Origin of the sequence: Acuticoccus sp. I52.16.1 (assembly GCF_022865125.1) — a bacterium.
Taxonomy (GTDB): Bacteria; Pseudomonadota; Alphaproteobacteria; order Rhizobiales; family Amorphaceae; genus Acuticoccus.
The window spans coordinates 1,086,892-1,142,522 of sequence record NZ_CP094828.1 but is presented as its reverse complement, the minus strand read 5'-3'; the positions used below and the strand labels follow the sequence as shown (position 1 = coordinate 1,142,522).

Annotated in this window: 55 protein-coding genes (2 of these 55 only partly in view); 29 read left to right on the top strand and 26 right to left on the bottom strand. The window is 69.9% G+C overall.

The genetic code is table 11. The features are described 5' to 3' along the window. The 6 genes from secY to rplQ form a co-directional block, all read left to right on the top strand. Positions 1-947 carry the 3' portion of a preprotein translocase subunit SecY gene (gene secY / locus MRB58_RS05120; protein ID WP_244780656.1) on the top strand. Its footprint begins 385 nt before the window's first position, so only the last 947 of its 1,332 coding nucleotides appear in the window; its start codon lies beyond the left edge, outside the window; it ends in the stop codon at positions 945-947. Beyond that, on the top strand, positions 944-1,546 hold the full coding sequence (locus MRB58_RS05115; RefSeq protein ID WP_244780655.1) for an adenylate kinase: 603 nt from the start codon (positions 944-946) through the stop codon (positions 1,544-1,546). The genes secY and MRB58_RS05115 overlap by 4 nt, the downstream gene beginning before the upstream one ends. Positions 1,547-2,180: 634 nt before the next feature. After that, a complete protein-coding gene (rpsM, locus tag MRB58_RS05110) occupies positions 2,181-2,549 on the top strand; it encodes a 30S ribosomal protein S13 (protein WP_244780654.1) in 369 nt (122 codons plus the stop codon). A 50-nt stretch (positions 2,550-2,599) separates the two neighbouring features. After that, entirely contained in the window at positions 2,600-2,989 is a 390-nt protein-coding gene (rpsK, locus tag MRB58_RS05105; protein WP_075219881.1) for a 30S ribosomal protein S11, read from the top strand. A 132-nt stretch (positions 2,990-3,121) separates the two neighbouring features. Further along, positions 3,122-4,147: a DNA-directed RNA polymerase subunit alpha gene (locus MRB58_RS05100; RefSeq protein ID WP_244780653.1), complete on the top strand. Its 1,026-nt coding sequence runs from the start codon at positions 3,122-3,124 to the stop codon at positions 4,145-4,147. Between the two features lie 121 nt (positions 4,148-4,268). After that, complete coding sequence (gene rplQ / locus MRB58_RS05095; protein WP_244780652.1) at positions 4,269-4,679, top strand: 50S ribosomal protein L17; 411 nt, start codon at positions 4,269-4,271, stop codon at positions 4,677-4,679. Between the two features lie 80 nt (positions 4,680-4,759). Here the strand turns inward: rplQ and MRB58_RS05090 are convergent, their stop codons facing one another. The 6 genes from MRB58_RS05090 to MRB58_RS05065 form a co-directional block, all read right to left on the bottom strand. Next, positions 4,760-5,512 (bottom strand): hypothetical protein, encoded by a 753-nt coding sequence (locus MRB58_RS05090; protein WP_244780651.1) that lies wholly within the window; start codon positions 5,510-5,512, stop codon positions 4,760-4,762. Positions 5,513-5,599: 87 nt separating this feature from the next. Further along, positions 5,600-6,388, bottom strand: coding sequence for a class I SAM-dependent methyltransferase (locus MRB58_RS05085; RefSeq protein ID WP_244780650.1), 789 nt, complete (start codon positions 6,386-6,388; stop codon positions 5,600-5,602). A 396-nt stretch (positions 6,389-6,784) separates the two neighbouring features. Continuing rightward, positions 6,785-8,431: a chaperonin GroEL gene (gene groL, locus MRB58_RS05080; protein ID WP_244780649.1), complete on the bottom strand. Its 1,647-nt coding sequence runs from the start codon at positions 8,429-8,431 to the stop codon at positions 6,785-6,787. A 36-nt stretch (positions 8,432-8,467) separates the two neighbouring features. Continuing rightward, on the bottom strand, positions 8,468-8,773 hold the full coding sequence (gene groES / locus MRB58_RS05075; RefSeq protein WP_244780648.1) for a co-chaperone GroES: 306 nt from the start codon (positions 8,771-8,773) through the stop codon (positions 8,468-8,470). Between the two features lie 318 nt (positions 8,774-9,091). After that, positions 9,092-9,517 (bottom strand): response regulator, encoded by a 426-nt coding sequence (locus tag MRB58_RS05070; protein WP_244780647.1) that lies wholly within the window; start codon positions 9,515-9,517, stop codon positions 9,092-9,094. Further along, positions 9,514-11,031, bottom strand: a complete 1,518-nt coding sequence (locus MRB58_RS05065; protein WP_244780646.1) for a sensor histidine kinase — start codon at positions 11,029-11,031, stop codon at positions 9,514-9,516. The genes MRB58_RS05070 and MRB58_RS05065 overlap by 4 nt, the downstream gene beginning before the upstream one ends. 205 nt (positions 11,032-11,236) lie before the next feature. Here MRB58_RS05065 and MRB58_RS05060 point away from each other — a divergent pair, with 205 nt between their 5' ends. Then, complete coding sequence (locus MRB58_RS05060; RefSeq protein WP_244780645.1) at positions 11,237-12,178, top strand: DMT family transporter; 942 nt, start codon at positions 11,237-11,239, stop codon at positions 12,176-12,178. A gap of 134 nt (positions 12,179-12,312) precedes the next feature. Continuing rightward, on the top strand, positions 12,313-13,395 hold the full coding sequence (locus MRB58_RS05055) for an IS630 family transposase (protein WP_244780644.1): 1,083 nt from the start codon (positions 12,313-12,315) through the stop codon (positions 13,393-13,395). Between the two features lie 9 nt (positions 13,396-13,404). On the opposite strand, the gene MRB58_RS05050 is transcribed toward MRB58_RS05055, so the two are convergent. From MRB58_RS05050 to MRB58_RS05040, 3 genes are all read right to left on the bottom strand, one after another. After that, positions 13,405-14,241 (bottom strand): MBL fold metallo-hydrolase, encoded by an 837-nt coding sequence (locus tag MRB58_RS05050; protein WP_244780643.1) that lies wholly within the window; start codon positions 14,239-14,241, stop codon positions 13,405-13,407. Positions 14,242-14,506: 265 nt separating this feature from the next. Continuing rightward, positions 14,507-15,304 (bottom strand): response regulator transcription factor, encoded by a 798-nt coding sequence (locus MRB58_RS05045; RefSeq protein ID WP_371747235.1) that lies wholly within the window; start codon positions 15,302-15,304, stop codon positions 14,507-14,509. Positions 15,305-15,528: 224 nt separating this feature from the next. Further along, the gene (locus tag MRB58_RS05040) at positions 15,529-15,915 is read right to left on the bottom strand and encodes a response regulator (protein ID WP_244780642.1); all 387 of its coding nucleotides are present in this window, start codon (positions 15,913-15,915) and stop codon (positions 15,529-15,531) included. A gap of 184 nt (positions 15,916-16,099) precedes the next feature. On the opposite strand from MRB58_RS05040, the gene MRB58_RS05035 reads away from it, so the two are divergent. Then, a complete protein-coding gene (locus MRB58_RS05035; RefSeq protein ID WP_244780641.1) occupies positions 16,100-16,759 on the top strand; it encodes a protein phosphatase CheZ in 660 nt (219 codons plus the stop codon). A gap of 107 nt (positions 16,760-16,866) precedes the next feature. Here MRB58_RS05035 and MRB58_RS05030 read toward each other — a convergent pair whose 3' ends face one another. The 4 genes from MRB58_RS05030 to MRB58_RS05015 all read right to left on the bottom strand — a co-directional run bounded on the left by MRB58_RS05030 (position 16,867) and on the right by MRB58_RS05015 (position 21,076). Beyond that, complete coding sequence (locus tag MRB58_RS05030) at positions 16,867-17,484, bottom strand: glutathione S-transferase family protein (RefSeq protein WP_244780640.1); 618 nt, start codon at positions 17,482-17,484, stop codon at positions 16,867-16,869. Between the two features lie 142 nt (positions 17,485-17,626). Continuing rightward, entirely contained in the window at positions 17,627-18,004 is a 378-nt protein-coding gene (locus tag MRB58_RS05025; RefSeq protein ID WP_371747234.1) for a septal ring lytic transglycosylase RlpA family protein, read from the bottom strand. A gap of 391 nt (positions 18,005-18,395) precedes the next feature. Then, positions 18,396-19,619: a 5-aminolevulinate synthase gene (gene hemA / locus MRB58_RS05020; protein ID WP_244781897.1), complete on the bottom strand. Its 1,224-nt coding sequence runs from the start codon at positions 19,617-19,619 to the stop codon at positions 18,396-18,398. A gap of 107 nt (positions 19,620-19,726) precedes the next feature. Then, positions 19,727-21,076 (bottom strand): BCD family MFS transporter, encoded by a 1,350-nt coding sequence (locus MRB58_RS05015; RefSeq protein WP_244780639.1) that lies wholly within the window; start codon positions 21,074-21,076, stop codon positions 19,727-19,729. Between the two features lie 160 nt (positions 21,077-21,236). Between MRB58_RS05015 and MRB58_RS05010 the strand changes: the two genes are divergently transcribed. Together MRB58_RS05010 and MRB58_RS05005 are read left to right on the top strand one after the other, a co-directional pair. Further along, the gene (locus MRB58_RS05010; protein WP_244780638.1) at positions 21,237-21,506 is read left to right on the top strand and encodes a hypothetical protein; all 270 of its coding nucleotides are present in this window, start codon (positions 21,237-21,239) and stop codon (positions 21,504-21,506) included. 166 nt (positions 21,507-21,672) lie between these two features. Further along, positions 21,673-23,214, top strand: coding sequence for a hypothetical protein (locus tag MRB58_RS05005; protein ID WP_244780637.1), 1,542 nt, complete (start codon positions 21,673-21,675; stop codon positions 23,212-23,214). 3 nt (positions 23,215-23,217) lie between these two features. Here MRB58_RS05005 and MRB58_RS05000 read toward each other — a convergent pair whose 3' ends face one another. Beyond that, on the bottom strand, positions 23,218-24,234 hold the full coding sequence (locus MRB58_RS05000) for a 1-aminocyclopropane-1-carboxylate deaminase (RefSeq protein WP_244780636.1): 1,017 nt from the start codon (positions 24,232-24,234) through the stop codon (positions 23,218-23,220). Between the two features lie 156 nt (positions 24,235-24,390). Between MRB58_RS05000 and MRB58_RS04995 the strand changes: the two genes are divergently transcribed. The 13 genes from MRB58_RS04995 (at position 24,391) to MRB58_RS04935 (ending at position 36,974) form a co-directional block, all read left to right on the top strand. Beyond that, entirely contained in the window at positions 24,391-24,855 is a 465-nt protein-coding gene (locus MRB58_RS04995; protein WP_244780635.1) for an Lrp/AsnC ligand binding domain-containing protein, read from the top strand. Positions 24,856-24,968: 113 nt separating this feature from the next. Next, positions 24,969-25,958 (top strand): AAA family ATPase, encoded by a 990-nt coding sequence (locus MRB58_RS04990; RefSeq protein ID WP_371747233.1) that lies wholly within the window; start codon positions 24,969-24,971, stop codon positions 25,956-25,958. 58 nt (positions 25,959-26,016) lie between these two features. Then, complete coding sequence (locus MRB58_RS04985; RefSeq protein WP_244780634.1) at positions 26,017-27,054, top strand: DUF58 domain-containing protein; 1,038 nt, start codon at positions 26,017-26,019, stop codon at positions 27,052-27,054. After that, a complete protein-coding gene (locus MRB58_RS04980) occupies positions 27,054-27,452 on the top strand; it encodes a hypothetical protein (protein WP_244780633.1) in 399 nt (132 codons plus the stop codon). The genes MRB58_RS04985 and MRB58_RS04980 overlap by 1 nt, the downstream gene beginning before the upstream one ends. Then, positions 27,449-28,396: a VWA domain-containing protein gene (locus MRB58_RS04975; protein WP_244780632.1), complete on the top strand. Its 948-nt coding sequence runs from the start codon at positions 27,449-27,451 to the stop codon at positions 28,394-28,396. Before MRB58_RS04980 ends, MRB58_RS04975 begins: the two co-directional genes overlap by 4 nt. Before the next feature lie 49 nt (positions 28,397-28,445). Continuing rightward, the gene (locus MRB58_RS04970; RefSeq protein ID WP_244780631.1) at positions 28,446-29,366 is read left to right on the top strand and encodes a VWA domain-containing protein; all 921 of its coding nucleotides are present in this window, start codon (positions 28,446-28,448) and stop codon (positions 29,364-29,366) included. Next, complete coding sequence (locus MRB58_RS04965) at positions 29,363-30,010, top strand: hypothetical protein (protein ID WP_244780630.1); 648 nt, start codon at positions 29,363-29,365, stop codon at positions 30,008-30,010. The genes MRB58_RS04970 and MRB58_RS04965 overlap by 4 nt, the downstream gene beginning before the upstream one ends. Continuing rightward, positions 30,004-31,224, top strand: a complete 1,221-nt coding sequence (locus MRB58_RS04960) for a hypothetical protein (RefSeq protein WP_244780629.1) — start codon at positions 30,004-30,006, stop codon at positions 31,222-31,224. The genes MRB58_RS04965 and MRB58_RS04960 overlap by 7 nt, the downstream gene beginning before the upstream one ends. 260 nt (positions 31,225-31,484) lie before the next feature. Beyond that, on the top strand, positions 31,485-32,675 hold the full coding sequence (locus MRB58_RS04955) for a PotD/PotF family extracellular solute-binding protein (RefSeq protein ID WP_244780628.1): 1,191 nt from the start codon (positions 31,485-31,487) through the stop codon (positions 32,673-32,675). 13 nt (positions 32,676-32,688) lie between these two features. Next, positions 32,689-33,633: an ABC transporter permease gene (locus tag MRB58_RS04950; protein ID WP_244780627.1), complete on the top strand. Its 945-nt coding sequence runs from the start codon at positions 32,689-32,691 to the stop codon at positions 33,631-33,633. A gap of 4 nt (positions 33,634-33,637) precedes the next feature. Next, a complete protein-coding gene (locus tag MRB58_RS04945) occupies positions 33,638-34,528 on the top strand; it encodes an ABC transporter permease (RefSeq protein WP_244780626.1) in 891 nt (296 codons plus the stop codon). A gap of 31 nt (positions 34,529-34,559) precedes the next feature. Further along, positions 34,560-35,633: an ABC transporter ATP-binding protein gene (locus MRB58_RS04940; RefSeq protein ID WP_244780625.1), complete on the top strand. Its 1,074-nt coding sequence runs from the start codon at positions 34,560-34,562 to the stop codon at positions 35,631-35,633. Positions 35,634-35,639: 6 nt separating this feature from the next. After that, positions 35,640-36,974: an amidase gene (locus MRB58_RS04935; protein ID WP_244780624.1), complete on the top strand. Its 1,335-nt coding sequence runs from the start codon at positions 35,640-35,642 to the stop codon at positions 36,972-36,974. A gap of 78 nt (positions 36,975-37,052) precedes the next feature. Here MRB58_RS04935 and MRB58_RS04930 read toward each other — a convergent pair whose 3' ends face one another. Then, on the bottom strand, positions 37,053-38,249 hold the full coding sequence (locus tag MRB58_RS04930; protein WP_244780623.1) for a CaiB/BaiF CoA-transferase family protein: 1,197 nt from the start codon (positions 38,247-38,249) through the stop codon (positions 37,053-37,055). A gap of 124 nt (positions 38,250-38,373) precedes the next feature. Here MRB58_RS04930 and MRB58_RS04925 point away from each other — a divergent pair, with 124 nt between their 5' ends. Beyond that, positions 38,374-39,246 carry an enoyl-CoA hydratase/isomerase family protein gene (locus MRB58_RS04925; RefSeq protein WP_244780622.1) on the top strand — a complete coding sequence of 291 codons (873 nt, stop codon included), beginning with the start codon at positions 38,374-38,376 and terminating at the stop codon, positions 39,244-39,246. 75 nt (positions 39,247-39,321) lie between these two features. Here MRB58_RS04925 and MRB58_RS04920 read toward each other — a convergent pair whose 3' ends face one another. The 6 genes from MRB58_RS04920 to MRB58_RS04895 form a co-directional block, all read right to left on the bottom strand. Further along, the gene (locus MRB58_RS04920) at positions 39,322-40,206 is read right to left on the bottom strand and encodes an alpha/beta fold hydrolase (protein ID WP_244780621.1); all 885 of its coding nucleotides are present in this window, start codon (positions 40,204-40,206) and stop codon (positions 39,322-39,324) included. Positions 40,207-40,258: 52 nt separating this feature from the next. Beyond that, entirely contained in the window at positions 40,259-41,035 is a 777-nt protein-coding gene (locus MRB58_RS04915; protein ID WP_244780620.1) for a short-chain dehydrogenase/reductase, read from the bottom strand. Positions 41,036-41,447: 412 nt separating this feature from the next. Then, entirely contained in the window at positions 41,448-43,016 is a 1,569-nt protein-coding gene (locus MRB58_RS04910) for a GMC family oxidoreductase (RefSeq protein WP_244780619.1), read from the bottom strand. A 14-nt stretch (positions 43,017-43,030) separates the two neighbouring features. Then, positions 43,031-43,663 (bottom strand): gluconate 2-dehydrogenase subunit 3 family protein, encoded by a 633-nt coding sequence (locus MRB58_RS04905; RefSeq protein WP_244780618.1) that lies wholly within the window; start codon positions 43,661-43,663, stop codon positions 43,031-43,033. 61 nt (positions 43,664-43,724) lie between these two features. Continuing rightward, entirely contained in the window at positions 43,725-44,120 is a 396-nt protein-coding gene (locus MRB58_RS04900; RefSeq protein ID WP_244780617.1) for a VOC family protein, read from the bottom strand. A gap of 191 nt (positions 44,121-44,311) precedes the next feature. Next, positions 44,312-44,611 (bottom strand): ribbon-helix-helix domain-containing protein, encoded by a 300-nt coding sequence (locus MRB58_RS04895; protein ID WP_244780616.1) that lies wholly within the window; start codon positions 44,609-44,611, stop codon positions 44,312-44,314. A 189-nt stretch (positions 44,612-44,800) separates the two neighbouring features. On the opposite strand from MRB58_RS04895, the gene MRB58_RS04890 reads away from it, so the two are divergent. Together MRB58_RS04890 and MRB58_RS04885 are read left to right on the top strand one after the other, a co-directional pair. Continuing rightward, positions 44,801-46,594: an SLC13 family permease gene (locus tag MRB58_RS04890; protein ID WP_244780615.1), complete on the top strand. Its 1,794-nt coding sequence runs from the start codon at positions 44,801-44,803 to the stop codon at positions 46,592-46,594. A gap of 352 nt (positions 46,595-46,946) precedes the next feature. After that, complete coding sequence (locus MRB58_RS04885) at positions 46,947-48,377, top strand: O-antigen ligase (RefSeq protein ID WP_244780614.1); 1,431 nt, start codon at positions 46,947-46,949, stop codon at positions 48,375-48,377. Between the two features lie 21 nt (positions 48,378-48,398). Here MRB58_RS04885 and MRB58_RS04880 read toward each other — a convergent pair whose 3' ends face one another. Continuing rightward, positions 48,399-49,262 (bottom strand): sulfotransferase, encoded by an 864-nt coding sequence (locus MRB58_RS04880; protein WP_244780613.1) that lies wholly within the window; start codon positions 49,260-49,262, stop codon positions 48,399-48,401. A gap of 14 nt (positions 49,263-49,276) precedes the next feature. Continuing rightward, positions 49,277-50,221: a PHB depolymerase family esterase gene (locus tag MRB58_RS04875; protein ID WP_244780612.1), complete on the bottom strand. Its 945-nt coding sequence runs from the start codon at positions 50,219-50,221 to the stop codon at positions 49,277-49,279. Positions 50,222-50,447: 226 nt separating this feature from the next. Between MRB58_RS04875 and MRB58_RS04870 the strand changes: the two genes are divergently transcribed. Beyond that, positions 50,448-51,335, top strand: a complete 888-nt coding sequence (locus MRB58_RS04870) for a sulfotransferase (RefSeq protein ID WP_244780611.1) — start codon at positions 50,448-50,450, stop codon at positions 51,333-51,335. Beyond that, positions 51,335-52,705: a hypothetical protein gene (locus tag MRB58_RS04865; RefSeq protein WP_244780610.1), complete on the top strand. Its 1,371-nt coding sequence runs from the start codon at positions 51,335-51,337 to the stop codon at positions 52,703-52,705. Before MRB58_RS04870 ends, MRB58_RS04865 begins: the two co-directional genes overlap by 1 nt. A gap of 164 nt (positions 52,706-52,869) precedes the next feature. On the opposite strand, the gene MRB58_RS04860 is transcribed toward MRB58_RS04865, so the two are convergent. The 3 genes from MRB58_RS04860 to MRB58_RS04850 form a co-directional block, all read right to left on the bottom strand. Next, the gene (locus tag MRB58_RS04860; protein WP_244780609.1) at positions 52,870-53,352 is read right to left on the bottom strand and encodes a glyoxalase/bleomycin resistance/extradiol dioxygenase family protein; all 483 of its coding nucleotides are present in this window, start codon (positions 53,350-53,352) and stop codon (positions 52,870-52,872) included. A 154-nt stretch (positions 53,353-53,506) separates the two neighbouring features. Then, positions 53,507-55,561 carry a hypothetical protein gene (locus tag MRB58_RS04855; protein ID WP_244780608.1) on the bottom strand — a complete coding sequence of 685 codons (2,055 nt, stop codon included), beginning with the start codon at positions 55,559-55,561 and terminating at the stop codon, positions 53,507-53,509. A gap of 12 nt (positions 55,562-55,573) precedes the next feature. After that, a protein-coding gene (locus MRB58_RS04850) for a DUF4159 domain-containing protein (protein ID WP_244780607.1) crosses the window boundary here: on the bottom strand, positions 55,574-55,631 show its end. It continues 2,726 nt past the right edge of the window; the window shows 58 of its 2,784 coding nt (coding positions 2,727-2,784); its start codon lies beyond the right edge, outside the window; its stop codon occupies positions 55,574-55,576.

The window sequence follows — 55,631 nt, the reverse complement described above, 5'->3', positions numbered from 1 at the left end:
TGATCCTGGCGACGGTGCAGGCCTACGGCATCGCCATGGGCCTCGAGAGTGCGGGGACGATCGTCACTGATCCGGGCTGGTTCTTCCGCTTCACCACCGTCGTGACGCTGGTCGGCGGCACGATGTTCCTGATGTGGCTGGGTGAGCAGATCACCTCGCGCGGCGTCGGCAACGGCATCTCGCTGATCATCTTCGCGGGCATCATCGCCGAGCTTCCGTCGGCGCTGGCGGGGATGCTGGAGCTCGGCCGCCAAGGGGCGTTGTCGACACCGATCATCCTCCTCGTCCTCGTGATGGCGGTGGTGGTGATCGCGTTCATCGTCTTCGTGGAGCGGGCGCAACGGCGGCTCTTGATCCAGTATCCGCGCCGTCAGGTCGGCAACCGGATGTTCCAGGGCGACAGCTCGCACCTGCCGCTGAAGCTCAACACGTCGGGCGTCATCCCGCCGATCTTCGCCTCGTCGCTCCTCGTCATCCCGGCGACATTGACCGGCTTCGGTGCGGTCGAAGGCACCGGCATCATGGGCACGATCCAGACGCTGTTCGGCCACGGTCGCCCGCTGTACATGATCACGTACGCGTCGCTGATCGTGTTCTTCGCCTTCTTCTACACCGCGATCGTGTTCAATCCGGCCGACACTGCGGACAACCTGAAGAAGCACGGCGGCTATATCCCGGGCATCCGTCCCGGCGAGCGCACCGCCCAGTACATCGATTATGTGCTCACCCGCATCACGGTGCTGGGCGCGCTCTATCTGATCATCATCTGTCTGTTGCCTGAGTTCCTCATTTCGGCCACGGCTGTCCCGTTCTACTTCGGGGGGACCTCGCTGCTGATCGTCGTCTCGGTGACCATGGACACGGTAGCGCAGGTGCAGGGACACCTGCTGGCCCACCAGTACGAGGGCCTCGTGAAGAAGGCCAAGCTCAAGGGGAATCGCCGATGAGGCTTATCTTGCTCGGACCGCCAGGCGCGGGGAAGGGGACCCAGGCGAAGCGGCTGATGGCCGCCCATGGCATCCCCCAACTGTCGACGGGCGACATGCTGCGTGCGGCCGTGAAGGCGGAGACCGAGATCGGGCTCAAGGCCAAGGACATCATGGCGCGCGGCGACCTGGTGCCGGATGCGGTCGTGGTCGGCATCATCGAAGAGCGGATCGAAGAGCCCGACTGCGCCAACGGCTTCATTCTGGACGGCTTCCCGCGCACGGTTGCGCAGGCGGAGGCGCTGGAGAAGGTGCTGCATCACCACAAGATGGACCTCGACGCGGTGCTCCAACTCGAGGTGGACGAGAACGCGCTCGCCGCCCGCGTGGAGCAGCGCGTCGCCGAGAGCGGCGACGCGGTCCGCGAGGACGATACGGTCGAGGCGCTGAAGAAGCGCCTGACCGTCTATCGCGAACAGACCGCCCCGCTGGTCGACCACTACCGCGAGGTCGGCAATCTGGTGACGATCGACGGGATGCAGTCGATCGACGAGGTGACCCAGTCGATCCAGGACGCGCTGTCCTCCGGGCAGGGCAGCCGAATCAGGGCCGCGGGATAAACAAAAAAAGGTTGACGCGGGGCTTGCACCGCGCTACCCACCGCGCCTAACTGGAGGAGTCGCGGTGCATAGCGCCCGCGCGATCTGGTATGGGCCAAAACCCGACAGCGTCAGGGCTGGGCACGCCGTTGTCTGCGGCGGCGTCAGCCCGTTCGTCGTTAGCGCATCGGCGCATGGTCGGCGACGTCGCGACGCGGGTGTGGGGCCGGGATCCGCGGTGGTGCGCCGGCGCCGGGCTGTGGCCTTGGAGGCGACGGGCGCCACACCGCCGCGCGCGGGGTGCGTATCTTACGTATCGTGCGTCGGAGTTGTCCGAGGGTTAACCGCCGTGTGCGGCGCCTGACGCTCCACAGCCGGCTTCGGGCGGCGCTTTAGACCATCCGGCTTCGGCCGGCACGTGATGATTTCCGGCTTCGGCCGGCACGAACGACCAGCCGGGAGACCGGCGTTGCGAGGCAGGCCGGTTCGCCGGTCGGGAAGGGCCGGAGCCACCGGTCATCGCAATCGCCCGGTTCGTGGCTGAAGACTGGGGGTTCGGCTCGCCGTCCCCGCCCATCCGCCGGGCAACCGGCACGACAATTCGACCGGCTCGGCCGGTTCTACTCGATGGCCGGTCGCACCGGCAGGAGGCAAAGTGGCTCGTATCGCTGGCGTCAACATTCCGACGAACAAGCGCGTCGTCATCGCGCTGCAGTACATTCACGGCATTGGCCCCTCGATGGCCAAGGAGATCACCGAGAAGGTCTCCATCGCGCCCGAGCGCCGCGTGAATGAGCTGTCGGACGCCGAAGTCCTGATGGTTCGCGAGGTCATCGACCGCGACTACATCGTCGAAGGTGACCTGCGTCGCGAGACCGCGATGAACATCAAGCGGCTGATGGACCTCGGCTGCTATCGCGGCCTGCGTCATCGCCGCGGTCTGCCGGTTCGCGGCCAGCGCACGCACACCAACGCGCGCACCCGCAAGGGCCCCGCGAAGCCCATCGCCGGCAAGAAGAAGTAATCTCGGCCGCTAGCATTTCGGCCCAAGGGCCACACACTCAGAGGGACTGAATGGCGAAGGAAGCCACGCGCGTTCGGCGCAGGGAGCGTAAGAATATCACGTCGGGCATCGCCCATGTGAACGCCTCCTTCAACAACACGAAGATCACCATCACCGACGCGCAGGGCAACGCCATTTCGTGGTCCTCGTCGGGCGCGATGGGGTTCAAGGGCTCGCGCAAGTCGACCCCGTACGCCGCCCAGGTCGCGGCCGAGGATGCCGCCAAGAAGGCGTCCGAGCACGGCATGCGCACGCTCGAGGTCGAGGTGACGGGGCCGGGTTCGGGCCGCGAGTCGGCGCTGCGTGCGCTGCAGGCCGCCGGGTTCACCATCACATCCATCCGCGACGTGACGCCGATCCCGCACAACGGCTGCCGTCCGCCGAAGCGTCGTCGCGTCTAACGAACATTTCCAGCGCGCCCGTACGGGGCGCGCTCTCGGCTGCGCGGCCATCCGGGCTCGCGCGCCCTGGCCCGCGGGCCAGCCCCCGCGGGCGCTCCGGGCGACGCCCCACGAGATCGAAAGGCATTTGACGTGACGACCAACCAGAAGAACTGGCAGGAGCTGATCCGCCCGAACAAGCTCGAGGTCACGCCCGGCTACGATCCGAAGCGCATCGGCACGGTCGTTGCCGAGCCTCTGGAGCGCGGCTTCGGCCTGACGCTCGGGAACGCCTTGCGCCGGGTGCTTCTGTCCTCGCTGCAGGGTGCGGCTGTGACCTCGGTCCAGATCGACGGTGTCCTGCACGAGTTCTCGAGCATGAACGGCGTGCGTGAGGATGTGACCGACATCATCCTCAACATCAAGGAAATCGCGGTGCGCATGTCGGGCGAAGGCCCGAAGCGCATGGTGCTGCGCAAGCAGGGCCCCGGCGCGGTGACCGCCGGCGACATCCAGACCGTGGGCGACGTGTCGATCCTCAACCCCGACCACGTGCTGTGCACGCTGGACGAGGGCGCGGACATCCGCATGGAGTTCTCGGTCAACACCGGCAAGGGCTACGTGCCTGCCGACCGCAACCGGCCCGAGGACGCCGCCATCGGCCTGATCCCGGTCGATTCGCTGTACTCGCCGGTCAAGCGCGTTTCGTACCGCGTCGAGAACACCCGCGAGGGTCAGGTGCTCGACTACGACAAGCTGTCGATGCAGGTCGAGACCGACGGTTCGCTGAGCCCCGAGGACGCCGTGGCCTACGCTGCGCGCATCCTGCAGGACCAGCTGTCGATCTTCGTGAACTTCGAAGAGCCGACCAAGCCGGAAGTCGCCGACGAGGTGCCCGAGCTCGCCTTCAACCCGGCGCTGCTCAAGAAGGTCGACGAACTGGAGCTTTCGGTCCGTTCGGCCAACTGCCTCAAGAACGACAACATCGTCTACATCGGCGACCTCATCCAGAAGTCCGAGGCGGAGATGCTCCGCACGCCGAACTTCGGCCGCAAGTCGCTGAACGAGATCAAGGAAGTGCTCGCCCAGATGGGTCTGCACCTCGGAATGGAAGTGCCCAACTGGCCGCCCGACAACATCGAGGAGCTGGCCAAGCGGTACGAGGACCATCACTATTGATGCTTCCAGCGGCCGGGGCTCATCCTCCGGCCGTATCTCCCGACCCTTTCCGCTGAGCGGGTCGGCACACTAGCGCGAACGCCGGAAGCGCCCGGCACCCACACAGGATCGGAGAATCGCCATGCGCCACAAGAAGCAGGGCCGTCGTCTCAATCGCACCTCGAGCCACCGTATGGCGATGATGGCCAACCAGGCCGCCTCGCTCATCGAGCACGAGCAGATCGTCACCACGCTGCCGAAGGCGAAGGAGCTTCGCCCCTACATCGAGAAGCTGGTGACGCTGGGCAAGCGCGGCGACCTCCACGCCCGGCGCCAGGCGATCTCCAAGTGCCGCAGCGAAGAGGCCGTGAAGAAGCTCTTCGCGACCATCGGCCCGCGCTACAAGGACCGCAACGGCGGTTATACGCGCATCCTCAAGGCCGGCTTCCGCTATGGCGACAACGCGCCGATCGCCGTCATCGAGTTCGTCGATCGCGACCTGGATGCCAAGGGTGCCGCGGACGCCGCGCGCCTGGAGGCCGAGGAGGCGTAAGCCGCCCTCCCGCCACATACGGCAATGCACTGACACCGGTCGCGGGCTCCGCGGCCGGTGTTTTCGTTTGCGCGGCGCGCTCAACCGGCCTGGAAGAGGCGGCCGAGCCGGGTGTGCGGTGTCGACGGGCGGAGGCGGCTCCGGGGCAGCACGTCCTGGATGCGCCGGTCCTCGTGGGCGAGGCGGTGGTCGGTGGTCTCGGCCAGCATGCGCATCTCGAGGTAACGCTTGAGGCGCAGCCGGGCGCCGCGCGAGCGGATCTGCGTGGTGTCGATCCGGCGCGGGACGACGAGCCAGGTGTCGCCGTCGTTGTAGAGGCCGAAGGTCCGCACCGAGGCCGAGATCAGCGCGTTCCCGGCGGTCGAGGCGACGGCGACGATGTCGAACGCGCCGAAGTTCGCCGGGTCGACGGGAGCGTCCAGCCGTCCGGAGGCGCAGGCTGCACGGTCGAGCATAGAGCGGAAGCTGCCGATGTCCATGTACTCGCCCGCCCGCAGCGGTCCCTGGTAGGTCCCGGATTTGGGCGGGGCGTCGGACGCGTCGTCGCTGTCGCTGGAGGTGCGGTCGGTGATCGTGGCGACGTACTGGTCGTGGTCGTGCATCACCAGCGAGATGTCCGACACGTAGACCGGCTCCATGCCGAGGTTGGCGATGAAGCAGCGCCCGTCGAGCGTGTTGCTGGCGCCGAGGTTGATGAGCACCTGCGAGCGCCGCTGATGGACGACCTGCCGTAGGAAGATCTGCAGGTAGGCGATCCACACGACGGCCGACAGCAGTGAGACGAAGACCTGGACGATCGGCGCGACGGTGGTGAGGGTGGCGAGGTCGAACATGGCGGGCGGGCCTCGGTTCTTGCGGGGGGCGCTCGTGGTGGAAACGCCGTCCCGCCGGGTCGGTTCGGGCCCGCCCGGGCGCAGCCGCTATCCCGGCGCGCGCGCCTCGAGGACGTTCAGCGTCGCCGGCACGGCGACCGCACCGTCCGCGGCGTAGGGCACGAACGCCTCTGCGACGGTGGCTTCGATGGCGGCGAGGTCGTCCGGGCCGCCGTCGTACTGGCGCATGATCGCGGAGGCCGGGCCGAGCGCACAGGCCGCCGCCGCGGCGTCGCGCGGCGTACCGGGCGTGACGAGGGGGATCGTTTCGGCGCGCCCCCGCACCGCGGTCAGGCCGGCGGCTGTGAGAATGGCGACCGGGTCGTCCAGCGTCTCGAAGGCGAACGGGCCGGGCTCGCGGGGGGCGGCGCGCTCGGACGGGCCGAGGCGTGCGATCGCCGCGTCGCGCGGCACGTGGAACCACGGGTTGCCGGCGAAGTCGCCCCAGGCGGCGAAGGCGAGGCGTCCACCCGGGCGCATCGCGCGGGCGATGTTGGCGAAGGCCGCCACCGGGTCGGCGAAGAACATGACACCGAAGCGGGACGAGACCACGTCGAATTGCGCCGGCGGGAAGGGGTAGGTCTGCGCGTCGGCGACGACGATCTCGGCGTTGGTGAGGCCCGCCGCGGCCAGCGCGTCGCGGCCGGCCCGGGCGAGCCCGTCGGAAATGTCGACGCCGAGGACGCGGCCGCCGGGGGCGACGCGCGCGGCGAGCTGGCGAGTCGTCTCACTGGCCGCACCGCCGATGTCGAGCGCGTCCTCGCCGGGGGCGGGGGCGAGGATCTCCAGGAGGCGCAGGGTGATCCCGTGATAGAGGCGGTCGAGTGTCGGCTGCATGTCACGCCATCGCAGCAGGGCCGGGCCTCCATTCCAAAACGCGCGCTGGCCGGCGTTCGGATCGTCCGTGGCGGGGCCGGTCATCGTCTCACCTTTTCCCGTGGGGCCGCGGCGGTGCTGCGCCGGGGGCACCGCCAGCCGGGGCGGCCCGGCATCATATCGCAGCCGCGCTCGCGGGTCAGGTGCGCGCCGATACAGGGTCGCGGCGACGCCGACCAGCTGGCCGAGCGGGGTGCTCCAGCCGTCGGAGAAGCCCATTTCCTCGTGCTTGTCGCGGGGCGCGCGGTCGGCATGCCTGGCGATGGTCGAGCCCGCGTCGCGCCGCCGCCGAGTGCGCATAAAAAAAGGGCCGCGCGAGGCGCGGCCCTTTCTGTCCGTGAGGACGGTGGCGCGGGCTTAGAAGCCCATGCCGCCCATGCCGCCCATGTCGCCACCGGCCGGCATCGCCGGGCCGGAGTCCTTCTTGGGGGCCTCGGCGACCATCGCCTCGGTCGTGACGAGCAGCGACGCGATCGACGCGGCGTCCTGGAGAGCGTGACGCACGACCTTCTTCGGGTCGATGATCCCGCGCTCGATCATGTTGCCGTACTCTTCGTTCTGCGCGTCGAAGCCGAAGTCGATGTTGTCGTTCTCGAGGATCTTGCCGACCACGACGGAGCCTTCGACACCGGCGTTCTCGGAGATCTGACGCACCGGAGCCTCGAGGGCGCGCAGCACGATCTTGATGCCGGCCGCGACGTCCGGGTTGTCGGAGGAGAGCTTGGCGACGGCGGTCTTGGCGCGCAGCAGGGCGACACCACCACCCGGAACGATGCCTTCCTCGACGGCCGCACGGGTCGCGTTGAGGGCGTCGTCGACGCGGTCCTTCTTCTCCTTCACCTCGACCTCGGTGGCACCACCGACGCGGATGACGGCCACACCACCGGCGAGCTTCGCGAGGCGCTCCTGGAGCTTCTCACGGTCGTAGTCGGAGGTGGTCTCTTCGATCTGCTGCTTGATCTGCGCGACGCGGCCCTTGATGTCCTCGGCGTCACCGGCGCCGTCGACGATCGTGGTCTCGTCCTTGTTGATCGACACCTTCTTGGCGCGGCCCAGCATCTCGATCGAGACGGACTCGAGCTTGATGCCGAGGTCCTCGGAGACGACCTGGCCGTTCGTCAGGATGGCGATATCCTGCAGCATGGCCTTGCGACGGTCACCGAAGCCCGGCGCCTTCACGGCCGCGACCTTCAGGCCACCGCGGAGCTTGTTGACGACGAGCGTGGCCAGAGCCTCACCCTCGACGTCCTCGGCGATGATGAGGAGCGGGCGGCCGGACTGCACGACGGCCTCGAGGATCGGAAGCATCGCCTGGAGGTTGGAGAGCTTCTTCTCGAAGATGAGGATGTAGGGATCCTCGAGCTCGGTCGTCATCTTCTCGGCGTTCGTCACGAAGTACGGCGAGATGTAGCCGCGATCGAACTGCATGCCCTCGACGACTTCGAGCTCGGTCTCGAGCGACTTGGCCTCTTCGACGGTGATGACACCCTCGTTGCCGACCTTCTGCATCGCCTCGGCGATCATCGCGCCGACTTCCTTGTCGCCGTTGGCGGAGATGGTGCCGACCTGGGCGACTTCGTCGGAGGTGTTGATGGTGCGGGCGCGGGCGTCGAGGTCCTTGATGGCCGCGACGACGGCCATGTCGATGCCGCGCTTCAGATCCATCGGGTTCATGCCGGCGGCCACGGACTTGGCGCCTTCACGGACGATCGACTGGGCCAGAACGGTCGCGGTGGTGGTGCCGTCGCCGGCGAGGTCGTTGGTCTTGGAGGCGACCTCACGCACCATCTGCGCGCCCATGTTCTCGAACCGGTCTTCCAGCTCGATCTCTTTGGCGACGGTCACGCCGTCCTTCGTGATGCGCGGGGCACCGAAGGACTTCTCGATGACGACGTTGCGACCCTTCGGGCCGAGCGTCACCTTGACGGCATTGGCGAGGATGTCGACGCCGCGGAGCATCTTGTCGCGCGCGTCGGTCGAAAACTTAACTTCCTTAGCAGCCATGTGGGGCTCCCTTAAATCTGTTCGAGGCGCGGTGAGTTAGGCGGAGACGGCGACGCCTTCGACGACGCCCATGATGTCGCTCTCCTTCATGATGAGGAGGTCCTCACCGTCGAGCTTCACCTCGGTGCCGGACCACTTGCCGAACAGGACGCGGTCGCCAGCCTTCACGTCGAGCGGCTGGACGGAGCCGTTCTCGTCGCGGGCGCCGGGGCCGACGGCGATGACTTCGCCTTCCTGCGGCTTCTCTTTGGCGGTATCGGGGATGATGATCCCGCCCTTGGTCTTGGTGTCGGACTCGATGCGGCGCACGACGACGCGGTCGTGCAGCGGACGGAAGTTCATATCTGTCCTCATGACAAAAAGGGGCGTTGGTGCCCGGTCTCTGAGTGTCTTGCCGCTGTTGGCACTCCCCTGAGGTGAGTGCCAAGCGCTGGCCGGGAGATATGATGGGTGCGTCCGAGTGTCAACGCGCGAATGTGACGAGCGTCACACTTTTTGCGTCCTTCAGATGGGGGCGGGGGTGGGGCGGATCAATCGCGCGGCGGCATTCCATCCATTGCGCCGGGCCGGTCCGATCGCTCGTGACCGGGTGATGATGTGAAAGCCCGGCGAATAGTGTGCGATGGCACGGGCCGGTGCGGCCGATCGCGCGGAGCGGGGTCAGCCGGTGCCGGCGGCGGGGCCGGAGATCATGCGGGTCATCGCGTGACGCAACGCCGCATCGTCGGACGGTTTGGAGAAGACCTCGGCGCAGCCGTAGTAGTCCATCAAATCTTCCTTCAGCCCGTGCCCGGTGTGGAAGATGATCGGGACGTCGCGCGCCTGCAGAATATCGGCGACCGGGAAGACGTCGCCGCCGATGATCGCGACGTCGAGCAGGGCGAGGTCCAGGAGTTCGGTCCTCGCGGCCTCGATCGCCTCGTCCAGCCGGGCGATCGGGCCGACGACGTCGAGGCCCATGTCGATCTCGAGCATCATTTTCAGCGTCAGTGCGATGAGAGCCTCGTCCTCCACCAATAGGACGCGCTGGCGTCGGGTCGCCATCGGCCGCAGCAGGCGGGTGGATTCGCAGGGTTCTGCAATCATGGGACGTGGCTCCTGGCAGACGTCGGTTGGAGGGTGGGGGCACGCGCTGCGGCGCCGACCTGCACGCCGGCCTCGAAGGTGAGGGTGAGCCGGACGCCGGCCCGCCCCTCGCTGCGTGACAGGACCGCCCCCATCTGGGCGGTCGACATCTCGATCAGCTCGGAGCCGAAGCCCCGGCGCGTCGCTTCGGTGCCGCTGGGGCGGAACGAGGGCGAGATTTCCTCCCACGTCAGCCGAATCAGCTCGGCGCCGTCACCGTGGACGCGCTCCCAGCGCACGCTCACCCGCCCCTCCAGCGAGGACCAGGCACCGTGCTTCAGCGCGTTGGTGGCCAATTCGTTGAGGATGAGGCCCATGGGTGTGATCCGGCTCTGCGGCAGCCATTGGCTCGGCCCGTCGAGTTCCAGTGCGGCGCGGCTGGCGGGGTAGGGGGCCAGCACCGCCTCGAGCACCTCGCCCAACGGCGCGCCGTCCTCCATCTCGTAGCCGAGGCTGACGACGTGCGCGGCGGCGAGCGCGGCGATGCGCTGGTCCAGCTCGCGCACCAGCGCCGGCACGTGATCCTGGCCGAGGGACGAGAGCTTCACCAGCGCGCGGATCACGGCGAAGAGGTTCTTCACCCGGTGGTTCAATTCGCGGGTCATGACGCGCTGCCGCTCGCGCAGCTCCACCTTGGCCGTCACGTCCCGGTCCACCTGCAGGACGAGCGTGTCGCCTCCGCTGATCGCCATGCGTTGCAGGGTGGTCGAGGTGTAGACGGTGCGGCCCGATCTGGCGTGCCACTCGGCCTCGCCGGTCCACGATCGCCCGCGTTCGATCGTCGCCAGGATCTCCGGCCATTCACTGGAGAATCGAGCCCACATGCGCTCATGGGCGATCTCGCCCTGCATCTCCTCGGCGGTGAAGCCGAACATCGCTTCCGCGCCGCGGTTCCAGCGTCGCACCCCGCGGCGCATGCACCACACGGAGATCGCGTCCTGCGACAGCTCCAGAACCTCGGACATCTTGTCGGACAGGACGTCCTCGCGCATGTCGCCCAGCACGTCGAAGGTGCCGGACATGCGGCGTGGCGCACCGTCTTCGAACAGCGCGACGCCGCGTGAGCGCACCCGCAGCGTCGCTCCGTCGGCGGTTCGGCAACGCAGGACCTGGTCGTAGGGGGTGGCGGGGTTGGCGAGGTGGGCGGCGATCTTCTCCTCGAACGCGGCGAGGTCCTCCTCGAAGACCAGCGCGCGCCAGTGCGCCATCAGCGGCGGCCGGGTGGACGGGGCGAATCCCAGCGCACGCCAGAAGCCCGGGCTGATGTAGCAGTTGTCCGGCTCGAGCAGGTCCCAGAACCACAGGCCGTCGGTCAGCACCCCCTCGCGCAGCATACGCCCGTAGAGGCCGCTGCGCCGTGCCACCTCGAACTCGTGCTCCAGGTAGGTTTCGCCCAGATCGGCCGGGAGCGCGGGGCAGTTGACGCCGCACCGGCTGGTGGGGAAGCAGTAGTTGAATGTACTGACATCGACCATGGACACACTCGCTCTGGCATCGACTGTCATAGGCGTGCCGTCTTGCATCCAGCTGCGTTGGATTTTCCGCACATTTCTCGCGAAAATTGTAAAATCGGCCGGGTGCCGCGCCTGTGACGGTGCATCGCCCCACGCGGGTCCGCCGCGGGGCCGGTAGGTGCGATGCGGTGGAGACCGCGCCGGCCGCGTACTCTAGAGGAGAAGGATGAGTTCCTCGTCCGCCTCCCTCGCCTCCGCCCGACACCACCCCGCCGGCATCTTCGCCATCATCGCGGGGGCGGGGTTGTTCGGCACCACGGCCTACTTCGGCCGGGTGCTGCCGGAATTCGGCATGGCCGCACCCGCCGTCACCTTCTTCCGCTTCGCGCTCACCGCGCTGGTGCTGGCGCCGTTCCTGGTCGTGCGCGGGCCGCGGCGGACGGCGACGCTGTGGGGGATCGCCGGCGGAGCCACCATCGCGCTCGGGTGGATCGGCTACGTCGTGGCGCTGCGGAGCCTGCCGGTCGCCGAGGTGGCGGTCCTCTTCATGACCTACCCGTTGTTCGCCATCGCCTTCGCCGCGCTCCTGTTCGGCGAGCGGCCGGGGACGCGCGGGGCGCTCGCGGCGGTCCTCATCGTCGCCGCGGCGCTGGTGGGCACGCCCATCGTTTCGTTCGGGGGGGCGGCGACGGCGATTCTCTTCGGCCTCACGACGCCGGCGGCTTACGGCTTCCTGCTCAACGTGATCGCCCATCGGCTCGGCGCGCTACCGCCCCTGGCGGCCACCGGTTCGGTCTCGCTGGGGGCGGTGCTGGGAGTGGCGCCGCTGCTCGTCCAGCTGCCGCCGGCCGAGATCCTGCCGCTCGAGCCGGCCGCGCTCGTCACCATCGCCGTCATGGCGATCGCCAGCGCGCTGCTGCCGCAACTCCTCTACGTGACGTTCGCGCCGCGGCTCGGCGCGGTGTCGACCGCGATCGCCGGCAGTGCGGAATTGCCCACCATGTTCCTGATCGGCTGGCTGGCGTTCGGCGAGCCGTTGACGCTGGCCCACGGGGCTGCCGCCTGCCTGATCATGACCGCGATCGCGATCACCCCGCAGCGCCCGCCCGCGACCCGCATGCACGCCCCCCTCGGCGAAGCGCCGGAGGACGCGGGCCCCGACCGCTGACGCACAGACGGTCTGCGGCCCGGACCCTCACTTGCCCAGATCATCACTCGCGCCCGGACACGCTAGTGGATTGACCCATTCAAAAGGGTCCGTTTTGGGATTCCGTTGAGGGTAAGCCCGTGCGAATGAGAGAGATGCGAACAGGCATCTCCTTCACGGTCTCGGGGACCGAGCGAACGCGGCTCGAAGCCATCGTTTCGGGCCGGAACACCCCGCAAAAGCATATGTGGCGGGCGCGCATCGTGCTGCTGACGGCCGACGGGCACGGCACCCACGCGATCATGGCGGCGACCTGCAAGAGCAAGACCAGCGTCTGGCGATGGCAGGAGCGGTTCGCCGCGGACGGCGTCGAGGGGCTGCTCTGGGACAAGTCCCGGCCGCCGGGCAAGGCGCCGGTCGCGCCCGACAAAGTGGCCGAGGTGGTGCGGTTGACCCATGAGCCGCCGCCCCACGAGGCGACCCACTGGACGGCACGGGCCATGGCGAAGGCTGTCGGGCTTGGCGTCGTCACGGTGCAGCGGATCTGGGCCGCGCATGGCCTCGCCCCGCACCGCTGGCGCACCTTCAAGCTCTCCCGCGACCCCGCCTTCGTGGAGAAGCTGCGTGATGTCGTGGGGCTTTACGTGGCGCCGCCGGCCCACGCCGTGGTGCTGTCGATCGACGAGAAGAGCCCGATCCAGGCGCTCGACCGCACCCAGCCCGGCCTTCCGCTGAAGAGGGGCCGCGGCGCCACCATGACCCACGACTACAAACGCAACGGCACCACGACGCTGTTCGCCGCGCTCAATGTCCTGACCGGCGAGGTCTTCGGGAAAAACATGTCGCGCCACCGCCATCAGGAGTTCATCAGGTTCCTGAACGCGCTGGAACGCGACATCCCGCCGGGCCGGATCGTCCATGTCGTCCTCGACAACGTGTCCTCGCACAAGACGCCCGAGGTCAGGCGATGGCTCGCCCGCCATCCCCGCTGGACCTTCCACTTCACCCCGACATCGAGTTCCTGGCTCAATGCCGTCGAGGGCTTCTTCGCCAAACTCACCCGCCGACGACTGAAGTACGGCGTCTTCACCGGCGTCGTCGACCTGCAGGCCGCCATCAACCGCTTCATCGCCCAACACAACGACACCGAGGCTAAGCCCTTCGTCTGGCGCGCCGATCCCGATGCCATTATCGCCGCACGCAAACGCGGGTTCCAAGCGTTTGAGTCAATCCACTAGGGCCGGGCGTCACTCGCCGAAGGTGCGCGGCAAGACGACGAACGTCGGCCGCTCCGGCAGCGAGTTGAGCGAGACGCGCAGCACCGGGTCCGACGGCATGGCGATGGTCAGCCCGTCGGCACGGGTGCGGTTGATGAAGTCGGCCAGCGTATAGGCGCCGAACCAATGCATCGGGATGGCGATCGACGCGCGCAGCCGCGACACGACCTCCATCATCGCCCGCTGGTCCATCGTGTAGGAGCCGTCGACCGGCACGAACACCACGTCGAGCCGGCCGATCTCGGCGACCTGCGCATCCGAGAGCGGTTGGTGCAGGTGGCCGAGGTGGCCGATGCAAAGGCCCTGGATCTCGTAGATGAAGATGGAGTTGCCGTCGGCCTCGACGCCCAGATAGTTGCGGATGTCGGAGGTGACGTTGCGCACCAGCACCTCGCCGACCTGGAGCATATGTTGCGCCGGTTGCCCGTCTTCGCCCCATCCCTTCAAAACGTGCGGGATCGCGGGATCGGGGAAGTTCGTAAAATGGCTGGTGTGGGCGTGGTTCATCGTGACGACGTCCGGCGTCGGACCGGCGCCGGCGCTTCCGGCATAGTCGGTGGCGATGGTGGTCCCGTCGGGCGCGGTGATGCGAAAGGTCGAGTGGCCGATGTAGCGGATCTCGACGGTGTAATCGCGCTGCGGCGTCTCGTTGGCGACGCGGATGATGCGCGCGTTCGGGAAGGCGTCGGCGATGGCGTGGCAGTTGGAGAACTGCGCGGACGCGGGTGCCGCGGCGAGGACGGTGCCGGCGAGAGCGGCGAGCCCGGTACAGGCGGCGACGATCGAACGAAGAGTGACAGGTGCCATGCGCGCCTCCCTCGGTGTCCGCGGTACGGTCGCGCAGTCGCACGACATGCAAGTATAGTACCGGGTGAGGCGGCGATGTCGCGCGCAATAGCACGTGATGATTGGGGCCGAATGTCTCAGCCCGCACGCGAGCGCCACCCGCGCGCTTCGCGGGGAGGGGCGCCCGCCCCGGGCCCGGAGGTCATCCCAGGCGGGGCGTCGTCGAGGCGTCGGCCGGCGCGGCCTGGCGGCAGGGGGTGCCGGGGCCGAGGCGTGGCCGCCGGCGTCAGACCGGGCGCGGGCCGTTGCGGTTGACGCCCCGGTCGAGGCTCGGGTTCGAGGCGACGAGGGACAGCACCGGGCTCCCTTCGACCGTCTCGCGCGGCACCGGCCGCTCGATCTCGCAAGCCGCCCGGTCGCCGATGAAGGCGTAGCCGGCGAAGCGCTTGGCGTCGATCACGTCGTAGCCCAGGCGCAGACGCAGCTTCTTGCGCAGCTTGGAGATGTGCCCCTCGATCACGGTCTCGTCGACGTTCTCGTTGAAGAGGCCGTAGATGGCATTGAAGAGCTGGGTCTTGGTGATGCGCCGGCGCCGGTTCTTGACCAGATATTCCAGGATCTGGCGCTCGCGCCGCGGCAACTCGACGGGGGTCTCGTCGATGGTCGGATCGCGACTGTCGAAGAAGACGGTGAGGCGGCCGAACTGGGCCTCCTCGCGCGCGTCGCTGGAGCGGCGCCAGATGGCGTTGGCGCGGGCCACCAGCTCGCGCACCGGCGCGGGCTTCTTGACCACATCGTCGACACCGACGTTGAAGAGTTCGAGGGTCTCTTCCAGACCGCTCTCCTCCTTCAGGGCGATGATGGGCGTCTTGGCCCGGTTCCGCACCAGCGAGGGGATGTTGTAGCGATCCTCGATGGCGCCGAGGATCACGGCCTGGATGGCGGCAGCGTCCGAGTCGGAGATGGAGTGTAGCCAATCGGCGAACTCGGCCCCGGCGAAGGTCGTGCAGGCGAGGCCTTCGCGCTCGAAGCCGGATTTGTAACCGTTGGCAACAACCTCACGCGAGTCGATTACGATGTACATTCCTGCCTTCCTTTACGGCGTGAGTGTCTGGTCGCCGGGCCGACGCGGGGGCCGCTGGGCTCGGCGTCATGGGTACAACCAATACGCGAAGGTTGCGGTCCCGCAACCCAGAAGACAACTTTATCGGGAGACTTCAGGTTGTGTCGGGTTGTGAAGGAATGTTCTTCACTTTCCCGAATTTCCACCCGCCACAACCCGCACGCGCCCTCCGTCGGTGACGGGGATCAGGCCGGCTGGAAGACCGATTCGATCTTGCCCTTCAGCGTTTGTGCATTGAACGGCTTCACGATGTAGTTGTTGACACCGGCCTTCTTGGCGGCGACGACGTTTTCGGACTTCGCCTCGGCGGTCACCATGATGAACGGCATCTCCGAGTTCTCCGGGTCGGCACGAACTTGCTTGAGGAGTTCGTAGCCGGTCATCGGCTCCATGTTCCAGTCGGAGATCACGAGGCCATATTTCTTGGCTTTGATCTTCTCGAGCGCCTCGCTGCCGTCGGACGCGTCATCGACGTCAGTGAAGCCGATCTGACGAAGAAGGTTCTTGATGATACGAACCATGGTTTTGTAGTCGTCGACCACGAGGACTGGCATCGTCAAGTCAAGGGACATCGGTTGCTCCGCGATGTTGCACGCCCGGTTCGAGCGAATGTTCAGCCATTCGGGTTTAATCTGATACGCTTGCCCGAAGCTGAGACCGAACCTTGCGCCACACTCACCTGCGCCTGCGCCCTCAGGTTGAAAATGCGTCCGTTGCGTGTATCGTTAGGTCGTGCGTCAACGGAGTCATTTGGACATGGCAAGACCATTCCGGGTCGAGATCGCAGAAGCACGGCGTCTTGCCGAATCTTCGCCGATGACCCACCAGGTGGAGACGATCCTCAAGGAGCTGCACACCGCACGCGGCCAAGGCAGCGGCGGGGCCAGCGAACAGAAGGTCGACAATGCGATCGCCCTGTGGAGCGGCGTCGATGATATTCAAAAGCGGATCGACGTCACCAAGACCGAGATCGGCGCCCTCTACGCCCGAAGCGAGGGCGATCAGTCCAACGCCCGGGCCGCCGACGAACTGCGCGCCGTCGTCGAAGGCACGGAGATGGCGACGGACACCATCCTCGCCGCCGCCGAGACGATCGACACGCTGGTCGCCGAGATGGCGGGAGACCTGGAGGGGGCCAACGCGGAGCGCGCACAGTCGATCTCCAACAGCGTCATCCAGATCTTCGAAGCCTGCAACTTCCAGGACATCACGGGCCAGCGCATCTCGAAGGTGGTGGCCTCGCTGTCGTTCATCGAGGAGCGAATCGCCTCGATGGTCGACGTGTGGAAGGCCCAGGAGCTGACCGCACCGGTGGAGAAGAAGGAGAAGACCGACAAGGATCTCCTCAACGGTCCGGCGCTGGACGGCGACTACGGCGTCGTCAACCAGGACGACGTCGACGCCCTCTTCGGCTGACGCGCGCCGCCAAACCCCCTCGACCCGATCCGTCCCTGCGACCATGGCGGCCTCACCTTCATCGGTGGGGCCGCCATCTTGTCGTGGTGCGCCGGCGCGGGGCTGGGCTAGCCGGCGGGTGTCCAGTCGAGCGGGCGGTGGCGCGGGAGAGCGGCGACGCGGGCGAGCCAGCGGGCGATGCCGGGCGTCTCGGCCAGGTCGAACCCGCCCTCGGGAGCGAGGTGGGTGTAGGCGTAGAGGGCGATGTCGGCGAGCGTCGGCGCGTCGTCCACCAACCAGTGCGCCACGGCAAGGCGCGCCTCCATCACCGCCAGCGCCTTGCGGCCTCCGGCCAGGGTGGCAGCCATCCGCTCCGGCGTCGCCGAGGCGGCGAGCTGCGGATAGACGACGAGCGAGCGGCGCACCGCGACATGGGGCTCGTGGCTATATTGCTCGAAGAAGAGCCAGGACATCATCTGCGCCCGCGCGAACCGGTCGGCCGGTACGAAGCGGCTCCCTTCGGCCAGGTAGCACAGGATCGCGTTCGATTCGGGCAGCGTGCGGCCGTCCTCCAGCTCGAGCAGCGGGACCTTGCCGTTCGGCGTCTTCGCCAGGAAGGCGGGGTCCCGCGTGCCACCGTCGAGGAAGGAGACCTCGTTGTGGCGGAACGGGATCTCCAGGAGTGCGGCCAGCAGGCGCGGCTTGTAGCAGTTCCCGGAGTCGGTCATCCCGTGGATCGTGATCATCGCCGTGCTCCCCGTCGTCGAGGCCAGCGTGACGCAACCCTCGTCATGCGGCCAATTCTTTCTGGTGGCGCAGGGCGATCGGGATCGGTGATGGTGAGGGTGGCGGCGGAGGAGCGGCGCGACGGCACCGCTCGGCGTCGTGTCAGAGGATTTCGATCTTCACTTTGGCGACGCCCGCGTCGACCATGCCGATCTTGGCGGCGGCAGCCCGCGAAAGGTCGATGCTGCGTCCGCCGTGGAAGGGCCCGCGGTCGTTGATGCGCACGGTGACGGAGCGGCCAGTGCGCGGGTTGGTGACTTTGACCTTGGTGCCGAAGGGCAGCGAGCGGTGCGCGGCGGTGAGGGCGTTCATGTTGAAGCGCTCGCCGTTGGCGGTACGGCGGCCATGGAAGCGCTTGCCGTAATACGACGCCACACCACTGCTGACCTTGCCGGCCATGGCGTCGGTCGCCATCGGCAGGGAGGTGGCCAGGAAGAGAGCGGCGACAGCCGTCGCGAGGGCGGCCCTAGCGTGAAGCATGTTCGTGGTCCTGTTTGCGGATGCCGAGGCCTCAACGTGGAGGTGTCCCATCGGCGGCGGCGGCGTCTCGGCGCCGGCGGGGCCCTGTTAGCGCCGAGTGTCGCGGGGTGGGAACCCTCCGCCTCGGTGAAACAAACAATTCGATCGAATGGCCGCAGAAGTTTTCCACAGACGATCGGCATGTGTGGATAAATGCCTGCCGTGAAGTGTCGCGCCGGAGGCTTGGCGCTTGACTATAGAACGATCATTGGGGCTGTGGCCGTCGAATCGATGGTCGGCGCCTGCCGACTCGAGCGCCGGGAATGCGGCGCATCGACGCGCCGATGGGGGCGCCGGGTACGAAAAAAGGCGGCCGGAGCCGCCTTGTTTCAACTTGTAGGTGATTTATGCGTCAGGCGACGGCGGACGTCCGGGCCAGGGCGCACTGCGACCAGAGATCCGACAAGGCGTGCGCCAGATGGTCGATGTCGGCATCGGTGTGGACCGGGGACGGGGTGATGCGCAGCCGCTCGGTGCCCTTGGGAACGGTCGGATAGTTGATCGGCTGGACGTAGACGCCGTGCTGGTCGAGCAGGATGTCGGAGAGCCATTTGCACTTGGCGGCGTCGTTCACCATCACCGGGACGATGTGGCTCGGATTGTCGAGCACGGGGATGCCGATCGACTTCAGGCGCGCGCGCACCTTGGCGACGACCGCCTGGTGGGCTTCGCGCTCGGCGTTGGAGGTCTTCAGGTGCTCGATCGAGGCGCGGGCGCCGGCAGCCACCGCCGGCGGCAGCGCCGTGGTGAAGATGAAGCCGGAGGCGAACGAGCGCACGAAGTCGCACAGGTTCTTCGACGCGGCGATGTAGCCGCCGACGACGCCGAACGCCTTGCCGAGCGTCCCCTCGATGACGGTGAGGCGGTCCATCAGGCCGCGCGCCTCGGCGATGCCGCCGCCGCGCGGGCCGTAGAGGCCCACCGCGTGCACTTCGTCGAGGTAGGTCATGGCGCCGTGCTTGTCGGCCACGTCGCACAGTTCCTCGATGGGGGCGATGTCGCCGTCCATGGAGTAGACGCTCTCGAAGGCGACGAGCTTGGGACGGCTCGGGTCGACCTCGCGAAGGCGGCGGTCCAGATCCTCGGGGTCGTTGTGGGCGAAGATGTGCCGCTCGGCCCGGCTGTGACGGATGCCCTCGATCATCGAGGCATGGTTCATCGCGTCCGAGAACACGGCGCAATGGGGGAGCTTTGCCGCCAGAGTGCCGAGCGCGGCCCAGTTGGACACGTAGCCAGAGGTGAACAGGAGGGCTGCGGGCTTGCCGTGCAGGTCGGCAAGCGAGCGCTCCAACTCCACGTGGTCGTGATTGGTGCCCGAAATGTTGCGCGTGCCGCCGGCACCGGCGCCGCAGCGGTCCAGCGCCTCGTGCATCGCGGCGAGGACCGCGGGGTGCTGGCCCATTCCCAGATAGTCGTTCGAGCACCACACCGTGACCTCATCGGGCCCCTGGCCGCGATGATGACGCGTTGCGCGCGGGAAGGCGCCGCGATGGCGCTCGAGGTCGGCGAAGACGCGGTAGCGGCCTTCGTTCCTCAGCGCATCGAGGCTATCGGCGAAGTGTCGCTCGTAGTCCATCGTGCCCTCAATCGGATCTCGCATTAGACATATTCTGATTGTGGGGGGTCGAGTCCAGCGTCGCCGTGTCGGTTTCGGCCATGCGAAAGTGGGGCTGAGACAATTGGTCAGCCTCGAACGGTGCGGATTTCCAGGGTTTTCGGCGCGACGGGCAGCACACGTATTGCGACGAAAGACGCAAGCGCAAAAAGTGTGCCCTCGGCCAGAAACACGCTCGCGAAGGCCAGATGGTCGGCGGCGAGCGTGCGGGTGAGGTCCAGAAGGCCGGCGCCGGCGACCATGCCGAGACCGAATCCCAGCGCCTGCGCCGTGCCCCAGATGCCGATGCGCGTGCCCTCGCGCCCCCCCTCGCCGTCGGCGGCGAGCGAGAACATGGCGGCGATCGCCCCGCCGGCGAAGACGCCGTTGGCGAGGCCGTAGAGGAGGATGGTGGGCCGCAGCGGCCAGTCCGGCGCGGCGACGGAGGCCGCGGCGAGCCCCGCCAGCGCCGCGGCCGATGCCAGGCAGCCGAAGACGGTCGCCGCCACCAGCGCCGTCGGCCGCCCCTTCGCAAGCCGCCCCAGGACCGCCACCACGATGAGCCCCGCGAAGACGCCGGCGTGATGATCGCCCGACAGCCGCGTCGACGCGCCCGGCTCCAGGCCGAACACCGCGCCGGAGAACGGCTCCATCACCAATTCCTGCATGTTGTAGGCGAACATGGACAGGAAGATGAAGGCCGTGAACCCGCGCACGCGCCCGTCGCGCCAGACCTCGGCGAAGGCCTCGCGAAAGCGCGCGGGGGCGGCCGTGTCGGCGGCCGCGGGCGAGGGGGCGTGTCCGGCTTCGAGGCCGAGGAGGGCCAGCCCCGTCACCGCCAGCGCCGCGAGGCTCACCGTCAGCGAGACACCGACGAGGGTCGCGTAGGAAAAGGGAATCAGTGCCGATCCGGCGAGCTTGGAGGTGAGCACCAGGCCGAGGATCATCGTCAGGAAGATCGTCGTCGCGGCGGGCGCGCGCCGCTGCGGCGCCACCGTGGTCGACACGAGCGCGAAGAGCGTGGTGCCCGCCGCCCCGATCCCGACACCGACTCCCGCGTAGGCGAGAAGAGCCGCCATGTAGCCCATTACCGGCGAGGCCACCATCAGCCGCGTCGCCAGCGCACAGCCGACGCCGGATACCGCCAGCAGCACCACGCCGCCCAGAATCCACGGCGTGCGGCGCCGGCTGCGGTCGGACCCGTGGCCGAACCGCGCCCGCGAGGTCTGCACCGTGTAGTGCACCCCGATGAGGCCCGCCGGCAGCAGCGCCATGAGGCCGATCTCCTCGACCATCAGCCGCGGGATGGTGGAAATCGGGATCACGGTCACCGCCGCGATGGCGGCCTGGACGAGGGCGAGCCGGGCGATGGCGCCCCACTCGATGTAAAACGGCTGAGACATGCGCCGGTAGATAGCGCAGCGAGCCGTCGTCGACATGGCCGGCTCGTCCCCGTCGCCGCGACGTGCGGTGCATTGGGATTTAGATTGTAATTATTCTAGCTTGAATCTGAATGATATTTTACTATTGATAAAAAGAGCGGCGACGGGTCCGCGTTTGGCGAACATGGCGGCTCGGCCGCGCCGGGGGAGGACAATCATGGGGCGCGTATTGATCGACGGTCGATGCCGCCAGGGGACGTTGCCACTGAGGGGCGGGACGCTCGACGGAGCGGGCGGCGGCGCCCTCGACCGCGCGATGGTCGACTACATGGAGCGCCCACACGGCGAGCAGCGCTGTGCCGGATGCAGCCACTATCTGGCGAGCGCGCTCGCGGGGCCGCAGTGCGATCTCGTCGCGGGCCGCATCGCGCCGCACGGCTGGTGCGCCCAGTTCACCGTGCCCGCCACGGCCGACGAGCCGGCCTGACGGCCGCCTACCCGCCCGCCAACCCGCCACCGGTCCACCCGGCCGTTCCACCTACCCGTCCGCCGGCGCGGCGAGTTGCGTTGCCCGCCGGGCGTGGCCTATGTCCAGCCCCGGCGCGCCGCTGCGCCGTCCGCGACCGCCGGCGGATCCCGGCGCACGAGGATCCATGGACACCACGCCCGCCCGCCCCGGACCGGGTCGCAGCCTCACCCCGCCGGAGATCGTTCACGAGGACGAGCGGTTGCGCATCGCCTACCGCGCCGGTGGGGCGGGCGCGGCGCTCGTGGTCTTCGCCGGGATCGAGGCGCGCGTCGCCGGGCTGACCCCGCTCGCCTTCGCGGACGCGCTGCGCGGCGAGCGGCCGGCCTACATCGTCACCGACAAGGCGCGGCTCTGGTACAACGGCTGCGACCGGGCCGCCTGCGCGATCCTCGCCGCCCACGCCGCCCGGGCGGGGATCGCCGAGACGGTGGCGGCCGGCAACGCGATGGGCGGGTTCGCCGCCGTCGCCCTGGCGCGGGACCTGCCGGGGTGCCGCCACGCCATCGCCTTCGCGCCGCAGAGCACGATCCGCCCCGACCTCGCCGCCTTCGACCGGCGCTGGGCACGCCACGCCGCGGATGTGACGGCCTGGACGCTCGACGACGCGGCCACGCGCATCGACCCGGCGATCCGCTACACGGTCGTCCACGGCAGCAATCAGCCGGCCGACCGTCGCCACGCCGACCGGCTCGTCGCGGCCGACCGCGCCGCCGTGCGCCGGGTCACGGTGCAGGAGGCCGAGCACACGGTGGCCCATGCGATGGCCGGACGCGGGCTGTCGCTCGGCCGCTTCGTCGAGACGGTGGTGACGGGCGGCGACCCGCAGCGCCTGGTCGACGCGCAGGCCGGTCCGCCGGTGCCGACCACGCCCGGTCCCACCGATCTGGAGATCGACGTCCTCGGCCTGCAGCGCAGCGGCAACCACGCGCTCATCGCCTGGCTGGTGAAGCAGGCCGACACGCCGCCGGTCTTCCTCAACAATGTCGACCATTTCGCCGATCCCTTCCTCTACCATCGTGCCGGACCGGTCGAGGGCACGGTGAAGGTCGACCGCTGGGACGTGGCGCGGATGGAGGCGTTGCGGCAGGCGGCCAAGCCGCTCCTCGTCATCTCCTACGAGAACCTGGAGCTGGTCCGCCTCGCCGGCCGGCCGCTGATCGCCGATCACGACGCCGTCGTCGGCCCCGCCGCGCGCCGGGTGACGCTCATCCTCCTGCGCGACGTCTTCAACTGGGCCGCCAGCCGCCTGAAATTGTTCGAGGTGCGCGACAAGGACGTCGACCGCGCGATCGCCACGTTCGACCGCCAGTTGGACCTCTGGGTCCAGTATGCGCGCGAGTTCGCCGGGGAGACGGCCCATTGCCCGGGCGCCGTATTGGTCTCCTATCTCGACTGGAGCCGCGACGCGGACTATCGCGCCGGCATCCTCGCCCGCATCGGCCTGCCGCTGCGCGACAACACCGCCGACCACGTGCCCGCGGTGGGCGGCGGCAGCAGCTTCGACCGTACCGACTTCGCGGGCTCGGCGGCGGACATGAAGACGCTGGAGCGCTGGGTCTTCCTGCAGGAGCCGCGCTTCGCCCCGGTGCTCGGTGCGCTGCAGGCGCGGCGCGACGTGATCGAGCCGCTCAACGCCCGCCTCTTCGGCCAGGGCTGGGTGCTTTAGGCCTCAGCCGTCCTTGTAATAGTAGCTGTAGCCGTTGAGGGCCGGTGCCCCGCCAAGGTGGGCGTAGAGCACTTTGGACCCGGCCGGGATCTCGCCTTTCCGGATGAGGTCGATCATCCCTTGCATCGACTTCCCCTCGTACACCGGGTCGGTGATCAGCGCCTCGGTGCGGGCGGCGAGACGGATCGCGTCGTTGGTCTCCTCGCTGGGAACGCCGTAGGCGGGGTAGGCATAGTCGGGATTGATGACGATCTCGTCGTCCCGCACGGTGCGGCCGAGGTCCATCAGCTCGGCCGTATGGTCGACGATCCGGCGCACCTGCGCGCGGGTCTGGTCGAGGGTGGCCGACCCGTCGATCCCGATCACGGTGTGCGCGCGGTCCTGCGCCGCGAAGCCGACGATCATGCCGGCCTGGGTGGACCCGGTGACGACGCACACGACGATATAATCGAACGTGAAGCCGAGCGCGGCCTCCTGCGCCTTCACCTCCTCGGCGAAGCCGACGTAGCCGAGGCCGCCGTACTTGTGCACCGAGGCGCCGGCCGGGATCCCGTAGGGCACGCCGCCGCGGTCCTTCACGGACTGGATGGCATCCTCCCAGCTCCGGCGAATGCCGATATCGAATCCGTCCTCGACGATGCGTGGCTCTGCCCCCATCAGGCGAGAGAGCAAGATGTTGCCGACCCGGTCGTAGACGGCATCGTAGTGCGGCACCCACTTCTCCTGCACGACGACGCACTTCATGCCGATCTTGGCCGCCGTCGCCGCCACCATGCGGGTGTGATTGGACTGGACGCCGCCGATGGAGACGAGCGTGTCGGCGCCCGAGGCGATCGCATCCGGCACGATATATTCGAGTTTGCGCAGCTTGTTGCCGCCGAAGGCGAGGCCGGAGTTGCAGTCTTCGCGCTTGGCCCAGATGTCGACCGCGCCGCCCAGCGCCGCGGACAGGCGCGGCAGCGGCTCGATCGGCGTCGCGCCGAACGTCAGGGGATATCGCTCGAATTGGTCCAGCTTCATCGCGCACTCGTCTCGTCGGGGGGGAGGCGCCGAAGATGACAGAGCTTGCGTGAAAGGTGCTCTCGAAATCACTGTCCATATGTCTTTCCTTGCGACAATATGGACGAAATTTGCGATGTTCTTCCGGCGATCTCACATAATTCGGGAGAAGCTTCCTTGATCGATGGATTGGACAGGATCGACCGCAACATCCTCAAGCACCTGCAGGCGAACGGGCGGCTTACCAACGCCGAACTCGCCGAGCGCGTGCACGTCAGCGCCGCGACCTGCCACCGCCGCACTCAACGCCTGTTCGCGGACGGGTTCATCGCGGCCGTGCGCGCCCACGTCGCGCCGGTGAAGGTGAACCGGGCGACCCTCGTCATGGTCGGCGTCGTGCTCGACAGGTCGACGCCGCAGAGCTTCGCCGACTTCGAGGCGGCCATCCGCGACCTCGACCTCGTCATCGACTGCCACCTCGTCGCCGGAGATTTCGACTATTTTCTCAAGATCCGCGTGCGCGACATCACCGACTTCAACAAGTTGCACGCCGAGACGCTGATCGCGCTCCCCGGCGTGCGCCAGACGCGGACATTCTTCGTCATGAAGGAAGTGCGGGACGCGATGCCGCTCGAGTTCTGACCCGGCGCGACGGCGACCACCGGCACTAAGGTCGGTGCTTCGGCACCTTTTCCTTCGTGCCGTCTGGCGGGACACTCGGGTGCGGCCGGATGCCGCCGGCAAGCGAGTGCGACATGACCGATACCTCCCTCGACGACACCTCCCGGATCGCCACCGCGCACCGGCCCGCCGCCGCTCTGGTAGAGGCGATGACGGCCGGTCTCGTCGGCCACCGCGCGTTGGTCGAGCGGCTGGTGATCGCGCTCCTGGTCGGCGGCCACATCCTGATCGAGGGGCCGCCGGGGGTCGCCAAGACCCGCGCCGTCAAGCGCCTCGCGGACGGGGTGGAGGGCACGTTCGCCCGCATCCAGGCGACGCCGGACCTGATGCCGGGCGACGTGGTCGGCATTCAGGTCTTCCGGCCCGAGCGGGGCGTGACCGAATTCGTGCCTGGCCCGGTCTTCCATCATCTCGTGCTGGTGGACGAGATCAACCGCGCGCCGCCCAAGGTCCAGTCGGCTCTCCTGGAGGCGATGGCCGAGGGGCAGGTGACCGTCGGCGGCACGACGCGGCTGCTGGACGACCCCTTCATGGTGGTCGCCACGCAGAACTCGATCGAGCACGAGGGCACATTCCCGCTGCCCGAGGCGCAGCTCGACCGCTTCCTGTGCCACGTGATGGTCGACCTGCCGGACGCGGCGACCGAGCTCGCCATCCTCGACCTCGTCGAAGGGGAAGGGCTCGGCCGGCCGGCGCCGATGAAGGAGCACGTGACGCACGCCGCGCTGGAGGCGATGCGCGCGGCCGTCGCCGAGGTCCATCTTTCGCCGGCGGTGAAGGATTACATCGTGCGCCTCGTGGTGGCGACGCGGCCGGGCGGCGTGGCGGCGATCGCCGAACGTGTCGGCCATGCGGTGTCGCCGCGCGGGTCGCTGTCGCTGGCCGCCGCGGCGCGGGCGCGCGCCTTCCTGGGCGGGCGGGATTATGTGGTGCCGGAGGACGTCGCCGCGCTGGCGGGGGACATCCTCGCCCACCGTCTGGTGCCGACCTGGCGCGCGACGGCGGACGGCGAGACGGCGCGCGGGCTGATCGCCGCCGCGGTCGAAGCGGTGAGGCCGCTGTGAGGTCGAGCCGCGCTGCGCGATGGCCCCGCCGTTCGCCGTCGGGGTGCGGGCCGGGGGCATGAGCCACGCCGCGTCGCCCGGCTCCCCCGCGACCGAGGTCCGCTTCGACGATCTCGTCGCGCTGCGCCACGGCTCCCTTCCGCGTCAGCGCATGGCGATCCCCAGCGTGCTGCGGCCCGGCGGGTTCGCCGGCCGCCGCCGCGGCCACGGGCTCGACATCCACGACGTGCGCCACTTCGTCGACGGCGATGATCTGCGCCATGCCGACCCGGCCGCCACCGCGCGCACCGGCCGCCTGCACGTGCGCACCTTCCACGAAGAGCGCGACCGTGCCGCCCTCCTGGTGGCCGACTTCCGCCGGCCGATGCTGTGGGCGACGCGGGGCCGGCTGCGTTCGGTGGCAGGTGCGGCGGCCCTCGCGGTGCTGGGGTGGCGGATCATCGACGCGGGCGGCAAGGTCGGCCTGCTGGCGGTGCGTGAGGGGGGGCTCGACCATATCGCCGTGCGCCCGCGCGAACGTACGATGATGCAGGTCGCCGGCGCGCTGGAGGCCGGCCACGCCCGCGCCCTCGCCGAGGCTCAGGCCGCCGCCGAGGGCGGGCCCCGGATCGCGACCGCCGCCCCCGCTCGGGGTGGGCTCGGCCCCTTGCTGGCCGCGTTCGGCGCGCGCCCGCGTCCGTCCGACTCGTCCCCTGCGCCCGCCGCGCCGCTCGGTGAGGCTCGCACGCAGCGCCATGCGCCGCCGGAGCCGCTGCACGCGGTGCTCGAGCGGGCCGCCCGGCTGGTGCCGCGGGGCGGTGCGATCGTCTGCGCCACGGGGCTCGATACGCCGGGGGAGGGGTTCGAGGCGGTGGTCGGCTCGATCGCCCGGCGCCGCCGCCTGGTGCTGCTTCTGGTGCGTGACGCGCTGGAGACCGCCCCGCCCGCCCGCCGGCTCACCTACTATGGCGACGACGGGCTGGTGCTCGACGGTCGCATCCCCGCCGCCGACGACGCCCGCGTCGCCGTGCTGCGTGCCCTGGGGGCGACGGTCGTCCCTATCGGCACCCACGCCGATGGCGGGGCCGACGACCTCGCCGCGCTGGAAATCGCCTGATGGACGCCGATGCGCTGGTCGCGCAGCTCCGGCCGATCCGCCTTCCGGCGGACTATGCCACCCTCGGCCTCGCCGATGCATTGGCCGCGTTCGCGCTGGGCGTCGCCGCCGCGATCCTCGTCGTCGCCCTCGTCCGGCCCCTGCTCGCCCGCAGGGAGGATCCCGCCGCCGATGCAGAGCGGCAGATCGAGGCGCTGCGGGCGGCGCCGGCCGAAGCGCGCATCCTCGGCCTCGCCCACCTGCTCGCCCGGCTCGACCCCGAGCGCCGCGCGCCCCGGCCGGACGATCTCGACACCGCGCTCTACGCCCGGCGCGCGCCCGCCGACCCGGCCGCGCTCGCCGCCGCGGTCGAGGCCGCGATCCTGCGCGCGGCGCGTCGGCGGACGGCGGCGCCATGAGCTTCGCCGCCCCGGAGGCCTTCGCGCTCCTCCTGCTGCCGGTGCTCGCCTACCTGCTGCGTCCGCCGCGGGCGGAGACCGCGGCCGCGGCCTACCTGCCGCCGGCGCTCGCCGGGCGTATGGGGGGCGAGGTGCACGGGCCGCCGCGCGTGGGCCTGTGGGCTCCGGCGCTGGTGTGGGCCCTGCTGGTCCTGGCGCTCGCCGGTCCGCAGCGCCCCGCCAACGTCGACCTGATCACCGCCTCCGGCCGCGACGTCGTCCTCGCGATCGACCTGTCGGGCTCCATGGAGAAGGAGGACTTCCTGCTCGACGGCACCCGCGTTTCGCGCCTCGAAGCGGTGAAGGCGGTGGCGGCGCGTTTCGTCGAAGGACGGGCCGGGGACCGCGTCGGCCTCGTCGTGTTCGGCGACCGGGCCTACGTCGCCGCGCCCCTCACGCACGACGTCACCAGCGTCGCCCACGTCATCGAGACGCTGACGGTCGGCGTCTCGGGCCGCTCCACCGCGATCAGCGACGGGCTCGGCCTGGCGATGAAGCGCCTCGAGGGCGAACCCGCCGGGAGCCGCGTCGTGATCCTCCTGTCGGACGGGGTCGACACCACGGGCACCGTGGACCCCGCGGAAGCGGGGCGTCTCGCCGCGCGGCTCGGCATCCGCGTCCATACGGTGGCGCTGGGGCCGGACAGTGCCATCGGCAAGGTCGGCCGCGCCGACGCGCTCGACGTCGCGACCCTCGAAGCGGTCGCGGCGGCGAGCGGGGGGCGGATGTTCCGCGTGCGCACGACCGACGAACTCGCCGCCGTCGCCGCCGCGGTGGACACGCTGGAGCCGTCGCAGAGCGACGTGCCGCCGATCCGCACCATGGAGGCCTACTGGCCCTGGCCGGCAGGGGCGGCGCTGGTGCTGGCACTTGTCATCGTGGCGACCGGGCGGCGGCTGCTGTGAGGCGGGCGACCCCCACCACCACCCCGAACCCCGATCCGGACGGGCGGCGATGATCGAGATCGCCGGCCTCACCCTCATGCGGCCATGGTGGCTCGCCGCGCTGCCGGTGATCGCGGCCGTGGCGGCGCTGGCGGCACGGCGGGAGCGGCGCGCGGAGTGGGCGAGCCTCATCGACCCGCGCCTCGCCGCCCATCTGGCGGCGGTGGGGTTCGTGCGGGCGGCCGGGCGCGACCGGCGCATCCTTTCACTGGCGCTCGCCGCCGCCATCGCCGCGCTGGCGCTCAGCGGGCCCGCCACCAAGAGCGAGACCGCGCCGGCGCTGCGCAGCCTCGACACGATGGTCGTCGCGGTCGACATGTCCCGCTCGATGACCGAGGGCGGGGCGCTCGACCGGGCGCGGGCGGTGACGGCGCGGCTCCTCGCCTCGGCCGCCCGGCCGGCGGCGCTGGTGTTGTTCGCGGGCGATGCCTATCTCGCCAGCGCCCCGGCCGACGATCCGGAGCTGCTGGAGACACTCGTCGCCGCGCTCGGACCCGACACGATGCCCGACGCCGGCAGCCGCCCCGACCGCGCGCTCGCCCTCGCCGCCGAGATCCTGCCGACCGAGGGCGCGCAGCGGCGCGACGTGGTGCTGATCTCCGACGGCGGCGGCATCGGCCCGCAGGCTCTGGCCGCGGTGGAGACGCTCGCCGCGTCCGGGGTCGTGGTGTCGGCGATCTTCGTGGCGCCGGAGGAAACCGCCTACGCCATGCCCCGGCCGCAGCCGGAGGCGCTGGCCCGGCTCGCCGCCGCCGGAGGCGGGACCGCGACCGACCTCGCCGGCGCCCAGCGCCTCGCCGACGATCTCGCCGCCGCCGTCACGACGACCGTCCCGCGCGACATCGCCGCCCTGATGTACGACGATCACGGCCGCGCGTTGCTGCTCCTTTCGCTCTTCCCGGCGCTGCTCGTCTTCCGGAGGGCACGATGATCGGCTGGCTGCGGGCCCGTCCGCTCGCCGCGATGGCGGCGCTCGCCGTGGTGGCTGCGCTGGCGGCGGGGCCGGCGGCCTTCGCCCGGCTCGCCTACCTCGCCGGCTATCCGGGTCTCGCCTTGCCCTGGCTCGGCGATCCGGCCGTGCGGGGCGCCGCCCTCTACGACCTCGGCCGTTACGCCGAGGCGGACGAGACCTTCCGCGGCATCGGTCGGCGGGTGACCTACAATCGCGGCAACAGCCTCGCGGCCACGGGCGACTATGCCCTCTCCGCCGCCTATTTCGACGCCGTCCTCTTCGCCAACCGGTTCGACGCCGACGCGCGGCACAACCGCGAGATCGTCGCGGCGCTGGTGCCGCCGACGATGGGCGAGGCGACCGGCCGCGGCCGCATCCGCACGCATCTCGAAGAGCAGGGCGTCGCCGCGGCGGCGTTCGATCCGGACAATCCGCACGTGCCGGTCGTCGCCAACACCGATATCCGCAAGGCGGTCGACGCCCGCACGCTGACGGCGACCGAGGATTGGCTCGACACGCTGGAGGACGCGCCCGGCGAGTATCTGCGCAAGCGCCTCGTCGCCGAATATGATCGGCGCCGCGCGGCGGGTCTTCCGGCGCCGGCGGAGGCCACGCCATGGTAGTGCGGCGGCTCCTCGCGGCGGTCCTGGTCGCCGTGCTGGCGGCGCTGGCGGCGCTGGCCGGCCCGGCGGTGGCGCGCCCGCTGACCCCCCGCGAGGCCTCGCTCGAGATCGTGCTCGATCCGCTCACCGCGCCACCGCGCGAGCGGGAGATGATCCTCGCCACCCTGCGCGGCACCTTCGAGGACGACGTCGCCATCGCCCGCTACGAGATCGAGATCCCTCGCATGCCGGGGTTCGACTGGATGCAGCTCACGCGCGACGCCTGGCGCGCCGAACGGGTCGACGGCCGGCAGGTGCGCATCATGGAGCGGCGCCTCGCCTTCTTCCCGCGCCGGGCCGGCAGCCTCACCATCCAGCCCGTGCGCGACGTCCTCACCATCGCCGACCCGGAGGGCGGGCGCAGCGTCACAGAGATCCGCTCCGAGGCCCTGACAGTCGAGGTCGAGGGGGCGCTCGCGTCCGACGGAGCCTGGTGGCTGCCGGCGAAGATGATCGAGCTGTCGGACCGGTGGGACAAGGGGCCGGGCCAGCTCGAGCCGGGCGCGACGGTGACGCGGCGGGTGACGCTGTGGGTGCTGGGGGCGACGGCGGAGATGCTCCCGCCGCAGCCGCCGATGCGCGAGCCGTGGCTCATCACCTTCGTCGGCGCCGAGGAACGCACGACGGAGCTGACCTGGGGCGGGCCGATCAGCACCGTGACCTGGGAGTGGACCTTCCAGCCCAAGACGGGCGAGCCGGGCGTGCTGCCGCAGGTGGAGATCCCGTTCTTCGACACGTTGGACCGCGAGGTGCACGCCGTGACGCTCCCCGCCACGCCGATCGCGGTGCTGGGCTTCGGCGAGAACCGCGTGGAGGCGTGGCGCGACGGCTTCGGCCGCGGCTGGGCGGTGGTCGTGGCGGGGGTGCTAGGCGTGGCGCTGGTCCTCGGCGCCGCACTCTCCGGCGTGCGGCTGGCGACGACGGACGAACTGCGCCGCCGCGTGGCGCGCGTGGTGCCGACGCGCCGGGAGCGGGCGTTGATGCGCGCGGCGCGGGCCGGCGACCTCGCCGCCTTCCGGAGCAACGCCGCAACGCTCCTGCGTGCCCGCCCGCCGGCGGAGACCTTCGCGCTGGAACGGGTCGATCGGGCGCTTTTCGCCCGCGCCGCGCCCGCGCCGGACCGCGCCGAACTCGTCGCGCTTGCCCGCGCCCTGCGCCGGAGCCGCGCCGGCTGAGCGCCGATCCGACACGGCGGCCCGACCCACCGCACCGCCGCCATCTCCGGCCGCGCCGCGACTGCCGATCGTCACGGCGCGGCATGGCGGATATGCCGCCGCGCGCCGATCAGGGGAGGGGAGGCGTCGGTATTGTCGGGGGGCAGATGCCGCGGCATCATTTGGCATGCCAATTGCTGAAACCGGGCCCTGCGGCCTCGGGCTCGGCAAACGGTGGCCGAATGAATTCATAGCGCCGCAGATGTGAGGGAAAGAGAGACATGGATCAGATGGACTTCACGCGCAGATTTCTCTTGAAATCCGTCGGCGCGGCCGGCCTCGTCGGTGCCACGAGCTCTCTGGGGCTATCGCGCGCATTCGCCGCCGACCCGCTCAGGATCTGGACCATCGGCGTGGCCAAGGTCGGCGCCGAGCCCGGCACCGGCGGCAAGGACTGGGGCGACATGGGCGCCCAGGCCGGGATCGACATCGTCTACAACGCCAAGTCCGGCAGCGCCGACCAGGCGATCCAGAAGTTCGTCGTCGGTGACGGCAACGACCTCTACGACGCCATCACCGACAACGGCGGCGGCATGGAGGATGCGCTCGCCTCGCAAAGTGCCATCACCGCGCTCGACACCGCGCAAATCCCCAACTTCGCCAACATCATCGACGCCTACAAGGACGGCGGCGACGCCGCGTCCACCATCCGCTACGACGACACGATCTACGCCATCCCCTACATCTCCAACGCCGATTCCCTCGCCTTCGACTTCGAGGAGGTGGGTGAGGAGCTGACGAGCTGGGAGGCGTGCTTCGCGCCGGAGTTCAAAGGCCGCGTGGCGCTTCAGAACGACTTCGGCCCCACCTTCACCAACACCGCGATCTACCTGAAGCAGTCCGGCCAGCTCGACATCGCCGACCCCTCCGACATGACCGCCGACGAGGTCGCGGGCGTCGCCGAGTTCCTCATCACCAAGAAGCAGGAGGGCCAGTTCCGCACCTTCTGGGACGGCTTCCAGAACGGTGTCGACCTTCTGTCGTCGGGCGAGGTGCTGTTGCAGTCCTGCTGGGAACCGGTGCAGATCGTCGCCGCCAAGAAGGCCGGCAAGGACATCCGCTACGGCACCATGAAGGAGGGGCACCAGACCTGGAACAACATCTGGATGCTCACCAACGGCGGTGACGAGCGCGGCCAGGCCGAGGCGTTCTACAAGCTGATGAACCTCTACCTCGACCCGTGGTTCGGCGCGCGCATCATCGCCACCTACGGCTACCAGCCGCAGATGACCGGCGTGATGGACTATATCGACTCCTCGCCCGACTTCTCCGAGGAGATGAAAGCCGTCATCGCCGAGCGCCGCGAGCGGCAGCAGGCGCGTTACGCCGTCCCCGGCAACTCGTGGCAGAACGTGTTCCCGACCGAGATCCGCGCCTATCAGGACTGGTGGTCCAAGGTGCAGTCGGCGTGAACGGGGCGTCGCGTTGACCGCATCGCCGCAGCCGGCGCCCTCGCCTCCCGACGCCGCGACGACGCGGCGCCGGGGACGGTCGATCGCGGCCGACCTCGGCATGGCCGGCGAGAGCCGCGCCGGCAAGCTGATCTACTATGTCCCGGCCGCGTTCATGACGGTGTTCTTCCTGATCCCGTCGCTGATGACGGTGATCTGGAGCTTCTACGAGCGGACGATGTTCTGGATGAAGCCGGGGTTCACCCTCTTCTCCTACATCAACTTCTTCTCGTCCGCCCGGTTCGAGAACTTCCTCATGTCGATGGTGCACTCGTCGATCTCGGTGGTGATCTGCTTCTGCATCGGCTTTCCCATCGCCGTGTTCGTGCGCAAGCACGTCCCGCCGGCGGCCGGGCACCGGGTGCTCCTGCTGTTCATCCTGCCGTTCATGATCTCCGAGGTGATCCGCATCTTCATGCTGCGCCCGGTGCTGGGTCGCAACGGCCTCGTCAACACGGTGCTGATGGACGCCGGCCTCGTCACCGAGCCGATCACCTGGTTCCTGTTCACCCCCGTCGGCGTCATCATCGGCGACATCTTGAGCTTCCTGCCGTTCATCATCTTCGCCGGCTTCCTGGCGATGGAGGCGGTGCCGAAGTACGTCTTCGAGGTGTGCCAGGACCTGGGCGCCTCGCGTTGGCGCCAATTCCGCGACGTGATCGTGCCGCTGGCGGCGCCGGGCATCTTCGCCGGGGCGGTGTTCATCTTCATCAACGGCATCGGCAACGCGTTCGTGCCCAACATCCTGGGCGGACCAGGGGCGGTGAACGCGGGGCTGATCGCCACGCAGGCGATCATCGCGCTCGACTTCCCGTTGGCGATGGCCATCAGCGCCATCATGGTGGTCACGCTGATGGGTCTCCTCTACCTCGGTCACAGGGTGTTCAACCTGAGCCGTCTCCTCGCACCGCTGAGCTGATGCCGTGAGCGACGACTACGCCAACCCCTGGTCCTACCGGCTGATGTGGGCCTACCTCTTCGGTGTCGTGCTCATCCTGATGACGCCGACCTTCTACAACTACTACATCTCGCTGAACGAATACGGCTTCGGCGCGGCGAACTACGAGTTCACGACCGGCTGGTACGCCGCCGTCTTCTCCGATTCGCTGCTGGTCAACGCCTTCGGGTGGACGCTGATGCTGGGGCTCGTCAACCTCGTCGTCACCGTGCCGCTCGGCCTGCTGGCGGCCAAGCAGTTCAAGCGCCGTCCCAGCCAGGCGTGGCTCGTGGCGCTGATGCTGCTGCCGCTCTTCGTGCCGGGGGACATCTTCGCCTCGGCGCTGCTGGTCTTCTTCAAGACCCTCAACGGCGGCTTCCAGGAGCTGGCCGCGCTGACGGGCCTGACCTTCATGAAGGGTTGGTTCAAGCTCGGTGTCACCACCGCGGTGATCGGCCTCGTGGTCTACACCGTGCCGTACATCTTCATCGTCATCCTCATCACGCTCGGCCGCTTCCATCCGGAGCAGACCGAGGCGGCGCGGGCGTGCGGCGCCGCCGCCTGGCGCGCCTTCTGGGACGTGGAGTTCCCGCAGGTGAAGGCCGGCGTCTTCGCCTCCTGCGCCTTCGTGATGATCCTGACCTTCAACGAGTACACGCGCACCGCGATCCTGAAGGGCGGGTTCGACACGTTCACCACCGTGCTGGTGTCGCAGATGCTCAACACCGGCATGTCCGAGCAGAGCTATGCGATGGGCGGCATCGTTTCGTCGATCGCGATCGCCGTCATCGGGACGGTGCTGGTCGTGACCATGCTGCGCGCCGGGCAGACGGAGCGGCGGCGGCGCGGCGAAGAGGCGCTCGCGCTGCCCGCTTGAGCGGCCGCGACACCCCATGAGAAGGACCAACATGGACGAGTATGCGGTCGAGGCCGTGGGCCTTTCCAAGAGCTACGGCAACGTGCGGGCGCTGAAGACCGTCGACGTGCGGATCGCGAAAGGCGAGTATTTCGTCCTGCTGGGGCCTTCGGGCGGCGGCAAGACGACGCTGCTGCGCCTCATCGGCGGGTTCCTGAAGCCGACGTCGGGGGATCTGAAGATCAACGGCCGGTCGGTCGTCCATCTGCCGCCCAACAAGCGGCCGACGTCGATGGTGTTCCAGTCCTACGCGCTGTTCCCGCACATGACGGTGGCGCAGAACATCGGCTACGGGCTGAAGATCAAGGGCGTCGCCAAGGACGTCATCGCCACCAAGGTCGACGAGATGCTGGAGGTCGTCGGCCTCGCCGGCTACGGCGACCGGCGCACGTTCGAGCTGTCCGGCGGGCAGCAACAGCGTGTCCAGCTCGCCCGCGCGCTGGTGCTGGAGAGTGACATCATCCTGCTCGACGAGCCGCTCGCCGCGCTCGACGCCAAGCTGCGCAAGGACATGTGCTTCTGGCTCAAGCAGTTGCAGGAACGGCTCGGCATCACCTTCATCCACGTCACCCACAACCAGGAGGAGGCGATGAGCGTGGGCGACCGGCTCGCCATCGTCTCCGGCGGCGAGCTCGTCGAGGCGGGCACGGTGCGCGAGCTCTACGAGGCCCCGCGCCGGCGCTTCACGGCCGACTTCATCGGCGAGAACAACATCCTCGACGGCCGGGTGACCGCCGTCGCCGACGGCGTCGCGCAACTCGACGTCGGTGTCGCGACGGTGGCGGTGCCGACGCGTGAGCCCGTGGCGGCCGGCGCCGAGGCTTCGCTCTCGGTCCGCTCGGAGACGATGCGGGTGGCCGCGGCGCCCGGTCCGGGCCCGAGCCTGCCGGTCACCTGTGTCGAGACCTTCTACCTCGGGTTCGTGACGCGCCATCAGGTGCGCCTCGCCGACGGGCGCGAGATCAACGTGCGCCACGTCTCCGACCAGGACGGGGCGACCTTCGCGCCCGGCACGGCGGCGTTCGTGACCTGGGACGTTGCCGACGGCCGCCTGCACACGAGCTGAGCCACCATGATCGACATCGCCACTCTGCGCCGTTCGCTGGAGGCGGGCACGGCGACCGCGCTGACGCTGGCCGAGGAGGCCTTCGCCCGGATCGCCGCCGGTGAGGGGGCCATCAACGCCTTCGTCTCGCTCACCGAGGCGGAGGCGATGGCGGCGGCGCGAGAGTCTGCCGCGCGCTGGGCGGCGGGGGCGCCGCGCGGCCCGCTCGACGGCATTCCGGTGGCCGTCAAGGACAACCTGGCGATGGCCGGCACGCTGACGACCGGTGGCCACCGGGCCCCGCCGGATGCCGACATTGCCGACGCCTTCGCCGTCGCGCGGTTGAAGCGGGCGGGGGCGGTGATCGTCGGCAAGGCGAATATGGACGAGGGCGCGCTGGGCGCCACGACCGCGAACCCGCATCACGGCGCCACCATCAACCCCCATGCCGAAGGACACACCGCGGGGGGCTCCAGCGGCGGGTCGGCGGCGGCGGTCGCGGCCGGGTACGTGCCGCTGGCCCTGGGATCGGACACGCTGGGCTCGGTGCGCATCCCCGCGTCCTACTGCGGCGTATGGGGGCTGAAGCCGACGCGCGGGGCGATCGGGCGCACCGGCATCGCCGAGCTGGCGCCCAGCCTCGACACCATCGGCGTCCTCGCCGCCACCGCGGCCGACCTGATGGCCGGCTACGACGCCCTCTGCTTCTACGACCACGCCGACGTCGACAGCGTCCCGCTCGCCGAGCGGGTCGCGGCGGCCGGGCCACGGTGCGAGCCGCCGGTGGTGGGTATCCTCGATCTCCCCGGCGTCGACCTCGACGGGGCGGTCGGCGAGGCGTTGCGGCGCGCGGCGGAGGCGCTGGCGGTGCTGGGGGCGGAGGCGCGCGAGGTGGAACTCGCCGGCTGGGACCCCGCGCGGACCCGCAAGGATGCCTTCCTGGTGATCGAGGCGGAGGCGGCGCTGCTGCTGGGGCCGGAGATCGCCGCCGAGCCGGACCGGTTCGGCACCGACTTCCGGGCGATGCTCGCATTCGGGGCGGGGCTCGGCGGGCCGCGCGTCGTCGGCGCCGCGGCGACGCTCCACCGGGTCGGCGTCGCCGCTCGGCGCCTGCTGCGGGAGGTCGACGTCCTCCTCTTGCCGACGACGCCGCAGCGGGCCTTCCCGCATACCACCAAACCCCCGGCCAACCAGGGGGAGCTGACCGCGATCGCCAACGCGGCGGGCCTCCCCGCGGTGCAGATCCCGGTTCCGATCGAGGGGGAACTGCCGGCCGGGATCCAGCTCGTCGGCCCGGCGTGGAGCGAGGCGTGGCTGGTCCCGCTGGCCACCCGGCTGGGCGCGGCGCTGCCGTCGCGCTGACACCCGCGCCGGCGGGAGCGCGAGGGGCGAGCCCGCTCGCCCCCGACCGTCGTCGCCCGGCCGGTTGCCGGGCGAGGGTCACACCGCCTTGGCCGCTCGCAGCGCGGTGACCTCGTCCGCCGAGAAGCCCAGCTCGCCGAGGATCGCGTCGGTCTGCTCGCCGGCGTCGGGGGCGGCGTGGGTGATGCCGCCGGGGGTCCGCGTCAGGTGGACCGGCGTGGCGACGAGGCGGATCTCGCCGCGCCGCGGATGGGAGACCGGCTCGGCCATCTTCAGGTGCTCCACCTGCGGGTCGGCGAAGACCTTGTCCATGGTGTAGATCGGCCCGGCGGGCACGCTGCACGCCTCCAGCCGCTCCAGCCAGGACTCGGTGGTATCCTGCATGAAGAGCGGCTCCAGGATCTCGCGCACCAGCGGCCGGTTGGCCGTGCGTGCCTCGACGGTGGCGAATCTCGGGTCGGTCGCGTGCTCGGGATGGCCCATCTCCTCGCACAGCGAGCGCCATTGCCCGTCGCCGGCGACACCCAGATTGAGGTAACCGTCGGCCGTCGGCATCACGCCGGTGGGCGTCGTCACCGGATGATCGTTGCCGGCCTGCGGCGGCACCTCCCCGTCGACGAGATAGCGCGCGGCCTGGAAGTCCATCATGGCGATCTGCGCCTCCAGCAGGGAGGTGTGGATCCACTGCCCCTTGCCGGACTGCTCGCGCTCGATGATCGCCATCAGCACGCCCATCGCGGCGAAGTTGCCGGCCGAGAGGTCGGCGATCGCGGTCCCGGCCCGCATCGGCCCCTGGCCCGGAATCCCGGTCACCGCCATCAGCCCGCCCAGCCCCTGGGCGATCTGGTCGAAGCCGGGCCGCTTGGCGTACGGCCCGTCCTGGCCGAAGCCCGAAATCGACGCCAGGATGATGCGCGGGTTGATCGCCGCCAGCGTGTCGTAGTCGACGCCGAGGCGGTATTTCACGTCCGGTCGGAAATTTTCGACCACGACGTCGGCGCTCTCGATGAGCTTGCGCAGGACCGCCTTTCCCTCCGGCGCCTTGAGGTTCAGCGTCATCGACCGTTTCGAGCGATGCAGGTTCTGCATGTCGTGGCTGTCGCGGTTGCCGTTGATGCCGGCGTTGGGGTCGAGCCCCTCGGGCGCCTCCACCTTGATGACGTCGGCGCCGTTGTCGGCGAGGATGCGGCAGCAGGCGGGGCCCGCGCGCACACGCGTCAGGTCGATGACGCGGATGTGGGACAGGGCGCGCTGGGGGGTGGGGTGGTCGCTCATGCTCGGGGGCTCATCTGGCTCGGGTCGTCGGGACGGGATGCGCATATCGCATCCCGATTCTATGCGTGGTCAAATGCGTCGGATGGTCTAGGGTCCGGCCGACGTGACGAGAGGGAGGGCGCCGGTGGTGGCGAACGGAAACGAGGCAGGCGCGGGCGCCATCGTGGAGCTGGGCGAGGACGAGGACGTCGCCGCGCTCCTGGAGCAGCAGGAGACGGCCGCGCAGATCATGGTCACGCGCCCGACGCAGGGGACGGCCGTGGTGACGCTGAACCGGCCCGACCAGCGCAACGCGATCACCTTCGCCATGTGGCACGAGCTGGCCGACATCTTCGACCAGCTGGCCGAGGACGAGTCGCTGCGCAGCATCATCCTCACCGGTGCCGGCGGTTACTTCTGCGCCGGGGCCGACATCAAGGAGTTCGCCACGGTCCGCGCCACCCAGGAAGGGGCCGAGGAATATGCCCGCCGGGTCGACCGCTGCACCGAGGCGATCGCCGAGTGCACGAAGGCGACGTTCGCGGCCGTCTCCGGCCCGGCCTACGGCGGCGGCTGCGGCCTGGCGGTGGCGTGCGACTTCCGCATCTGCGACGAGACCGCCGTATTCGCGATCCCCGCGGCGCGGCTGTCGATCGTCTACGGCATCGAGGAGACGCGCGCACTCTACGAGGTGGTCGGGCTGACCGCGGCGAAGGACATGCTGTTTTCCGGCCGCGCGCGCGATGCGTCCGAGGCGCTCGCCATGGGCCTCGTCAGCGAAGTGAGCACGGAGGACGCGCTCTCTGCCGCACGCCGCCGGGCCGAGGCGCTGGAGACGGTGGCGCCGCTGTCGATCGCCGGCAGCAAGCTGGTGCTTGAGGCACTCACGAAGGGCGAGACCGCCGAGCGTGCCGAGCGGATCGCCGTCGCCACCGCCCGCGCCACCGGCAGCGAGGACTATCGCGAAGGGCGCACCGCCTTCGTCGAGAAGCGCGCCCCCCGCTTCAAGGGCCGCTGAGCCCCCCGCACGCGCACGAGGCGCCCCCGCGAGAGGGGGCGCCATGGCGCTGCGGTCGGCGATGCCGGGCACCGGCTACTTCTTCGTGCCGAGGATACCGTCGATCATCGCGCGCGGGTCGCGTGCCTTCCAGGCGCCGCAATCCACCTTGTGCAGGAACTCCTGCAGCTCGCGGTTGAACTCGTGCGGGGTCTCGATGTTGATCGTGTGCCCGGCGTTGGGGATGATCGACAGCGCGGCGGTGGTGATCACCTTCTTCATCAGGATGGACGGCTCCAGGCAGGGCCAGTCCTCGTCGCCGGTGATGATGAGCGTCGGCGCGGTGATCCCGGCCATGTCGTCGACGAGATCGTAGAGCGACGGCCGCATCTTCTGCACGCCGCGCATGGTGTTGGCCGAGCCCAGCGCCGAGTGCGCGACCAGCTGGTCACGGAACTCCTGCCAGCCGCGCGGGTCGTTGTTCTGGAACTGCACGCGCGTGGGGCCGAGCGCGTAGCCGCCGCCGACCTCCTCCATCGGCAGGTCGTCGAACCGCTTGGCGGTGGCCTCGACCTCGGCGGCGAACTGCTCGCGCTTGTCGGGCTCGGCGCCGTAGCCGCAGCCGCCGATGGTCAGCGACAGGGCGCGTTCCGGGTAGGTGAAGCCGAAGTGGACCGTGGCGAACCCGCCCATCGACAGGCCGACGATGTGCGCCTTGTCGATGCCGAGCCCGTCGAGGATCGAGCGAATGTCGTCGCGGGCGCGGCTTTGCGAGTACATCGCCGGATCGGCCGGAACGTCGGACGGCAGGAAGCCGCGCGCGGAGTAGGTGATGCAGCGATAATAGCGGGCGAAGTGGCGCATCTGGGGCTCCCAGCTACGCCAGTCGCCGGCGAACTCGTGCACGAACACCACCGGGACGCCGCTGCCGGCCTCTTCGTAGTAGAGCTTCACACCATCGTCGGTCGTCACATAAGGCATTGGGGTCGGGGTCTCCGTTGGGTGTCGGGCGGGGCGCGGCGGGGCCGGCGCGCTAAAAGGTGCGGCTCTGGTTGGCGATGCCGCCGTCGATGGTGACGACGGTGCCGCTGGTGTAGGCGGATCTGTCGGACGCCAGCATCGCCACCATGGCGGCGATCTCCTCGGCGCTGGCGGCGCGGCCGAAGGGGAGGGGCTCCTTCAGCGCCTCCCAGTTCTCGGCCGAGCCGGTGCGGTCGGCGGCCTTCTTCCGCATCAGCGTCTTCAGCCGGTCGGTATCCACCGGGCCGGGGTTGATCGCCACCGCGCGGATGCCGTCGCGGGAGGAGACGCTGCCGAGCGTGCGGGTGAAGGCGCACAGCCCGGCATTGGCGGTGGAGCCGGCGATATAGTCGAAATCGAGCGCCTCGGCGGCGTTGCCGATGACGTTGACGATGACGCCGTGCCCTTGCGCCTTCATCAGCCCGTAGTAGTGGCGGCACAGGGAGATGTAGCCGAACACCTTCAGCTCCCAGACGTCCTTCAGGCGCGCGTCGTCGAACTCGAGGAGATTGCCGCCGGGGATGCCGCCGGCATTGTTCACCAGGATGTCCACCGGGCCGACCGCCTCGACCACGCGCCGGCGCTCGGCCTCGTCGGCGAGGTCGGCGGCGAGGGTGGCGACCTTGCCGGGGCCGGCGATGCCGGCGGCCGCCGCGGCCAGGACGTCGGCGCTGCGGGCGACGAGCGTGACGTCGACACCCTCGGCGGCGAGGCAGCGCCCGGTGGCGAGGCCGATCCCCTTGGAGCCGCCGGTGACGAGGGCGGTGCGCCCGCTCAATCCAAGATCCATGGCAGTGGTCCTCTCCATCGCTCCCACGAGGGGCGGGTTATCGTCGTTGCCGGGCGGGCGGTCCGCCGCCGGGACGCAGGCCACCGGGAGCGCCCGCGCCAACGCGCGCCGGCGTGCCGTGCCGGGCCGTGCGCGTACCGGGTGGCATGCAAAATGACCTCGGGTCGCGCAAGTCCTCCGGTCGCCGTGCCGGTCGGAGCGAGCGCTGTGGGCAGCTGACGTGTGCGGCCCCCTTTCGAGACGCGTTGCCGGGTCAGGGTGGCGCCGATCGGCCTGCGGGGATAGTTCGGCCGCGTCATATCTGGTGTTACCGCGCGGTCGGGTCGCCCCGCCGCCCGGCGGCACGCGCAGACGAAAAGACGCCCGCCTCCGGGGGGAAGCGGGCGACAGTCGGGCAGGGAGGTGCCCGGGTTCAGAGTTCGCCGCGGCTCATCCGGTCGGCGATGTGCCCGGCCTGGCGGATGGCGAGCGCGACGATGGTCAGCGTCGGGTTCTCCGCCGCACCGGTGGTGAACTGCGAGCCGTCCGACACGAACAGGTTGGCGACGTCGTGCGTCTGGCCGAAGCGGTCGACGACACCGTCCTCGGGCCGCGCGCTCATGCGGTTGGTGCCGAGGTTGTGGGTCGACGGGTAGGGCGGCACGCGGAAGGTCTCCTCGGCGCCGGCCGCGTCGTACACGGCCGCCCCTTGCGTGTAGGCGTGCTCGCGCATGGCGACGTCGTTCGGATGGTCGGTGAACGTGACCACGGCGACGGGCATGCCGTGCGCGTCCCGCTCGGTGGCGTGGACGGTGACGCGGTTGTCGGCCTGGGGCATGTCCTCGCCGACGATCCACATGCCGGCCATCGTCTCGTAGGTCTCCATCTTGCGCGCGAAGTCGCGGCCCCAGGCGCCGGGGTCGAGGAAGGCGGCCATGAACGGGAGCCCGAGCGACAGCGTCTCCAGTTCGTAGCCGCCGGCGAACCCGCGGGACTCGTCGTGGTGCGCCTCGTCCTGGATGATGCCGGCCATCGTCGTCCCGCGCCACATGCGCACCGGCTCCGGCATCGCGGCGTAGACCGAGCCGGTGGTGTGGCGCATGTAGTTCCGCCCCACGGCGCCGGAGGAATTGGCGAGCCCGTCGGGGAACAGCGACGAGGCGGAGTTGAGGAGCAGCCGCGGGCTTTCGATGGAGTTGCCGGCGATCGCCACCACGCGCGCCTTCTGCTCCTGCTGTGCGCCGTCCTTGTCGGCATAGAGCACGCCCGTCACCTTACCGGACGCGTCGTGCAGGACCTGTAGCGCCTGGGCCCGCGTGCGCAGCTCCAGGTGGCCGGTCGCCAGCGCCTTCGGGATCTCGGAATAGAGGGTCGACCACTTCGCCCCCATCTTGCAGCCCTGGAAGCAGAAGCCGAGCTGATGGCACGAGTTGCGGTCGTCACGCGGGCGCGAGTTGATCGCCATGCGGCCGGTGTGCACCGTCTTGTACCCGGCCTTGGTGGCGCCATCGTACATGACCTTGAAATTGTTGTTCCCCGGAAGGCCCGGGATCCCGTTGGTGCGGGTGACGCCGAGCTTGTCCTCCGCCTTGGCGTAGAAGGGCTCCAGCTCGGCGAGGTCGATCGGCCAGTCGAGGAGGTTGGCCCCGTCGACCGCGCCGTAGCGCTCCAGCGTCTTGAACTCGTGCTCCTGGAAGCGGAGCGAGGCGCCGGCCCAATGCGTGGTCGAGCCGCCGACGGTCTTGCAGATCCATGCCGGCAGGTTGGGAAAGTCGGTGGCGACGCGCCAGCCGCCCTCGGCGTAACGCTTGTCGAGCCAGGCGAGCTGGCCGAAAGATTCCCACTCGTCGTTGACGTAGGTCTCGATGGACTGCTCGCCGCCGGCCTCCAGCAGCACCACGTCGATCCCGCGGGTGGTCAGCTCATGGGCGAGCGTGCCGCCGCCCGCGCCGGAGCCGACGATGACGACGACGGTGTCGTCCGAAAGGTCGAATGTTGTCATGTCCGTTGCCTCCCTCAGTCTTCCACCGGCGGGCTCGCCTCGGGCGGCGGGTCCGGCAGCCAGGAGAGATCGTCGAAGCCGTTATGGAGGTAGCCGCCCTTGGGGTAGGAGGGGCCCTCGTAGCCGAACACGGCCCACACCTCGGGCTGGTTGTAGAGGGCGACCACCGCCTTGCCGCGGATCGCCTGGAAGAACGGCGTCGTCGCCATCCCCTCCAGCGCGGCGTATCGGGCATCCTCCGACGCGTCGATGAACGAGCCGCCGGCCGCCTCGTCGAGCGCGGCGGCGCCGTCGCGCAGGAGGTCCAGGCGCGACTTGTCCTCGAAACCGGCCGCCTCGGCGTCGAGGGCCTTCACCACCACCGCGTAGTGGGCGTCGCCGACCGCCGCGTGCGGGTAGACCGCGCGGGTCATCACCAGCAGCGTCTGGGCGAGGTCGGGGTCGAACGCGTCGTAGGGGACCGCCCACGCCTTGTCCGGAGCGACCAGCCACGTCACGCCCGAAACGGCGACGGCATAGGCGCCGACGGCGGTCAGGCTGCCTCGGATGAACCGCCGGCGGTCCATCACGAAGCCCGGCAGATGGGGGGGCCCCGGTGGGACCTTCCCCGTGGACTCCGCGTGGGCGGAGCGCTCGATCAGCCTCATCGACATTTCCTCCTGGGTCACACGTCCGCTCGGGTTTTTGTTGTGCGCGGACGGTCGGCGATTACTGGTAGCGGCCGCCTCTCTGGAGCACCTCGATCTGGTAGCCATCGGGGTCGGCGACGAAGAAGAACCGGGCGATGACCGTGCCGCCCGGCGCGAAGTCGACCAACTTGCGGGGGGCGAAGCCGGCCTCGGTGAAGCGGGCGTGCTCGGCCTCGAGGTCGTCCACCGCGAAGGCGAGATGGCCGTAGCCGTTGCCGAGGTCGTAAGGCTCGCTCTGGCCCTTGTTGACCGTCAGCTCCAGCTCGAAGTCGTTCTCGGCGTTGCGCAGGTAGATCAGCGTGAAGGATTCGAAGTCGAGCCGATCGGCCACGGTGAGCCCGAAGGCGCGCTCGTAGAAGTCGAGAGACTTCTTCTCGTCCAGCACGCGGATCATGGAGTGAATCGCTTTGGCCAACACAGCCCCCCTTCTCGGCACGACGCAGCGGCGACGGCGGGACCGGGTAGGCCACCCGGCACACGACCGACGCGGTATTGCGATCGAGGGTATGGGCGCCGTGGCGGAGCGGGTAGTACCGGGCTAACGCACGCCTTCGACTTTGATGGCGGGTGCCGACGCCGCCCGACTCGACCGGCGGGGCCGCGGGATCAGGTCCGCTCGGCCTCCAGCGCGCGAACCGGGATGCCGGCGGTGCGCCCCAGGTGTACGAGGCTGACGCAGCGCAGCAGCGAGGAGAAGTTGCGGGCCTCGCCGTGAAGGTCGAGCACTTCGTCGTGCAGTTCCGTCAGGAGACGGGCGAGCGACAGGCCCTCGCTCTCGGCCAACCGCTCGAGGATGTCCCAATAGACCGCTTCGAGACGGATCGAGGTGGAATGGCCGCCCAGGCGAACGGAACGGGTCTGGCTCTCGTAGCTCTCCCGCGGAATGCCAGCGAAGACGTTGCACATCGACGTTTCTCCCCCTGACCGGGAAGGGTACCCAAAGCGTGCCTGCCCGTCCATTCATCATCGAACTGGTCTAAATCGAAGCAGGGGCCGCTTGCCGCGCCGGCTGCGACAAAGCGCGAGACACCGGCCCGGCGGTGCCCTATCTGCGCAGCGCGGACCCGAGCCGCCACTGCCGAGATGCCCCCGCCTATGGACCGCGCGATCGACCTCCTCCACACCTACGACGCCTGGGTCGCGCTGATCCTGCTCGTCGCCCTGTTCGCCGCGTTCATCCTCGAGCGGTTGCCTCCGGACGTCACCGCGGCGGGCGGGGCTGCCGTCTTCATCGTCCTCGGCCTGGTGCCGGTGGAGGACGTGATGGGCGCCTTCGCCAACCCGGCGCCGATCACCATCGCGGCGATGTTCGTCATCAGTGGCGCGCTGGTGCGCACCGGCCTGCTCGACGCGCTCGCCAACCGGCTGATCGCCGGTGCCGAGAACCGGCCCGTCTTGGCCTTGGCGTTGTTCCTGCTGGCGACGGTCCTCGCCTCCGGGCTGATGAACAACACTCCGGTGGTCCTCATCCTCATCCCCATCGTCATCCGTCTGGCGCACAGCCTCGACATCGCGGCGACGCGGCTGTTGATTCCGCTCTCCTACGTCGCGGTGCTGGGCGGCACCTGGACGCTGATCGGCACCTCCACCAACCTCCTGGTCGACGGCGTGGCGCAGCGCGAGGGGCTCGCCCCGTTCGGCATCTTCGAGATCGCGCCGGTGGGCCTGATCGTCGCCGTCGTCGGCGGAGCGGCGCTCGTGGTGCTCGGCCCGCGCCTGTTGCCCGACCGACGCGAGCGCGGCCAGTCCGACGAGACCACCGAGCCCAGCTACCTGACCGAGCTGCGCCCCTCCGCCACGTTCGACGGCATCGGCAAGACCGTGGAGGAGATCGCCGCCTTCGGTCGCCCCGGCGTGAAGATCGTCGGCTTGCTCGACGGCACCACCGTCAAACGGGACGACATCGCCGCTCACGTGGTCGCGGCCGGAGACCGGCTGGTGGCGCGGGCGACGACCTCCGAGCTGCTGACCCTGCGCGACATCGACGGGCTCGGCGTCGGCCTGCGCCACGGTCCGCTGAAGCCGGAGAACGAGGACCTCGTCGTCGCCGAGGCGCTGGTGACGCTGTCACGTCGCAGTCAGGGGATTCGCCTGGCGCGCCTCGCGGTCGGGCAACGTGCGGATATGCGGGTGCTGGGGGCCCACCGCCATGGCCACAGCCTCGGCCCCAGTCTCAGCGCCGCCACGCTGCGTCCGGCCGACAAGCTGTTGCTGGAGGGGACCGAGGAGGGCCTGGCGCAGATCCGCGAGACCCCCGAGCTGGCCGCCATCAGCCAGACCGTCGGCCGTGCCTTCAAGCGGGGCAAGGCGCCGCTGGCGCTGCTGGCGCTGGTGGCGACGGTCGGCCTCGCGGCGTTCGGCATCGCGCCCATCAGCATCTTGTCGCTCATCGCCGTCGCCGCGATCCTGGTGCTGCGCTGTATCGACAATGACGAGGCCTGGGGTTCGATCGACGCCGGCATCCTGGTCCTGATCTTCTCGATGCTCATCGTCGGCGCCGGGCTGCAACACACCGGCGCGGTGGCGTTGGTGGTCGAGGCGGTGGCGCCGCTCCTGAAGGGCCTGCCGCCGGTGGCGATGCTGGCAGCGATCTACATCATCACCTCCGTCCTGACCGAGACGGTGACAAACAACGCCGTCGCCGTGGTGGTGACGCCGCTGGCTGTGGGCCTCGCCGAGCAGATCGGCATCGACCCGCGACCTCTGGTCGTGGCGGTGATGTTCGGCGCCTCGGCGAGCTTCGCCACGCCGATCGGCTACCAGACGAACACGCTCGTCTACGGTGCCGGCAACTACCGCTTCGCCGACTTCCTGCGCATCGGCGTGCCGATGAACGTCATCGTCGGGCTCGCCGCCATCCTGATCATCCCGGTGTTCTTCCCGTTCTGAGAAGTCCGGCGCAGGAGGCCGACGGTGGCCCGTCGCCCGGGCGCTCGCGAAAACGTGATAGCCGGTACACGCGAGACCGTCGTAGTCCGCGGCCGGCCGGCCCCCTAGGTTCGCAATGACCAGGAGCACGGCAGGGCGAGGCAGATCGGCCAGTCACGAATTTGTGAAATCTCGTCATGGCCGCGGCCGTCCGCCGATCGGCGTCACGTCCCCCGTCACGCATCGTGATCACACTGTTCAGCTCATCCGTTCTAACTCATCCTTCGTAATCCAATCTGTGGCTGTCCGGTTCGGGCTCGAGATCCGATCGCCGGTCCGGATGGCGGGACGAACGATTGTGTGACGAGGAACTATGCGGACGTCGGGCGAGACGGGGACGAGCGGGGCCGGGTTCATCGGCTGGATCGCGTTGATGGTGGCCTTGGCATCGGCCATTCCGTTGGGAGCCAACCGCCCGGTGAGTTGGATCGGCCTGGCGCTCGCGATCTTCGCCCTCTTCGCGATCGGGCTGCTGTTGGAGCTGCGCAACCCGTCGGTCCGCGCCGCCAGGCTGTGGCCCTCGGCGCTGCTGGCCGGGCTCGCCATCGGCTGGGGGTTCGTGCAGACCTCGCCGTCGCTCTCCGCCCTCGCACAGGCCATCGTCGACCATGTCGCCTCGGCCATGGGCCGCGAGCCGCCGGTGCTGATGCACCCGGTGTGGGACACCGTCGAGGTCGCGCCGACGATCTCCGCCGACCCGATCGACGGGCGCCACGTGGTGCTGCGGCTCGCCTGCTACGTGGCGCTGTTCTGGCTCGCGGTCCAGGCGGGACGCGACAACGAGCGCGGACGCACCATGCTGGGCGTCGCCGCGCTGGCCGTGACGCTGGTGGCCACCTTCGGCCTCTTCGCGGCGGCGACGGGCAACAATCCCATCCTCGGCGAGGACGCCGGCGCGCTGAGCGCCACCTTCGTCAACCGCAACTCCTTCGGCACCTATGCCGCGTTCGGCGTCGTCATCAACCTGGCGCTGCTGTTGACGCGGTTGCGGGTCACCGGCGGCGCCAAGCGCGGCTCCCATGTGCTGCGGGATTTCCTGGAGCGCCTGCTCAGCCGTGGCTGGATCCACGTCGTCGGCTTCGCGGTGTGCGCGGTGGCGCTGCTCGGCTCGCAATCGCGTGGCGGCGCACTGGCGGCGATCGCGGGGGCGGCCTTCGTGCTGGCGCTCTCGGCCCGCGCCGGCGGCAGGCGCAGCGGACTGGTCGCCGCACTCGTCGTGGCGCTGGCGATCTTCGTCGCCAGCGTCGGCGCGTCCGGGGTGTTCGGCCGCTTCCTCGCCACCGACACGTCGGAGGAAGCGCGCGGCGCGGTCTATCTCGCCACCGTGGACGCGATCGCCGACCGGCCGCTGCTGGGCCACGGTGCCGGCTCCTTCACCGACATCTTCCGCGCCTACGTGCCCGAGGGCGCCGGGATGGGCGAATGGGACAAGGCGCACAACACCTATCTGGAGCTGGTGTTCGAACTGGGCGTGCCTGCGGCCATGGCGTTCCTGCTGGCGATCTTCATCGTCGTCGCGCGGGTCGTCCGCGGGGCGGTCTCGCCGAGCAACGACACGTCGATCGGGCTCGCGGCATCCGGGTGCGCCCTCGCCGCCGGCGTCCACTCCCTGTTCGACTTCAGCCTGCAAATTCCAGCCGTCGCGGCGCTGTTCGCCTTCGTGCTCGGCCTCGGCTACGCCTACGCCACCCGGGAGGTCCGCATGCGGTCGAGCCGCCGGCCCGGCCGCCCCGTCGAGGCCTGAGCCGCCGAAGCGGGGGAGGGATCATCCCTCGGACGGCTCCGGCTCCAGCTCCAGCGTATAGCCGAAGCGCTCCGCCAGCGCGGCGGCACCCTCGGCCAACCGCACGCCGCCGCCCACGGCTGGCATGTCGCGGCGGAAGGCGGGTTCGCGCAAAAAGGTGCGATCGTCGCCATAGGGCGCGCCGATCGGCCCCACCGCGGCGAAGGGCGAGCGCTCGGGGTGCAGCATCGCCTCGATCGCGGCGGCATCGTCCCGCAGCCCGAGAGCGCCGGCGAGCCGGGTGAGCGTCGCCTCGGGATCCGCGGCGACGTCCTCCAGACGCACGATGTGGACGTGCGCCGGATCCAGCCCCTCGAGCTGGTCACAAATATTGCGGTTGATCCGGACCCAGTCCCCGGCCGCGAATTCCTCCTCCTGGAAGGGGGATTCGGCCTGCCGTGCGAACGGGGTGGCCTCGGCGAACCCCGGATGGCCCACCAGGTGGACGAAGCTCGCCTGCGCGATACACTCGCGAATGCGCTGGATGGCGCCCCGGCGCACGCCGTAGACGCGGCTCTTGTCGACCAGCCGGCGCGGTGCAACCTTGCCGCACAACTCCGCGAAAACGAGGTCGACGGGCCAGAAGTAGCGGCGCATCGCCCAGCGCCGGGCCATCTGCACCGCATCCATCGTCTGGTCGCCGGCGTAGAGGCAGGCGACGGCGCGCAACAGGCCGTCCGAGTGGGCCTGCCCCAGCCGGTTCAACTCGCTCCACACCAGCTCCAGCCGATCCTCGACGAAGAGGTTGAGGTCCGATGTCCCGAACGTGTCTGGGTTACAGCCGATCATCGCCCCGACCCGCGCCATCTGCGGGGTCGGCACGCCGAGGACGAAGATTGGCCGCATGCCGGGATCAGCCGTCATAGGCCGTAGGAGCGGAAGAAGCCGACGATGAGGCGCGTCGCATCGATATCCTCCGAGGTGATGCCGAAGAGGCGACGCGAGAGCCGCCCCGTCTTGTACGAGCTGCCAGGCCACGTATGACCGCCCCCGTCCACCCGGTAAAGCTCGACGCGCATCTCGTTCTGGCAGGCCTTGGCGATGACCCGCGTGACGGAGGTGCCGTCGTCCGCGTTGTCCTCGAGCGCGACGGTGCGCTGGCCGCTGCAACCGGCGAGGCCGGCCCACAGGCTGAACGTGTCGTTGGTCGACAGCACGTTGCCGCCGCCGCCGCGCAGCAGGCGCGAGCGCGGGATCGGGCCGCCGTTGTACGGCATGATGTTGTCCTGCGTGCCGTTGAAGAAGAGGAACGGCACGCCCCGGTTGGGCGCGCAGGAGGCGTAAAGGTCTTCCGGCAGGTTGGCGGCGACGGCGGCATAGGCCTTGAACGCCCGCGGCCGCTCGCAGGCGATGCGCTGCGTCAGCATCCCCCCGCTCGACAGGCCGGCCAGGAACACCAGATCCGGATCGCCGTTGAAGCGGGCCACCACGTCGGCCACGACATCCAACACGAATTTGACGTCGTCGGCGCCGCCGGAGGTGACGCTGCGCCCGTCGTTCCAGCGGTTGCGCACCGCGTTGGGAAGCACCGCGATGAATTCGTCGCGGGTCACATCCCCCTCGATCGTCGTCTGCTTGGCGAGGCTGCGCCCGTTGCCGTAGCCGCCGTGCAGAAGCACCACGATGGGATACCGCTTCGACGCGTCGACCTGGCGGGTCGGACGGACCATGTAGTACGCACGTCGATCCCCGCCGGAACGGATGTTCTCGGTCTGCGAGACGGCGGCGGCGGTCGGCTGTGCAACGGCAATCATCCCGCCCACCACGATGAGCAGCAGGACACAGAAAATTTGCGTGACGCTCATGTCTCGATCAGATCCTTTGACGGGGTGGAGAAGGACGACTAGGTAACGGTCGCGCGCGTCCGGGTCGAGAAACGTGAAATCACGACTCTGTGTGGTTTCAAGGTCGTTCTAGTGCCTTAGCGTTATTGGGCAAATACAGGCCTCCGCTGCGGCTTGCAAGGCAAGGTCGGAGATGCCACACCCGGCTGCGTTCCACTGTTCATTCCGCGAATCATGACCCTAGGCGATGCCTGAACCGCTCTTCATCCTGTGCCCGCCGAGGTCGTTTTCCTCTATCGTATGCGGAATTCTCGGACAACATCCTCAATGCTACGGGCTACCCGAGCTGAACCTCTTCCTCGCCGAGGATCTGCGGTCGCTGTGGCATGGGCCGATGTCGATGCCGATCTTTCGCGACGGCTTGCTGCGCGCCCTCGCCGAGCTGCACGACGGCGAGCAGACCGAGGACACCATCATGCGCGCCCGCGCCTGGATCTCGGCCCACTTCGAGTGGGACGTGCCGCGCCTGCTGGCGCACATCCAGGAGCTGGTCGGGCCGAAGATCCTCGTCGAGAAGAGCCCCAGCACGGTGTCGCGACCGGACTATATGGCGCGCCTGCGCACGCTCTATCCCAACGCCAACATCCTGCATCTGACCCGCCACCCGCTTTCCAACGGCGAGTCGATCGTCGCCCTGCGCGACCGGTTCGAGGCGCTTCAGGCGGTGGCGCGCGGCCCGTCCTCGGACCCGGAGCGCATGTGGACCCGCGCCCACGAGCTGATCCTCCACGGCACGGCCGACTGCGAACTCGGCCAGGCGATGCGCATGCAGGGCGAGGCGCTGCTGTCGGACCTCGCCTGCTATCTGCCGCAGATCTGCGAGTGGCTCGACATCGACACCTCGCCCGCGGCCTTCGAGGCGATGATGCACCCCGAGGCCTCGCCCTACGCCACGCCCGGCCCCCGCGGCGCCCCGCGCGGCAACGACCCGAACTTCCTGCAAAATCCGGCGATCGACCCGCAACGGCTGGCGCGCATCCGCGTGCCGTCGCTGGACGACGCGCTGCCCTGGGCGAGCGGCGAGCATTTCAACGAACGCACGCGCTCGCTCGCGATGCGCTTTGGGTACAGCTGATGGACGGGATCGACGCCGCCCCCTTCGCCGCGATCGCCAGCGACGGCTTCTCCCGTCCGGGAACGGTGAGCGCCCCGTGCGCGGTGGTCTTCAGGGACCAGCTCTTCATCGGCACCGCGACGGACCTCTCCTGGGCGAGCGGCGATGCGCCCGCCATCATGCGCCTCGACGAGGAGAGCGCGACGTGGGTCGTTGCCTACGAGCCGCCGATGGTGGCGGCCGGGCCGCGCAGCACCGTGCCGGAGCGGCAGGCGGTCGCCGCCGGGACCAGCGTGCTCGCCACGCTCGGCATCGGTGGTGCGGGCGAAGCCGGGGCCGAGGTCCCGCGTGACGTCGGCTATAGCGCGATGGCCGTCTTCCAGGGCGCGTCCGATCCGCAGCCGGCGCTCTACGTCGCCACGATGTCGCGCGGTGGGGCACTCATCCTGCGTTCGGCCGACGGGGTGACGTTCGAGCCGGTCGCAGCGCCGGGCCTCGGCGACCCGGACATCTTCTCGTTCCGCTGCCTGACCGCGTTCGACGGGCAGCTCTTCGCCGCCGCCTGCGGGACCGTCAGCGACACCGACCTCGATCCGGACGTCGCCCCGCGCGCGGAGGTCTATGTCTCGGCCGACCCGGCCTCCGGCGTGTGGCGGCCGGCCGCGGAGGTCGGCTTCGGCGACCCGGACAACGCCTCGATCCACACCCTGTGCGTCGCCGACCGGCGGCTCTATGCGGGCACGCACAACCCCAAGCGCGGCTTCCAGGTCTGGGCGACCGAGGCGGCCCGAGAGGCGCCTTTCGTGTGGACGTGCGTGCTGCGCGACGGAGCGGGCCGTTTCAATCACAGCCTCGTCGTCACGGCGATGGCGGAGTTCGGCGGTGCGCTCTACGTCGGCGGCGGGGTCAACGGGCCGGGGACGGACCCGGTCTACAATATCGGCCCGGCGGCGGCGGAGGTGATCCGCGTGTGGCCTGACGGGACCTGGGACCTCGTCGCCGGTCAGCCGCGATTCTCGCCGCAGGGGCTCAAGGTGCCGCAGTCGCTGGCGGGGCCGGGTCTCGACGACGTCTTCAACGCGGCGGTCCCGGCGATGTGCGTGCACGAGGGGGCGCTCTACCTCGGCACACGCCAATGGGAGGCCTACCAGGCGATCGCCAACGGGGCGGATGCGGTCGGCGGCGCGCAGATCTGGCGCAGCGGCGACGGGGAGACGTTCACGCTGCTGATGGAGGACGGGCTCGGCAATCCGGCGTGCGTCGGCATCGTCGCGCTGCTGTCGACACCGCTCGGTCTCCTCGCCGGCACCGAGAACCACAGCGAGAGGCTCGCCCTGGCCGGCGCACGCGTGCCGCTCCCGGCCGGCTGCTCCGTGCTGATCGGCGGCTGAGGCCGCCGGTCCGGTGCCTCGCCGCGGCCATTGCGCCGCCGCCGAGGGTCCCGGTCACGCAGACCGCCGGCGTTCGAAACACCGCACGAACCCTGGCGTCGCCATTCGCCGCGCTGATGTACCGGCCCCGCCGGCTGCGGGCGCTGGGCCCTCGGCCGGTGCGTTCAGGCGTCCGGCGCCAGCTGCGTGCTCAGCCACCAGGTGATCCCGTTGGGGTCGACGACGCCGCCGCGACGGTCGCCGTCGCCTTTCTCGGCGGGCGGCTGCGCGCTCGTGCCGCCGGCGGCCAACGCCCGTGCGAACGCCGCATCGACGTCCGCCACGTAGACGTGGACGTGGGCGGGCTGGCTCTCGGGCATCTCGCCCAACATGACCACCGTATCGTCGACGAGCACTTCGGCGTGCATGACGCTGCCGTCTTCGCGCTCGAAGATGCGTCGCCGCCTCGCGCCGAGGGCGCGCTCCAGGAAGGAGAGCGTCGCCTCCGCGTCGGCGACGATCAGGTAGGGCGCGACGCTCGTGTATCCGTCCGGCTTGAACGCCGCCGTGCCGGGCCCGGCCGCACGTCCGACGTTTGGCTCCGTCCCTGGCGACCCCGTCCCCGATAGCCCCGTCCTCGATAGCCCCGTCCCCGGCGGCTCCGTCATCGATGGTTCCGTCTTTGATGGCATGGCCCGACTCCCGCGCTGCCGGGCGCCGGTGGTGTTTTCCGGCGCCCGTTGTTCATGTGGCGCCGGCATGCATCGGGTCGAGGGTCGTCGCGGCCGATGCCATCCTCGTCTGTCCGCGGCGTGCGGGAGCTCAGCGGCCCTCGCGCCACCAGGTCGAGGAGAGGGCGGCCAGCAGGATGGCGAGGCCGAGGAGGCCGGCGAACAGCGGCACACGCTCCACGCCCGTCAGCTCGCTCGCCTCGGAGCGCTTGAGGCCGATCCAGTCCGAGCCGCTGGTCGAGCGGCCCTCGGGGCGCATCAGGATGCGCGGCGCCGAGGCACCGTCGTCGACCCGGCGGACCGACCCGCGAGTGAGGTCGACGAGGGGGGCCAGCGTCTGGGTCGTCGAGGTGAGGTCGCGGGCCTCCACCGGGTTGGCCGGGCCGACGTGGCCGAGCGCGGTCAGCCGCCCGTCCGTCGCGCGGTAGAGGCCGAGGTCCGGCGTCTCCACCGAGGCGCGCCACAGGCCAGGCTCCGCCTCGGCGAGCGTCAGCTCCTCGGTCGCGCCCGATGGGGTGGTGAGCGTGACAGGGCCGGCGGCGTCGGCGAGCGTCTGCCGCTCGACCACCAACGCGCCGTTGCCGGTGATGAGGCGCAGCGCCTCTTCCTCCAACTCCGGTTCCTTCATGAGCCAGTGCGACAGGCGGCGCATCAGCGGCACGTGCGGGCCGCCCCCGTCGAACCCGCGCGCCCACAGCCAGATGTGGTCCGACAGCATGGTGGCGACGCGTCCGTCACCCTCGCGCGAGAGGACCAGGAGTGGGTTGTCGTCGGCGCCGGTCATGACGGTCTCGCCCGCCGTCGGCACCGCCTCGACCTGGCGGAACCACTCGCTCCAGGCGGGCGGCGTCTCGTTGCCGCCGGGGAGGTCGCGCGTCACCGGATGGCGCTGGCCGAGGGCCGACACCGTCGGCCGGAACGGTGCCTCGACGACGCCGCCGGTGGGCGCCACGGGCAGCGTCGCGGCGAGCGGGGTGTGGTAGACCGAGCGGGGCCCCGCATAATCCGGCCCCGCCGCGATCAGCACCGCGCCGCCGTTGAGGACGTACTGGGCGATATTGTCGAAATATAGGGCCGGCAGGACGTTGCGGCGGTGGTAGCGGTCGAAGACGATGAGGTCGAACTCGTCGATCTTCTGGCTGAACAGCTCGCGTGTCGGAAAGGCGATCAGCGACAGCTCGTTGATGGGCGTGCCGTCCTGCTTCTCCGGCGGGCGCAGGATGGTGAAGTGCACGAGGTCGACCGAAGCGTCCGACTTCAGGAGGTTGCGCCAGGTGCGCTCGCCCGCGTGCGGCTCGCCCGAGACCAGGAGCACGCGCAGGTTCTCGCGCACCCCCTCGACGATGGCGACGGCGGCGTTGTTCACCGTCGTCAGCTCGCCCTCGACCGGGTTTACCTCGAACTCGTAGAAATTGTCGCCGCCATGGCCGATGTCGACCGTGATCGCGATGGGCTCGCCCACGGTGGCGATGCGCGTCTCGGTCAGCTGGTCGTCGGCCCGGACCGAGAGCTCCACCGCCGCCCCCTGCGACGCGGCGTCCTCCACGGTGACGACGATCGTCTGCTCCGAGCCGACGAGGCCGAAGCGCGGCGCGGCGACGATCTCGACCCGGCGGTCCCGCTCGTCCTCGTCGCCGACGATGAGGGCGTGGACCGGCGCCTCGAACGGGGCGGTGGTGGGGATGTCGTGCACCTGGCCGTCGGTGACCAGGATGGCGCCGGCGATCCGGTCGGGCGGAACATCGCCCAGGAGGTCGGCCAGCGGCTCGAACAGGATGGTGCCGTCGCGGTCGGCCTGCGGGCGGTCGACCGTGAGGGTGCGCACCTCGAGCTGCGGCGTCGCCTCCAGGCGGGCGACGAGGTCGTCGGCGAGGGCGTCGGTCGCCGCGACGCGGCCGGCGGTGCGCTGGCTCTGCGAGTGGTCGACCACCACCGCGACGATGCCCGAGAGCGGCTCGCGCACCTCGCGCTGGAGGGCCGGGTTGAGGAGGGCGAGCGCGAAGAGGACCGCCGCGGCGATGCGCAGCGACGACCCCCGCACCCGCCGCGCGAGGCCGAGCCCCGCCAGCGTGAGCGCCACCACCGCGAAGACGGCGACGACCCAGATCGGGACGTAGGGACTGAACGCGAACTCGAAATCTGTCATGACACCCGTCGTCTACTGGCCCAGCCGCTCGAGCAGCGCCGGGATGTGGACTTGGTCGGCCTTGTAGTTC

Coding starts and splice junctions, on each gene's coding strand:
- rpsK (WP_075219881.1), top strand. CDS start 2,600: ATGGCGAAGGAAGCCACGCGCGTTCGGCGCAGGGAGCGTAAGAATATC.
- rplQ (WP_244780652.1), top strand. CDS start 4,269: ATGCGCCACAAGAAGCAGGGCCGTCGTCTCAATCGCACCTCGAGCCAC.
- MRB58_RS04870 (WP_244780611.1), top strand. CDS start 50,448: ATGCCTGAACCGCTCTTCATCCTGTGCCCGCCGAGGTCGTTTTCCTCT.
- MRB58_RS04980 (WP_244780633.1), top strand. CDS start 27,054: ATGGACGCCGATGCGCTGGTCGCGCAGCTCCGGCCGATCCGCCTTCCG.
- MRB58_RS04935 (WP_244780624.1), top strand. CDS start 35,640: ATGATCGACATCGCCACTCTGCGCCGTTCGCTGGAGGCGGGCACGGCG.
- MRB58_RS05015 (WP_244780639.1), bottom strand. CDS start 21,076: ATGTCGACGACGGCTCGCTGCGCTATCTACCGGCGCATGTCTCAGCCG.
- groES (WP_244780648.1), bottom strand. CDS start 8,773: ATGAACTTCCGTCCGCTGCACGACCGCGTCGTCGTGCGCCGCATCGAG.
- MRB58_RS05060 (WP_244780645.1), top strand. CDS start 11,237: ATGAGTTCCTCGTCCGCCTCCCTCGCCTCCGCCCGACACCACCCCGCC.
- MRB58_RS04990 (WP_371747233.1), top strand. CDS start 24,969: ATGACCGATACCTCCCTCGACGACACCTCCCGGATCGCCACCGCGCAC.
- MRB58_RS05030 (WP_244780640.1), bottom strand. CDS start 17,484: ATGATCACGATCCACGGGATGACCGACTCCGGGAACTGCTACAAGCCG.
- MRB58_RS05040 (WP_244780642.1), bottom strand. CDS start 15,915: ATGTCCCTTGACTTGACGATGCCAGTCCTCGTGGTCGACGACTACAAA.
- MRB58_RS05085 (WP_244780650.1), bottom strand. CDS start 6,388: ATGCAGCCGACACTCGACCGCCTCTATCACGGGATCACCCTGCGCCTC.
- MRB58_RS04960 (WP_244780629.1), top strand. CDS start 30,004: ATGGTAGTGCGGCGGCTCCTCGCGGCGGTCCTGGTCGCCGTGCTGGCG.
- MRB58_RS04940 (WP_244780625.1), top strand. CDS start 34,560: ATGGACGAGTATGCGGTCGAGGCCGTGGGCCTTTCCAAGAGCTACGGC.
- MRB58_RS04905 (WP_244780618.1), bottom strand. CDS start 43,663: ATGAGGCTGATCGAGCGCTCCGCCCACGCGGAGTCCACGGGGAAGGTC.
- MRB58_RS04880 (WP_244780613.1), bottom strand. CDS start 49,262: ATGCGGCCAATCTTCGTCCTCGGCGTGCCGACCCCGCAGATGGCGCGG.
- MRB58_RS04985 (WP_244780634.1), top strand. CDS start 26,017: ATGAGCCACGCCGCGTCGCCCGGCTCCCCCGCGACCGAGGTCCGCTTC.
- MRB58_RS05005 (WP_244780637.1), top strand. CDS start 21,673: ATGGACACCACGCCCGCCCGCCCCGGACCGGGTCGCAGCCTCACCCCG.
- MRB58_RS05035 (WP_244780641.1), top strand. CDS start 16,100: ATGGCAAGACCATTCCGGGTCGAGATCGCAGAAGCACGGCGTCTTGCC.
- MRB58_RS05045 (WP_371747235.1), bottom strand. CDS start 15,304: ATGTACATCGTAATCGACTCGCGTGAGGTTGTTGCCAACGGTTACAAA.
- MRB58_RS04855 (WP_244780608.1), bottom strand. CDS start 55,561: ATGACAGATTTCGAGTTCGCGTTCAGTCCCTACGTCCCGATCTGGGTC.
- MRB58_RS04885 (WP_244780614.1), top strand. CDS start 46,947: ATGCGGACGTCGGGCGAGACGGGGACGAGCGGGGCCGGGTTCATCGGC.
- MRB58_RS05050 (WP_244780643.1), bottom strand. CDS start 14,241: ATGGCACCTGTCACTCTTCGTTCGATCGTCGCCGCCTGTACCGGGCTC.
- MRB58_RS04955 (WP_244780628.1), top strand. CDS start 31,485: ATGGATCAGATGGACTTCACGCGCAGATTTCTCTTGAAATCCGTCGGC.
- MRB58_RS04920 (WP_244780621.1), bottom strand. CDS start 40,206: ATGCCTTATGTGACGACCGACGATGGTGTGAAGCTCTACTACGAAGAG.
- MRB58_RS04965 (WP_244780630.1), top strand. CDS start 29,363: ATGATCGGCTGGCTGCGGGCCCGTCCGCTCGCCGCGATGGCGGCGCTC.
- hemA (WP_244781897.1), bottom strand. CDS start 19,619: ATGGACTACGAGCGACACTTCGCCGATAGCCTCGATGCGCTGAGGAAC.
- MRB58_RS05010 (WP_244780638.1), top strand. CDS start 21,237: ATGGGGCGCGTATTGATCGACGGTCGATGCCGCCAGGGGACGTTGCCA.
- MRB58_RS04875 (WP_244780612.1), bottom strand. CDS start 50,221: ATGAGCGTCACGCAAATTTTCTGTGTCCTGCTGCTCATCGTGGTGGGC.
- MRB58_RS05065 (WP_244780646.1), bottom strand. CDS start 11,031: ATGGTCGATGTCAGTACATTCAACTACTGCTTCCCCACCAGCCGGTGC.
- MRB58_RS05070 (WP_244780647.1), bottom strand. CDS start 9,517: ATGATTGCAGAACCCTGCGAATCCACCCGCCTGCTGCGGCCGATGGCG.
- MRB58_RS05055 (WP_244780644.1), top strand. CDS start 12,313: ATGCGAACAGGCATCTCCTTCACGGTCTCGGGGACCGAGCGAACGCGG.
- MRB58_RS05000 (WP_244780636.1), bottom strand. CDS start 24,234: ATGAAGCTGGACCAATTCGAGCGATATCCCCTGACGTTCGGCGCGACG.
- MRB58_RS05090 (WP_244780651.1), bottom strand. CDS start 5,512: ATGTTCGACCTCGCCACCCTCACCACCGTCGCGCCGATCGTCCAGGTC.
- groL (WP_244780649.1), bottom strand. CDS start 8,431: ATGGCTGCTAAGGAAGTTAAGTTTTCGACCGACGCGCGCGACAAGATG.
- MRB58_RS04970 (WP_244780631.1), top strand. CDS start 28,446: ATGATCGAGATCGCCGGCCTCACCCTCATGCGGCCATGGTGGCTCGCC.
- MRB58_RS05115 (WP_244780655.1), top strand. CDS start 944: ATGAGGCTTATCTTGCTCGGACCGCCAGGCGCGGGGAAGGGGACCCAG.
- MRB58_RS05025 (WP_371747234.1), bottom strand. CDS start 18,004: ATGCTTCACGCTAGGGCCGCCCTCGCGACGGCTGTCGCCGCTCTCTTC.
- MRB58_RS04930 (WP_244780623.1), bottom strand. CDS start 38,249: ATGAGCGACCACCCCACCCCCCAGCGCGCCCTGTCCCACATCCGCGTC.
- MRB58_RS04975 (WP_244780632.1), top strand. CDS start 27,449: ATGAGCTTCGCCGCCCCGGAGGCCTTCGCGCTCCTCCTGCTGCCGGTG.
- MRB58_RS04895 (WP_244780616.1), bottom strand. CDS start 44,611: ATGTGCAACGTCTTCGCTGGCATTCCGCGGGAGAGCTACGAGAGCCAG.
- MRB58_RS04865 (WP_244780610.1), top strand. CDS start 51,335: ATGGACGGGATCGACGCCGCCCCCTTCGCCGCGATCGCCAGCGACGGC.
- MRB58_RS04915 (WP_244780620.1), bottom strand. CDS start 41,035: ATGGATCTTGGATTGAGCGGGCGCACCGCCCTCGTCACCGGCGGCTCC.
- MRB58_RS04890 (WP_244780615.1), top strand. CDS start 44,801: ATGGACCGCGCGATCGACCTCCTCCACACCTACGACGCCTGGGTCGCG.
- MRB58_RS04910 (WP_244780619.1), bottom strand. CDS start 43,016: ATGACAACATTCGACCTTTCGGACGACACCGTCGTCGTCATCGTCGGC.
- MRB58_RS04860 (WP_244780609.1), bottom strand. CDS start 53,352: ATGACGGAGCCGCCGGGGACGGGGCTATCGAGGACGGGGCTATCGGGG.